The organism is Cupriavidus neocaledonicus (assembly GCF_000372525.1).
GTDB lineage: Bacteria > Pseudomonadota > Gammaproteobacteria > Burkholderiales > Burkholderiaceae > Cupriavidus > Cupriavidus neocaledonicus.
In genome coordinates this window covers 109,453-164,671 of record NZ_AQUR01000100.1, presented here as the reverse complement: position 1 = coordinate 164,671, position 55,219 = coordinate 109,453, and the positions used below count along the sequence as shown (strand labels likewise).

At 68.5% G+C, this 55,219-nt stretch carries 56 protein-coding genes (2 of these 56 running past the window's edge); 41 read left to right on the top strand and 15 right to left on the bottom strand.

Going from position 1 to position 55,219, the window contains the following annotated elements:
• Together A3AG_RS0118825 and A3AG_RS0118820 are read right to left on the bottom strand one after the other, a co-directional pair.
• Positions 1-801, bottom strand: the 5' portion of a protein-coding gene (locus A3AG_RS0118825; protein ID WP_018006922.1) for a polyhydroxyalkanoate depolymerase. The gene continues 468 nt to the left of window position 1, outside the view; 801 of the gene's 1,269 nt are visible here — the first part of the coding sequence; it begins with the start codon at positions 799-801; its stop codon lies off the left edge, out of view.
• A 308-nt stretch (positions 802-1,109) separates the two neighbouring features.
• Positions 1,110-2,306 (bottom strand): amino acid aminotransferase, encoded by a 1,197-nt coding sequence (locus A3AG_RS0118820; RefSeq protein ID WP_018006921.1) that lies wholly within the window; start codon positions 2,304-2,306, stop codon positions 1,110-1,112.
• 172 nt (positions 2,307-2,478) lie between these two features.
• Here A3AG_RS0118820 and uvrB point away from each other — a divergent pair, with 172 nt between their 5' ends.
• The 15 genes from uvrB to iscX all read left to right on the top strand — a co-directional run bounded on the left by uvrB (position 2,479) and on the right by iscX (position 14,431).
• On the top strand, positions 2,479-4,563 hold the full coding sequence (gene uvrB, locus A3AG_RS0118815; protein ID WP_018006920.1) for an excinuclease ABC subunit UvrB: 2,085 nt from the start codon (positions 2,479-2,481) through the stop codon (positions 4,561-4,563).
• Positions 4,564-4,629: 66 nt separating this feature from the next.
• Positions 4,630-4,929, top strand: a complete 300-nt coding sequence (locus A3AG_RS0118810; RefSeq protein ID WP_018006919.1) for a putative quinol monooxygenase — start codon at positions 4,630-4,632, stop codon at positions 4,927-4,929.
• Between the two features lie 22 nt (positions 4,930-4,951).
• Complete coding sequence (locus A3AG_RS0118805; protein ID WP_018006918.1) at positions 4,952-5,173, top strand: hypothetical protein; 222 nt, start codon at positions 4,952-4,954, stop codon at positions 5,171-5,173.
• 33 nt (positions 5,174-5,206) lie between these two features.
• Entirely contained in the window at positions 5,207-5,449 is a 243-nt protein-coding gene (locus A3AG_RS0118800) for a hypothetical protein (RefSeq protein ID WP_018006917.1), read from the top strand.
• A 96-nt stretch (positions 5,450-5,545) separates the two neighbouring features.
• Complete coding sequence (locus A3AG_RS0118795) at positions 5,546-6,034, top strand: low molecular weight protein-tyrosine-phosphatase (RefSeq protein ID WP_018006916.1); 489 nt, start codon at positions 5,546-5,548, stop codon at positions 6,032-6,034.
• An 88-nt stretch (positions 6,035-6,122) separates the two neighbouring features.
• A complete protein-coding gene (locus tag A3AG_RS0118790) occupies positions 6,123-8,219 on the top strand; it encodes a site-specific recombinase (protein ID WP_018006915.1) in 2,097 nt (698 codons plus the stop codon).
• Positions 8,220-8,348: 129 nt separating this feature from the next.
• On the top strand, positions 8,349-8,903 hold the full coding sequence (gene iscR, locus A3AG_RS0118785) for a Fe-S cluster assembly transcriptional regulator IscR (RefSeq protein ID WP_018006914.1): 555 nt from the start codon (positions 8,349-8,351) through the stop codon (positions 8,901-8,903).
• Between the two features lie 52 nt (positions 8,904-8,955).
• A complete protein-coding gene (locus A3AG_RS0118780; RefSeq protein WP_276307889.1) occupies positions 8,956-10,179 on the top strand; it encodes an IscS subfamily cysteine desulfurase in 1,224 nt (407 codons plus the stop codon).
• 74 nt (positions 10,180-10,253) lie between these two features.
• Positions 10,254-10,652 (top strand): Fe-S cluster assembly scaffold IscU, encoded by a 399-nt coding sequence (iscU, locus tag A3AG_RS0118775; RefSeq protein ID WP_010809025.1) that lies wholly within the window; start codon positions 10,254-10,256, stop codon positions 10,650-10,652.
• 40 nt (positions 10,653-10,692) lie between these two features.
• Positions 10,693-11,013, top strand: a complete 321-nt coding sequence (gene iscA / locus A3AG_RS0118770) for an iron-sulfur cluster assembly protein IscA (RefSeq protein WP_012352433.1) — start codon at positions 10,693-10,695, stop codon at positions 11,011-11,013.
• Positions 11,014-11,050: 37 nt separating this feature from the next.
• Positions 11,051-11,275 carry a DUF3565 domain-containing protein gene (locus tag A3AG_RS0118765; RefSeq protein ID WP_018006912.1) on the top strand — a complete coding sequence of 75 codons (225 nt, stop codon included), beginning with the start codon at positions 11,051-11,053 and terminating at the stop codon, positions 11,273-11,275.
• A gap of 55 nt (positions 11,276-11,330) precedes the next feature.
• Complete coding sequence (gene hscB / locus A3AG_RS0118760; RefSeq protein WP_018006911.1) at positions 11,331-11,849, top strand: Fe-S protein assembly co-chaperone HscB; 519 nt, start codon at positions 11,331-11,333, stop codon at positions 11,847-11,849.
• 108 nt (positions 11,850-11,957) lie between these two features.
• The gene (gene hscA / locus A3AG_RS0118755; protein ID WP_018006910.1) at positions 11,958-13,823 is read left to right on the top strand and encodes a Fe-S protein assembly chaperone HscA; all 1,866 of its coding nucleotides are present in this window, start codon (positions 11,958-11,960) and stop codon (positions 13,821-13,823) included.
• Positions 13,824-13,863: 40 nt separating this feature from the next.
• Positions 13,864-14,202 carry an ISC system 2Fe-2S type ferredoxin gene (fdx, locus tag A3AG_RS0118750; protein ID WP_018006909.1) on the top strand — a complete coding sequence of 113 codons (339 nt, stop codon included), beginning with the start codon at positions 13,864-13,866 and terminating at the stop codon, positions 14,200-14,202.
• A 34-nt stretch (positions 14,203-14,236) separates the two neighbouring features.
• The gene (iscX, locus tag A3AG_RS0118745; RefSeq protein ID WP_018006908.1) at positions 14,237-14,431 is read left to right on the top strand and encodes a Fe-S cluster assembly protein IscX; all 195 of its coding nucleotides are present in this window, start codon (positions 14,237-14,239) and stop codon (positions 14,429-14,431) included.
• Positions 14,432-14,560: 129 nt separating this feature from the next.
• Here the strand turns inward: iscX and lysS are convergent, their stop codons facing one another.
• From lysS to prfB, 3 genes are all read right to left on the bottom strand, one after another.
• Positions 14,561-16,117: a lysine--tRNA ligase gene (lysS, locus tag A3AG_RS0118740; protein WP_018006907.1), complete on the bottom strand. Its 1,557-nt coding sequence runs from the start codon at positions 16,115-16,117 to the stop codon at positions 14,561-14,563.
• Positions 16,118-16,165: 48 nt separating this feature from the next.
• Positions 16,166-16,924 (bottom strand): SDR family oxidoreductase, encoded by a 759-nt coding sequence (locus tag A3AG_RS0118735; protein WP_018006906.1) that lies wholly within the window; start codon positions 16,922-16,924, stop codon positions 16,166-16,168.
• A 100-nt stretch (positions 16,925-17,024) separates the two neighbouring features.
• A protein-coding gene (gene prfB, locus A3AG_RS34040) for a peptide chain release factor 2 (protein WP_115678322.1) occupies positions 17,025-18,129 on the bottom strand; the annotation gives its coding sequence in 2 pieces (ribosomal slippage) (positions 17,025-18,047 and positions 18,049-18,129; 1,104 coding nt in all).
• Positions 18,130-18,320: 191 nt separating this feature from the next.
• Here prfB and A3AG_RS0118725 point away from each other — a divergent pair.
• Positions 18,321-19,046, top strand: a complete 726-nt coding sequence (locus tag A3AG_RS0118725) for a peptidoglycan DD-metalloendopeptidase family protein (RefSeq protein ID WP_018006904.1) — start codon at positions 18,321-18,323, stop codon at positions 19,044-19,046.
• A gap of 27 nt (positions 19,047-19,073) precedes the next feature.
• Here the strand turns inward: A3AG_RS0118725 and recJ are convergent, their stop codons facing one another.
• On the bottom strand, positions 19,074-20,777 hold the full coding sequence (gene recJ, locus A3AG_RS0118720) for a single-stranded-DNA-specific exonuclease RecJ (protein ID WP_018006903.1): 1,704 nt from the start codon (positions 20,775-20,777) through the stop codon (positions 19,074-19,076).
• Between the two features lie 36 nt (positions 20,778-20,813).
• A complete protein-coding gene (locus A3AG_RS0118715; RefSeq protein WP_018006902.1) occupies positions 20,814-21,944 on the bottom strand; it encodes a hypothetical protein in 1,131 nt (376 codons plus the stop codon).
• 148 nt (positions 21,945-22,092) lie between these two features.
• Here A3AG_RS0118715 and A3AG_RS0118710 point away from each other — a divergent pair, with 148 nt between their 5' ends.
• From A3AG_RS0118710 to A3AG_RS0118695, 4 genes are all read left to right on the top strand, one after another.
• Entirely contained in the window at positions 22,093-23,343 is a 1,251-nt protein-coding gene (locus A3AG_RS0118710; protein WP_018006901.1) for a lipoprotein-releasing ABC transporter permease subunit, read from the top strand.
• Complete coding sequence (lolD, locus tag A3AG_RS0118705) at positions 23,336-24,076, top strand: lipoprotein-releasing ABC transporter ATP-binding protein LolD (RefSeq protein WP_018006900.1); 741 nt, start codon at positions 23,336-23,338, stop codon at positions 24,074-24,076. The genes A3AG_RS0118710 and lolD overlap by 8 nt, the downstream gene beginning before the upstream one ends.
• Positions 24,077-24,089: 13 nt before the next feature.
• On the top strand, positions 24,090-24,950 hold the full coding sequence (locus A3AG_RS0118700) for a TatD family hydrolase (protein WP_018006899.1): 861 nt from the start codon (positions 24,090-24,092) through the stop codon (positions 24,948-24,950).
• A gap of 71 nt (positions 24,951-25,021) precedes the next feature.
• Positions 25,022-27,454, top strand: a complete 2,433-nt coding sequence (locus tag A3AG_RS0118695; protein WP_018006898.1) for a DNA internalization-related competence protein ComEC/Rec2 — start codon at positions 25,022-25,024, stop codon at positions 27,452-27,454.
• A gap of 23 nt (positions 27,455-27,477) precedes the next feature.
• Here A3AG_RS0118695 and A3AG_RS31775 read toward each other — a convergent pair whose 3' ends face one another.
• On the bottom strand, positions 27,478-28,440 hold the full coding sequence (locus A3AG_RS31775) for a MurR/RpiR family transcriptional regulator (RefSeq protein ID WP_018006897.1): 963 nt from the start codon (positions 28,438-28,440) through the stop codon (positions 27,478-27,480).
• A gap of 44 nt (positions 28,441-28,484) precedes the next feature.
• Positions 28,485-28,673, bottom strand: a complete 189-nt coding sequence (locus A3AG_RS34035; RefSeq protein WP_145987495.1) for a hypothetical protein — start codon at positions 28,671-28,673, stop codon at positions 28,485-28,487.
• A gap of 31 nt (positions 28,674-28,704) precedes the next feature.
• Here A3AG_RS34035 and edd point away from each other — a divergent pair, with 31 nt between their 5' ends.
• The 12 genes from edd to ftsB all read left to right on the top strand — a co-directional run bounded on the left by edd (position 28,705) and on the right by ftsB (position 41,769).
• Positions 28,705-30,597, top strand: a complete 1,893-nt coding sequence (gene edd / locus A3AG_RS0118685; protein WP_018006896.1) for a phosphogluconate dehydratase — start codon at positions 28,705-28,707, stop codon at positions 30,595-30,597.
• 164 nt (positions 30,598-30,761) lie between these two features.
• Entirely contained in the window at positions 30,762-31,268 is a 507-nt protein-coding gene (locus A3AG_RS0118680) for a gluconokinase (protein WP_035849190.1), read from the top strand.
• Positions 31,269-31,635: 367 nt separating this feature from the next.
• Positions 31,636-33,111, top strand: coding sequence for a circularly permuted type 2 ATP-grasp protein (locus A3AG_RS0118675; RefSeq protein WP_018006894.1), 1,476 nt, complete (start codon positions 31,636-31,638; stop codon positions 33,109-33,111).
• A gap of 23 nt (positions 33,112-33,134) precedes the next feature.
• Complete coding sequence (locus A3AG_RS0118670) at positions 33,135-34,124, top strand: alpha-E domain-containing protein (protein WP_018006893.1); 990 nt, start codon at positions 33,135-33,137, stop codon at positions 34,122-34,124.
• Between the two features lie 46 nt (positions 34,125-34,170).
• Entirely contained in the window at positions 34,171-35,010 is an 840-nt protein-coding gene (locus tag A3AG_RS0118665; protein ID WP_018006892.1) for a transglutaminase family protein, read from the top strand.
• Positions 35,011-35,124: 114 nt separating this feature from the next.
• Entirely contained in the window at positions 35,125-35,946 is an 822-nt protein-coding gene (locus A3AG_RS0118660; protein ID WP_018006891.1) for a proteasome-type protease, read from the top strand.
• Positions 35,947-35,959: 13 nt separating this feature from the next.
• A complete protein-coding gene (locus A3AG_RS0118655) occupies positions 35,960-36,766 on the top strand; it encodes an alpha/beta fold hydrolase (RefSeq protein ID WP_018006890.1) in 807 nt (268 codons plus the stop codon).
• A 150-nt stretch (positions 36,767-36,916) separates the two neighbouring features.
• On the top strand, positions 36,917-38,569 hold the full coding sequence (locus A3AG_RS0118650) for a CTP synthase (RefSeq protein WP_018006889.1): 1,653 nt from the start codon (positions 36,917-36,919) through the stop codon (positions 38,567-38,569).
• A gap of 27 nt (positions 38,570-38,596) precedes the next feature.
• Positions 38,597-39,466 (top strand): 3-deoxy-8-phosphooctulonate synthase, encoded by an 870-nt coding sequence (gene kdsA / locus A3AG_RS0118645; RefSeq protein WP_018006888.1) that lies wholly within the window; start codon positions 38,597-38,599, stop codon positions 39,464-39,466.
• 91 nt (positions 39,467-39,557) lie between these two features.
• A complete protein-coding gene (locus A3AG_RS0118640) occupies positions 39,558-39,851 on the top strand; it encodes a DUF1330 domain-containing protein (RefSeq protein WP_018006887.1) in 294 nt (97 codons plus the stop codon).
• A gap of 118 nt (positions 39,852-39,969) precedes the next feature.
• Positions 39,970-41,259 carry a phosphopyruvate hydratase gene (gene eno, locus A3AG_RS0118635; RefSeq protein WP_018006886.1) on the top strand — a complete coding sequence of 430 codons (1,290 nt, stop codon included), beginning with the start codon at positions 39,970-39,972 and terminating at the stop codon, positions 41,257-41,259.
• Between the two features lie 168 nt (positions 41,260-41,427).
• Complete coding sequence (gene ftsB / locus A3AG_RS0118630; protein WP_018006885.1) at positions 41,428-41,769, top strand: cell division protein FtsB; 342 nt, start codon at positions 41,428-41,430, stop codon at positions 41,767-41,769.
• Positions 41,770-41,818: 49 nt separating this feature from the next.
• Here the strand turns inward: ftsB and A3AG_RS0118625 are convergent, their stop codons facing one another.
• From A3AG_RS0118625 to A3AG_RS0118615, 3 genes are all read right to left on the bottom strand, one after another.
• Complete coding sequence (locus tag A3AG_RS0118625; protein ID WP_018006884.1) at positions 41,819-42,241, bottom strand: hypothetical protein; 423 nt, start codon at positions 42,239-42,241, stop codon at positions 41,819-41,821.
• Between the two features lie 155 nt (positions 42,242-42,396).
• The gene (gene hslO / locus A3AG_RS0118620) at positions 42,397-43,398 is read right to left on the bottom strand and encodes an Hsp33 family molecular chaperone HslO (protein ID WP_018006883.1); all 1,002 of its coding nucleotides are present in this window, start codon (positions 43,396-43,398) and stop codon (positions 42,397-42,399) included.
• 37 nt (positions 43,399-43,435) lie between these two features.
• Entirely contained in the window at positions 43,436-43,960 is a 525-nt protein-coding gene (locus A3AG_RS0118615) for a gamma carbonic anhydrase family protein (RefSeq protein WP_018006882.1), read from the bottom strand.
• Between the two features lie 132 nt (positions 43,961-44,092).
• On the opposite strand from A3AG_RS0118615, the gene A3AG_RS0118610 reads away from it, so the two are divergent.
• A complete protein-coding gene (locus A3AG_RS0118610) occupies positions 44,093-44,974 on the top strand; it encodes a ferritin-like domain-containing protein (RefSeq protein ID WP_018006881.1) in 882 nt (293 codons plus the stop codon).
• On the opposite strand, the gene A3AG_RS0118605 is transcribed toward A3AG_RS0118610, so the two are convergent.
• The gene (locus tag A3AG_RS0118605) at positions 44,971-46,710 is read right to left on the bottom strand and encodes an acetate--CoA ligase (RefSeq protein WP_018006880.1); all 1,740 of its coding nucleotides are present in this window, start codon (positions 46,708-46,710) and stop codon (positions 44,971-44,973) included. The genes A3AG_RS0118610 and A3AG_RS0118605 overlap by 4 nt on opposite strands.
• Before the next feature lie 158 nt (positions 46,711-46,868).
• Between A3AG_RS0118605 and A3AG_RS0118600 the strand changes: the two genes are divergently transcribed.
• On the top strand, positions 46,869-47,768 hold the full coding sequence (locus tag A3AG_RS0118600) for an alpha/beta fold hydrolase (protein WP_018006879.1): 900 nt from the start codon (positions 46,869-46,871) through the stop codon (positions 47,766-47,768).
• A 21-nt stretch (positions 47,769-47,789) separates the two neighbouring features.
• On the opposite strand, the gene A3AG_RS0118595 is transcribed toward A3AG_RS0118600, so the two are convergent.
• Positions 47,790-48,878 (bottom strand): NAD(P)/FAD-dependent oxidoreductase, encoded by a 1,089-nt coding sequence (locus A3AG_RS0118595; protein WP_018006878.1) that lies wholly within the window; start codon positions 48,876-48,878, stop codon positions 47,790-47,792.
• A gap of 169 nt (positions 48,879-49,047) precedes the next feature.
• Here A3AG_RS0118595 and A3AG_RS0118590 point away from each other — a divergent pair, with 169 nt between their 5' ends.
• The 7 genes from A3AG_RS0118590 to A3AG_RS0118560 all read left to right on the top strand — a co-directional run bounded on the left by A3AG_RS0118590 (position 49,048) and on the right by A3AG_RS0118560 (position 55,094).
• Positions 49,048-49,893 carry a 3',5'-nucleoside bisphosphate phosphatase gene (locus A3AG_RS0118590; RefSeq protein WP_018006877.1) on the top strand — a complete coding sequence of 282 codons (846 nt, stop codon included), beginning with the start codon at positions 49,048-49,050 and terminating at the stop codon, positions 49,891-49,893.
• Positions 49,894-49,963: 70 nt separating this feature from the next.
• A complete protein-coding gene (locus tag A3AG_RS0118585) occupies positions 49,964-50,587 on the top strand; it encodes an L-threonylcarbamoyladenylate synthase (protein WP_018006876.1) in 624 nt (207 codons plus the stop codon).
• Between the two features lie 76 nt (positions 50,588-50,663).
• Entirely contained in the window at positions 50,664-51,329 is a 666-nt protein-coding gene (locus tag A3AG_RS0118580) for a site-2 protease family protein (RefSeq protein ID WP_018006875.1), read from the top strand.
• 11 nt (positions 51,330-51,340) lie between these two features.
• Complete coding sequence (locus A3AG_RS0118575) at positions 51,341-51,928, top strand: class I SAM-dependent methyltransferase (RefSeq protein ID WP_018006874.1); 588 nt, start codon at positions 51,341-51,343, stop codon at positions 51,926-51,928.
• A gap of 137 nt (positions 51,929-52,065) precedes the next feature.
• Entirely contained in the window at positions 52,066-52,950 is an 885-nt protein-coding gene (gene dapA, locus A3AG_RS0118570) for a 4-hydroxy-tetrahydrodipicolinate synthase (protein WP_018006873.1), read from the top strand.
• A gap of 49 nt (positions 52,951-52,999) precedes the next feature.
• Positions 53,000-54,238, top strand: a complete 1,239-nt coding sequence (gene bamC / locus A3AG_RS0118565) for an outer membrane protein assembly factor BamC (RefSeq protein ID WP_018006872.1) — start codon at positions 53,000-53,002, stop codon at positions 54,236-54,238.
• Between the two features lie 67 nt (positions 54,239-54,305).
• Positions 54,306-55,094 carry an MBL fold metallo-hydrolase gene (locus tag A3AG_RS0118560; RefSeq protein ID WP_018006871.1) on the top strand — a complete coding sequence of 263 codons (789 nt, stop codon included), beginning with the start codon at positions 54,306-54,308 and terminating at the stop codon, positions 55,092-55,094.
• Positions 55,095-55,181: 87 nt separating this feature from the next.
• Here A3AG_RS0118560 and A3AG_RS34570 read toward each other — a convergent pair whose 3' ends face one another.
• Positions 55,182-55,219, bottom strand: partial view of a hypothetical protein gene (locus A3AG_RS34570; protein ID WP_012352476.1) — the end only. Its footprint extends 205 nt past the window's final position; 38 of the gene's 243 nt are visible here — the last part of the coding sequence; its start codon lies off the right edge, out of view — the gene reads right to left on this strand; its stop codon occupies positions 55,182-55,184.

The following is a 55,219-nucleotide window of genomic DNA, read 5'->3' as shown; positions in this document are numbered from 1 at the left end:
CATCGCGACGAAGCCGGCATGCTGCAGGAAGCCCGGGTAGACGCGGCGGCCGTGGCCGGGGTAGTTGGCCGGCACGGTGTAGATGACGTTGTTCTCGAACCACTCGTAGGACTTGTTGGTCGCCAGCGAGTTGACCGCGGTCGGGCTTTTGCGCGCGTCGATCGGGCCGCCCATCATGGTCATGGTGCGCGGAGTCTTCTCGCCGGCGGACGCCATCAGCGAAATGGCGGCCAGCACCGGTACCGTGGGCTGGCACACCGAGATCACGTGCAGGTTCTCGGCGCCGATATGGCGGATGAATTCCTGGATGTAGTAGATGTAGTCCGACAGGTGGAAGGCGCCTTCCTCGACCGGCACCATGCGCGCGTCGATCCAGTCGGTGACATAGACCTTGTGGTCCTGCAGCAGCGTGCGCACGGTGTCGCGCAGCAGCGTGGCGTGGTGGCCCGACAGCGGCGCTGCCACCAGCACCACGGGCTCGTCCTTGAGCAGCTTGATGGTCTCGGGGTCGTCGGCATAGCGCTTGAAGCGCAGCAGCTTGCAGAAGGGCTTCTCCAGCACGGTCTGCTCGACGATGGGGATGTCGCGGCCGTTGGAGCGCACCGACTTGATATCGAACGCCGGTTTTTCGTATTCCTTGCCAAGCCGGTACAGCAGTTCGTAGCCGGCGGCCAGGCGGGGTGCGCCAGGTACCAGCGACATCGGGCTGAGGGGGTTGGTGAAGGTCTTGGCGGTCGCCTGGGCCCACGCGGTCAGCGGGTGCAGGATCGAGCGCTGGAACTCATGCAATTGATAGAGCATGCCGTTTCTGCCTGGTCTTACTGAGAATGCGTACCACCAAGTAACAATGTACTGACAATACACCTGGAATCGTGTGGCGCCGATTATGCCTGAATCGAACGACCGTGCTAACGATCTTGCTTTGCAGCATATACCTTAAAGTACTTCCGTATGCGCGGAACACAATAAGGCATTGGCCTGATTTTTCGGTGACAACGTCCTACAACATCGCAAACAAATGCAAAAAGCGGCCGAAGCCGCTTTTTTCTATTGTTTTGTGATGTGCGCGCCAGTTGCCGTCCGTTGCGGCGCGGCAACTGGCAACGGTGTTACATCACGGCGGCGATCGCGTCGACCACGGCGTCGATGTTGCGGCTGTTCAGCGCCGCCACGCAGATGCGGCCGGTGCTGACGGCGTAGATGCCGTGCTCGTTGCGCAGGCGGTCGACCTGGTCCGAGGTCAGGCCCGAGTACGAGAACATGCCGCGCTGGGCCTTGACGAAGGAGAAGTCGCCCGGCACGCCCTTGGCGGCCAGCTTGTCGACCAGCGCGTGGCGCATCAGCTTGATGCGGTCGCGCATCTCGGCCAGTTCTTCTTCCCACATGGCGCGCAGTTCCGGGCTGTTCAGCACGGTCGCGACCACGGTGCCGCCGTGGGTCGGCGGGTTGGAATAGTTGGTGCGGATCACGCGCTTGACCTGCGACATCACGCGCAGCGCTTCTTCCTTGCCGGTGGTGACGATCGACAGCGCGCCGACGCGCTCGCCGTACAGCGAGAAGCTCTTCGAGAACGAGCTCGACACGAAGAACGGCAGGCCGGAATCGGCGAACAGGCGCACCGCGGCGCCATCGGCATCGATGCCGTCGGCAAAGCCCTGGTAGGCCATGTCCAGGAACGGAATCAGGTTGCGTTCCTTGACCAGTTCCACCACCTGCTGCCACTGCTCGGGCGACAGGTCGACGCCGGTGGGATTGTGGCAGCAGGCGTGCAGCACGACGATGGTGTTGGCGGGGAACGACTTCAGCGATGCCACCATGCCGGCGAAGTTCAGGCCGTGGCTGGGAGCGTCGTAGTAGGCGTAGTTGACCACCGGGAAGCCGGCCGATTCGAACAGCGCGCGGTGGTTTTCCCAGCTCGGGTCGCTGATGGCGACCTTGGCGTCCGGGTACAGGCGCTTCAGGAAGTCGGCGCCGATCTTCAGCGCGCCGGTGCCGCCAAGTGCCTGGGCCGTCACCACGCGGCCTTCCGTGATCAGCGGGGATTCCTTGCCGAACAGCAGCGTCTGCACCGCCTGGTCATAGGCCGCGATGCCTTCGATCGGCAGGTAGCCGCGCGGGGTGGCGGTGGTCAGACGGGCCTTTTCTGCCTCCTGGACGGCGCGCAGCAGCGGGATTTTCCCTTCGTCGGTGAAGTACACGCCAACGCCCAGGTTGACCTTGGTCGGGCGGGTGTCGGCATTGAAGGCTTCGTTGAGGCCCAGGATCGGGTCGCGCGGGGCCATCTCGACGGCAGAAAACAAACTCATTTGGAATCTCGTGGTCGGCTATGTGAAAAACGGAAGGCGTAGAATGCTCCGTACTGCGCTGGAGGCTGGCAGGCCCGGCCGCGCTCTTCGTGGCTTGAAGCGGGGGCTGACAACCCCAAGATTCTAGCGTAATCCGCCCGTTTTCCTCAGGTATTTCCCTAGTCACGCCCCTATGACGAACCTTGCCGAAGCCGCGCCGGCCCTGGACGAAGACAAATTCGTCACATTTCCCGGCTCTCCCTTCCAGTTGTACCAGCCGTTCCCGCCGGCCGGCGACCAGCCCGAGGCAATCCGGCAGCTGGTGGAGGGGGTGGAAGACGGCCTCTCGTTCCAGACCCTGCTGGGCGTCACCGGTTCGGGCAAGACCTTCACCATGGCCAACGTGATCGCCCGCATGGGACGGCCGGCGATCGTGTTCGCGCCCAACAAGACGCTGGCGGCGCAGCTCTACGCGGAATTCCGCGAGTTCTTCCCGCGCAACGCCGTCGAGTACTTCGTCAGCTACTACGACTATTACCAGCCCGAGGCCTACGTGCCGCAGCGCGACCTGTTTATCGAGAAGGACTCGTCGATCAACGAGCATATCGAGCAGATGCGGCTGTCGGCGACCAAGAGCCTGCTGGAGCGCCGCGACACCGTCATCGTCGCGACCGTGTCGGCGATCTACGGGATCGGCAACCCGACCGAATACCACCAGATGATCCTGACGCTGCGGGCCGGCGACAAGATCAGCCAGCGCGACGTGATCGCGCGCCTGATCGCGATGCAGTACACCCGCAACGAGACCGACTTCCAGCGCGGCACCTTCCGCGTGCGCGGCGACACTATCGACATCTTCCCCGCGGAGCATGCCGAGATGGCGGTGCGGCTGGAGATGTTCGACGACGAAGTCGAGTCGCTGCATTTCTTCGACCCGCTCACGGGTCGGGTGCGGCAGAAGATCCCGCGCTTCACGGTCTACCCGTCGAGCCACTACGTGACCCCGCGCGAGACCGTGCTGCGCGCGATCGAGGCGATCAAGGACGAACTGCGCGAGCGGCTCGAGTTCTTCCACAAGGAAAACCGCCTGGTGGAGGCGCAGCGGCTCGAGCAGCGCACCCGCTTCGACCTCGAGATGCTGTCCGAGCTGGGCTTCTGCAAGGGCATCGAGAACTATTCGCGGCACCTGTCCGGGGCGCGCCCCGGCGACCCGCCGCCGACGCTGGTCGACTACCTGCCGCCCGACGCGCTGATGTTCCTGGACGAGTCGCACGTGCTGATCGGCCAGCTCAACGGCATGTACAACGGCGATCGCGCGCGCAAGACCACGCTGGTGGAGTACGGCTTCCGGCTGCCGTCGGCGCTGGACAACCGGCCGCTCAAGTTCGACGAGTTCGAGCGCAAGATGCGGCAGGTGATGTTCGTCTCCGCGACGCCGGCGCAGTTCGAGCAGGAGCACGCCGGCCAGGTGGTGGAGCAGGTGGTGCGCCCGACCGGCCTGGTCGACCCGGTCATCATGGTGCGCCCGGCGACCACGCAGGTGGATGACCTGCTGTCCGAGATCCATGTCCGGGTCGAGGCCGGCGAGCGCGTGCTGGTGACCACGCTGACCAAGCGCATGGCCGAGCAGCTGACCGAGTTCCTGACCGAGAACGGCGTCAAGGTGCGCTACCTGCACTCGGATATCGATACCGTCGAGCGCGTCGAGATCATCCGCGACCTGCGCCTGGGCACCTTCGACGTGCTGGTGGGCATCAACCTGCTGCGCGAGGGGCTGGACATCCCCGAGGTCTCGCTGGTGGCGATCCTCGATGCCGACAAGGAAGGCTTCCTGCGTGCCGAGCGCTCGCTGATCCAGACCATCGGCCGCGCCGCGCGCAACGTCAACGGCACCGCGATCCTGTACGCGGACCGCATGACCGACTCGATGAAGAAGGCCATCGACGAGACCGAGCGCCGCCGCGCCAAGCAGATCGCCTTCAACGAAGCCAACGGCATAACGCCGCGCGGCGTGGTCAAGCGCATCAAGGACATCATCGACGGCGTCTACAACGTCAGCGATGCACGCGCCGAGCTGCAGGCGGCGCAGGAGCAGGCGCGCTATGAGGAGATGAGCGAAAAGCAGGTCTCGAAGGAGATCAAGCGGCTGGAGAAGCTCATGCTCGAGCATGCGCGCAACCTGGAGTTCGAACAGGCCGCGCAGGTGCGCGACCAGCTGGCCAAGCTCAAGGCGCAGGTGTTCGGCGCCAGCGGCGAGGGCGCGCTGCCGCCTGCCTGACACGGGTAGTGCCGGCTCCGGCTGGCCTATAGTGAAATGCATCACACCTGATCTAGGAGCCGCATCATGGTAAAACTAGCACTATGGGTACCGCTGGAGGCCAAGCCGGGCAAGGAGCAGGAAGTTGAGCAGTTCCTGCGCGACGGGCTCGCGCTGGTGGAGCAGGAGGCCGGCACCACGGCCTGGTTCGCGCTGCGGCTGGGCCCGTCGATGTTCGGCATCTTCGATGCTTTCCCCGATGACTCCGCGCGCGAGGCGCACCTGAGCGGAAAGGTTGCGGCGGCGCTGATGGCCAAAGCGCCGGAGCTGTTCACGGGGACGCCGCCGATCCAGAAGCTGGAGGTGGTGGCGGCCAAGCTGCCTTGATGGCGAACGACAAGGAGCTACGATGGAACGCCAGTTTGAATATGGCGGCTACGCGGTCGTGGTCAGCGCGGTCCCGAATGCCGCCGGCGGTTTTGCGGCGCAGATGCGCATCGCTGATGCCTTCGGCGAGCCTTCCGGCCCCACCTTCGAGGCGATTGCGGGCGACGCGCCCACTCCCGAAGGGGCTATCGCCCTGGCGGAGGCCGGTGCCATGCGCGCGATCGACGCCGGCGAGGTCAGCTAGCCGGACATCCCCCATTTTCCGTGGAGAACCACAATGACCGAAATCGGTGAATGGAAGAAGAAGGTCTATGAAACCCACGAAGTGCAAGTGCAGGTCAGGCAGCGTTCACAGAGCGAATGGTCGTACACCGTGCGCGTCTGCCGCCCCGGCACCAACATCCGGGCCGCCGGCACGCTGACCGACAGCTCGCGCATCACCGACCACTACAAGTCGGCCGAGGCCGCGCAGGTGGCCGGGTTTGCGCACGGCGAGCGCCTGGCCAAGCAGCTCGCCTAGCGTCGCGGGCGGCCTAGCCTCACGACAACGCCGGGCCGGCGCAAAGGGCGACAGGTAGAATCGCGCCTCCATGCCATCTTGCCAAGCCTTGATCCGATGAAGTCATACGCCATCCTGATGTGTTGCATGGGGAATATCTGCCGTTCCCCCACGGCGGAGGGCGTGCTGCGCGCCAAGCTCGATGCCGCCGGGCTGGCGCCGCTGGTGGAGCTGGATTCGGCGGGCACGCATGAATACCACCTCGGCCGCGCTCCCGATCCCCGCACCCAGCGCCATGCGTTGCAACGCGGCTATGACCTGTCGGCGCTGCGCGCGCGCAAGGTCGGCGTGCCGGACTTCGACCGCTTCGACCTGATCCTGGCGATGGACCGCGAGAACCTGGCCGGCCTGCTGCGGCTGCGCCCGGACGCGGGCGACAAGGTTCGGCTGCTGATGAGCTTCGCCACCCGCCACGATGCCGACGAGGTCCCGGACCCGTATTACGGCGAAGGCGACGGCTTCGAGCGCGTGCTCGACTACATCGAGGATGCCTGCGACGGCCTAGTGGCCGAGCTGCGCCAGCGCCTGCAGCATCCGGCCGGCTGAGCCGGCCCGCTGCTCGGTCTTTCCCGGCCTCCCCCCACCGCGCGGCGCGCTGCGCCCGCGGCCGGCGGCCCGATCCCGACGAGAATCCATGCTCCGCAAACTGTTTCGCAAATGGCGCGAGTCGCGCAATGCCAGCCTGCAGCTCGACGCCATCCTGGCCGCGGCCGATCCGCAGGCGCCGCTGGCCGAGCGCAACGGCTGGCTGATCGAACTGGCCTTCTGGATCCGCCGCGACGGCGGCCTCGGCGCCGAGGCCGACAGCCAGGAAGAGGGCGCGCCGCGCCGCCATCCGGAGCACGTGCGGCTGCGCTACCTGCTGCAGGTACTGGAGCGGCACCCGGACTGGGCCGCGCGCTTTGCGCAGACAGTGCGCAGCCTGCTGCGCGAGAACGACCCCACCGGCCTGTTCTGCGATACCGGCGTGGCGCAGCACCCCGGCTTCTTCAGCGAGATGGTGAGCCGGCTGCAGAGCCGCTTCCTGCCGCCGCCGCCGAACCGCAGCGACATGGCCGCGCTGTTTGCGCTGGTGTTCGTCGGCGACGACGATGCCGACTGGGTCGAGGCCATCGACGCTGCGCTGATGGCGCGGCTGGCACGCGTGCTGGAAACCGGCCGCGCGGACGGCGCGGCGGAGGGCCTGGCGCGCTATCGCGAGGCGCTGGGCCACACCCTGGCCACCAGCATCGCGGTGCTGGTCAGCCAGGTGCGTGCCACCGGGCTGAGCCAGGCGATCCGCTCGCGGCTGGCGGGGCGTGTCGAGGACACGCCGTTCTTTCGCCTGGACGAGGCCATCCAGGCCCTGCGCGAGGACGGGCTGCGCCGCGACGACAGCAGCTTCGGGCACCGCCTGAATTATTTCCGCGCGCTGCTCGATGGCTGCCACGCCGCCGCGCGCCACGTGTATGAGGACCTGGAGGAGAACGGCGTATCGGTCGAGGTGGTGTTCCAGATCGAGCGCATGAAGGTACAGCTCAGCCGCATCGAGCTGCTGCTGGCGGCGTGGGTCGAGCCCGGCCGTCCCGGCATGCCGGCGCACCTGGTGGCCGAGCTGATCCGCTCGACCCAGGCGCGGCGCAGCATTGCGCATCTGGCCGGCACCTCGTTCGCGCAGCTGGCGCGCAAGGTGGTGGAACGCTCGGCCGAGACCGGCGAGCACTACATCACGCGCGACCGCCGCGAATATGCCGAGCTGGTGCGCGCGGCAGCGGGCGGTGGCCTGGTGTCGGTGGCCACGGTGTACCTCAAGTTCCTGATCTACGGGCTGCACCTGGACAAGTTCAGCGAAGGCTTGCTGGCCTCGCTCAACTATGCCGGCAGCTTCCTTGCCATCCATTTCGCCCACTTCACGCTGGCGACCAAGCAGCCGGCCATGACCGGGCCCGCGCTGGCACACCGGCTCGATAACGCGGGGCGGCCGGAAGGGCGCGAGATCTTCGTCGACGACACCGTCGCCATGATCCGCTCCAACGCGGCGGCCATTGCCGGCAACCTGGCGGTGGTGTTCCCGGTGGCGCTGGGCGTGCAGTGGCTGGCGCACCGGCTGCTGGGCACCAACCTGATCACGCCGGCCAAGGCGATCGCCACTATCGAGTCCTTCTCGATCCTGGGGCCGACGCCGCTGTACGCGGCCTTTACCGGCGTGCTGCTGTGGCTGTCGAGCCTGTTCGCGGGCTGGGCGGACAACTGGTTCGCGCTGCACCGCGTGCACGACGTGATGGCCTACCACCGCCGCCTGCAGTACGTTGTCGGTGCGCACGGCGCCACCCGGGTGGCGGACTTCTGCAAACGCAACCTGTCGGGCATCGTCGCCAACGTATCGCTGGGTTTGCTGCTGGGGCTGGGGCCCGAGATCCTGAGCTTTTTCGGCCCGCATATGGAAGTGCGCCATGTGACGCTGTCGACCGGCTCGGTGGGCGCGGCGCTCGGGGTGCTGGGCTGGGATGCGCTGCGCATGCCGGCGCTGTGGCTGGCGGTGGCGGGCATCGCGCTGATGGGCATGCTGAACGTGGCGGTCAGCTTTGCGCTGGCGTTCAATATGGCGCTGCGGTCACGCAATTTGCGCCGCATCGATCGCGCCGAACTGAGCGCGGCTGTGCGGCGGCGCATCCTGAAACAGCCGCTGTCGCTGCTGGTACCGCCGCGCGCGGCACCCGCGCACGCGGCTGCAGGCGGGCGCCGGGCCTGAGGGGACGGGTGGGGCGGGGTGGTGCGGTGCGGCAGGGGTAGTTGACTGAATTAGTCGGGTACCTTTATACTTGACGGAAACGATCAAGTATTAGCTTCACCCCCACGCATCACCCCAGAGCCCTGCACCATGAGACTGACCACCAAAGGCCGCTTCGCGGTCACTGCGATGATCGACCTGGCCATGCGCCAGGACCAGGGACCGGTCACGCTTGCCGGCATCAGCCAGCGGCAGAAAATCTCGCTGTCGTACCTGGAGCAGCTGTTCGGCAAGCTGCGCCGGCACGAGATCGTCGAAAGCGTGCGCGGCCCGGGCGGCGGCTACAGCCTGGCGCGCAAGGCCGAGGACGTCACCGTGGCGGACATCATAATCGCCGTGGACGAGCCGCTGGATGCCACCCAGTGCGGAGGCAAGGGCAATTGTAACGGAGATGACGGCTCGGGGCGTTGCATGACCCACGAACTGTGGGCCACGCTGAACCAGAAGATGGTCGAGTACCTCGACTCGGTTTCCCTCAAGAACCTGGTGGACCAGCAGCGCGAGCGCCAGCCCGCCGTGCTGCACGACATGCGCGAAGACGCTGCGCAGCCGGTCGTCGCCGCCGCGCGCGGCAAGGCCGACAAGCAGGAAAAACCGGTCCGGGCCAGAATGGTGAATTCAGTTTTCAGCCTGGCGCAGTCCTGAGCGCGCCGGCAAGACAGCAACACAGCGATCAGCGGTCCCTTACAAGGCAGTCATAACGATGAGCACCCCACATTTCCCCATCTACATGGATTACTCGGCCACCACGCCGGTGGACCCGCGCGTGGCGGACAAGATGATTCCGTACCTGCGCGAGCAGTTCGGCAATCCCGCGTCGCGCAGCCATGCGTACGGCTGGGAAGCGGAGCGCGCGGTGGAAGAGGCGCGCGAGCAGGTGGCCGCACTGGTCGGCGCCGACCCGCGCGAAATCGTGTGGACCTCGGGGGCGACCGAGTCGGACAACCTGGCGATCAAGGGCGCCGCGAACTTCTATTCGGGCAAGGGCAAGCACATCATCACCGTGAAGACCGAGCACAAGGCCGTGCTCGACACCACGCGCGAGCTGGAGCGCCAGGGCTTCGAAGTGACCTACCTGGACGTGAAGGAAAACGGCCTGCTCGACATGGACGTGTTTAAGCAGGCGCTGCGCCCGGACACCATCGTGGTATCGGTGATGCTGGTCAATAACGAGATCGGCGTGATCCAGGACGTCGAGCAGATCGGCGAGATCTGCCGCGAGAAGGGCATCATCTTCCATTGCGACGCCGCGCAGGCGACCGGCAAGGTGACAATCGACCTGAACAAGCTGAAGTGCGACCTGATGTCGTTCTCGGCCCACAAGACCTACGGCCCCAAGGGCATCGGCGCGCTGTACGTGCGCCGCAAGCCGCGCGTGCGCATCGAGGCGCAGATGCACGGCGGCGGCCACGAGCGCGGCATGCGTTCGGGCACGCTGGCCACGCACCAGATCGTCGGCATGGGCGAAGCCTTCCGCATCGCGCGCGAAGAGATGGCCACCGAAAACGAGCGCATCCGCATGCTGCGCGACCGCCTGTGGAACGGCCTGTCGGACATGGAAGAGGTCTACCTGAACGGTGACCTGGAGCATCGCGTGCCGCACAACCTGAACGTCAGCTTCAACTTCGTCGAAGGCGAGTCGCTGATCATGGCGATCAAGGACGTGGCGGTGTCGTCGGGCTCGGCCTGCACCTCGGCCTCGCTGGAGCCATCGTATGTGCTGCGCGCGCTGGGCCGCAACGATGAGCTGGCGCACAGCTCGATCCGCTTCACGGTCGGCCGCTTCACCACCGAGCAGGAGATCGACTACACCGTCGAGCTGCTCAAGAGCAAGATCGGCAAGCTGCGCGACCTGTCGCCGCTGTGGGAAATGTTCAAGGACGGCGTCGACCTGAATTCGATCCAGTGGGCCGCGCACTGAGCGCATGAGCACCCGCGGGATCCCGCCAAAATAACAGCAAGACCCCCGTAAAAGATACGCAAGAGGTAAGCCAAATGTCATACAGCACGAAGGTTCTCGACCACTATGAAAACCCCCGCAACGTCGGTTCGTTCGACAAGAACGACGACGCGGTCGGCACCGGCATGGTCGGCGCCCCGGCTTGCGGCGACGTGATGAAGCTGCAGATCAAGGTCAACGAGGCGGGCGTGATCGAAGACGCCAAGTTCAAGACCTACGGCTGTGGCTCGGCCATCGCTTCGTCGTCGCTGGTGACCGAGTGGGTCAAGGGCAAGACCGTGGACCAGGCGCTGGAGATCAAGAACACCCAGATCGCCGAGGAACTGGCGCTGCCGCCGGTGAAGATTCACTGCTCGATCCTTGCCGAAGACGCGATCAAGGCCGCCGTCGAAGACTACAAGAAGAAGCACGGCGCCGAGCAAAAGGCCGCCTGACCTGTCGCACTGAGCACGGCACCGACGAAGGAACGCAACGATGATCACCATGACCGAGAAGGCCGCCAAGCATGTGGCGCGCTATCTGGAACGCCGCGGCAAGGGCGTGGGCCTGCGCCTGGGCGTGAAGACCACCGGCTGCTCGGGCCTGGCCTACAAGCTGGAATACGTCGACGAACTGCTGCCGGAAGACAACGTGTTCGAATCGCACGGGATCAAGGTCATCGTCGACGCCAAGAGCCTGCCGTATATCGACGGCACCGAACTCGACTACGCGCGCGAAGGGTTGAACGAAGGCTTCCGCTTCAACAACCCCAACGTCAAGGACGAGTGCGGCTGCGGCGAGTCGTTCACGGTCTGATGTACGCCGCAGCAGGCTGACGCGGGCAGGGCCGCCGGTGGAGCGCAGCATCGTCGGCTTCCGCCGGGACGACGAAGGCCACTGGGTGGCCGAACTCGACTGCGGCCATGGCCAGCATGTGCGGCATGACCCGCCGTGGCAGTCGCGGCCCTGGACGCAGAGCGAGGCGGGCCGCGCCGCCATGATCGGCACGCGGGTCAATTGCCTGAAGTGCGACCGCAACGAGCCGCCGGCCGAGTGGGCCAGCCAGCCCGCGCGGTAGCGGCGGCAGCACGGACGAAGGGCGGCGCGGCCGCTCTTTTTTCTTGGGGAAGCAGTTGAAAGACGATTTTTTTGCGCTGTTCGGCCTGCCGGTGCAGTACGGCGTCGACGAGGCCGCGCTGGACGCGGCCTACCGCACCGTACAGTCGCAGGCGCATCCGGATCGCTTCGCCAAGGCCGGCGATGCCGAGCGCCGCGTGGCGATGCAGTGGGCCGCGCATGCCAACGAAGCCTATCGCACGCTGCGCCAGCCGCTGCGGCGCGCGACCTACCTGCTCAAGCTGCGCGGCATCGACGTGCAGGCGGAGAACAACACCGCGATGTCGCCCGCGTTCCTGATGCAGCAGATGGAATGGCGCGAGGCGCTGCAGGACGCGGTGGAAGCGCGCGACGTGGACCGCCTTGATGCGCTGCTGCGCGAGCTGCGCCAGGAGAAGCGCGAGCGCCACGCGGCATTGGGCGCGCTGCTCGATGCCGGCGACAACGACGCGGCCGGCGGCGCGGTGCGGCAACTGATGTTTATCGAGAAGATCGAGCACGATACCAGCGAGGCCGTCGACCGGCTGGAAGACTGACCGGCAAGATCGCCGGGGCCATGACACAATGGCGCCCGGCCTGAAAACCGCACGCATGCCGCCCCGCATGGCGGTTTCCCCTGCCGTACAAGACAGCGAAGAATTACCATGGCACTGCTCCAGATTTCCGAACCCGGCATGTCGCCGGCGCCCCACCAACGCCGCCTCGCCGTCGGCATCGACCTCGGCACCACCAACTCGCTGGTGGCCGCGGTGCGCAGCAGCATTCCCGAAGTGCTGGCCGACGAGCGCGGCCGCGCGCTGCTGCCCTCGGTCGTGCGCTACCTGCCTGACCGTACCGCGCATATCGGCTACCGGGCCCAGGAAGAAGCGGTGCGCGATCCCAAGAACACCATCGTCTCGGTCAAGCGCTTCATGGGCCGCGGCCTGCGCGACGTCGCCAATATCGAGCACAGCCCGTACGATTTCGTCGATGCGCCCGGCATGGTGCAGATCAAGACCGCGGCCGGCGTGAAGAGCCCGGTCGAGATCTCGGCCGAGATCCTGGCCACGCTGCGCCAGCGCGCCGAAGACAGCCTCGGCGACGACCTGGTCGGCGCCGTCATCACGGTGCCGGCGTATTTCGACGAGGCCCAGCGCCAGGCGACCAAGGACGCCGCGCGCCTGGCCGGCCTGGAAGTGCTGCGCCTGCTCAACGAGCCCACTGCCGCGGCCATTGCCTACGGCCTCGACAATGCCGCCGAAGGCATCTATGCCGTGTATGACCTCGGCGGCGGCACCTTCGATATCTCGGTGCTCAAGCTGACCCAGGGCGTGTTCGAGGTGCTGGCCACCGGCGGCGATTCGGCGCTCGGCGGCGACGACTTCGACCAGCGCCTGCTGTGCTGGATCGTCGAGCAGGCCAACCTGCAGCCGCTGTCGGCGCAGGACATGCGCCTGCTGATGGTGCGCGCGCGCGCCGCCAAGGAAGCGCTGTCCGAAGCGGACAGCACCGTGATCGACGCAGTGCTGGAATCCGGCGAGATCGTGCACCTGACGCTGACCGACCAGACCTTCGAGCAGATCACTGCCCACCTGGTGCAGAAGACGCTGGCGCCGGTGCGCAAGGCGCTGCGCGACGCCGGCGTGACGCCCGAAGACGTCAAGGGCGTGGTGCTGGTCGGCGGCGCCACGCGCATGCCGTCGATCCGCAAGGCGGTGGGCGATTTCTTCGGCCAGAGCCCGCTCACCAACCTCGATCCGGATCGCGTGGTGGCGCTGGGCGCGGCGATGCAGGCCAACCTGCTGGCCGGCAACCATGCCCCCGGCGAGGACTGGCTGCTGCTCGACGTGATCCCGCTGTCGCTGGGCGTCGAGACCATGGGCGGCCTGGTCGAGAAGATCATCCCGCGCAACAGCACCATCCCGGTGGCGCGCGCGCAGGAATTCACCACCTTCAAGGACGGCCAGACCGCGATGGCGATCCACGTGCTGCAGGGCGAGCGCGAGCTGGCCAGCGACTGCCGTTCGCTGGCGCGCTTCGAGCTGCGCGGCATCCCGCCGATGGTGGCCGGCGCGGCGCGCATCCGCGTGACCTACCAGGTCGACGCCGACGGGCTGCTGTCGGTGAGCGCGCGCGAGACGCACTCGGGCGTGGAAGCGTCGGTCACGGTCAAGCCGTCTTACGGGCTGGCCGACGACGATATCGCGCGCATGCTGCAGGACAGCTTCCGCGAGGCCGAGCACGATATGAAGAGCCGTGCGCTGGCGGAGGAACGTGTCGAGGCGGAACGCCTGGTCGAGGCCACCGAGCGTGCGCTGCAGACCGATGGCGACCTGCTGTCGGCCGAGGAGCGCGCACAGGTCGAAGCGCTGATCGCCGACGTGCGCGAGATCGCCCGGGGTGAAGACCACCTTGCGATCCGCGCCACGGTGGAAAAACTGTCGCACGGCACCGATGAATTCGCCGCCCGCCGCATGGACCGCTCGATCAAGAGCGCACTGGCGGGGCGCAAGGTACAGGAGCTGGGCTGATCACCGCGCCTGCACCGCACTACAGAACCCAGGAAACGACATGCCACAGATCATTGTTTTGCCCCACGTCGAATACTGCCCGGAAGGGAAGGTGATCGAGGCCGAGAAGGGCGTCAGCGTGCTGGATTCGCTGCTCGCCAACGGCATCGATCTCGAGCACGCGTGCGAGAAGTCCTGTGCCTGCACCACGTGCCACGTGATCGTGCGCGAGGGCTTCGACTCGCTCAACGAGGCCGAGGAGAAGGAAGAGGATTTGCTCGACAAGGCCTGGGGCCTGGAGCCGAATTCGCGCCTGTCGTGCCAGGCCATCGTCGACGAGGAAGACCTGACCGTCGAGATTCCCAAGTACACCATCAACCACGCCAAGGAAGGCCACTGAGCCGACGGCACCGATCCCAGCGGAGAACAAGCCCATGAAGTGGACCGATACCTACGCCATCGCCGAAGCCCTGTACGACAAGTTCCCGGATGTCGATCCGGCCGGCGTGCGCTTTACCGACCTGCGCCGCTGGGTGCTGGAGCTCGACGGCTTTGCCGACGATCCGGCGCGCTCGGGCGAGAAGATCCTGGAGGCGATCCAGCAGGCGTGGATCGAGGAAGCGGAATGAATTCCTGATGTCAGGAATAAACAAAAAGGCCGGCTTGATGCCGGCCTTTTTGCTTTGGAGCCCGACGATCGAACTGATCGACCGCTCGGATTGCTCCCTCTCCCGCATGCGGGAGAGGGGCGCGAACCATCAGTCTTCGCGCCGCAGGTGCGGGAACAGGATCACGTCACGGATATTCGGGCTATCCGTCAGCAGCATCACCAGCCGGTCGATGCCGATGCCGCAGCCGCCCGTCGGCGGCATGCCGTATTCCAGCGCGCGGATATAGTCGGCGTCGAAGTACATCGCTTCCTCGTCGCCGGCATCCTTCTGCTCGACCTGCTTGCGGAAGCGGTCGGCCTGGTCCTCGGCGTCGTTCAGCTCGGAGAAGCCGTTGGCGATCTCGCGGCCGGTGATGAACAGTTCGAAACGCTCGGTGATGCCCGGCACCGTGTCCGAGGCGCGCGCCAGCGGCGAGACCTCGACCGGGTAGTCGACGATAAAGGTCGGCTCCCACAGCTGGCTTTCGGCGGTTTCCTCGAACAGCACCAGCTGCAGCGTGCCCAGGCCGGCGTTGAGGAACTGCGGCGCGTTGGTGTTGACGCCGAACTTCTTCAGTTCGGTGCGCAGGAATTCGGCATCGGCCAGCTGCGCGTCGGTGTACTGCGGCGCGAACTTCTGGATCGCCTGGCAGATGGTCAGGCGGTGGAACGGCTTGGACAGGTCCAGCTCGCGCTCCTGGTACGTCAGCACCGCGCTGCCGCGCGCGTCGATCGCCGCCTTGCGGATCAGGTCCTCGGTGAAGTCCATCAGCCAGCGGTAGTCGGTGTAGGCCGCGTAGAACTCCATCATGGTGAACTCGGGGTTGTGGCGCGGGCTCACCCCCTCGTTGCGGAAGTTGCGGTTGATCTCGAACACGCGCTCGAAGCCGCCGACGATCAGGCGCTTCAGGTACAGCTCGGGCGCGATGCGCAGGAACATCTGCATGTCGAGCGCGTTGTGGTGCGTGATGAAGGGCTTGGCCGCGGCGCCGCCCGGGATCGGGTGCAGCATCGGCGTTTCCACTTCCATGAAGCCGGCGTCGGCCATATGGCGGCGCAGCGACGAGATCGCGTCGGTGCGCGCGCGGAAGGTATTGCGCGTTTCCGGCGACACGATCAGGTCGACATAGCGCTGGCGGTACTTCATTTCCTGGTCGGCCAGGCCGTGGAACTTGTCCGGCAGCGGGCGCAGCGACTTGGACAGCAGGCGCAGCTCGCGCACCTGCACCGACAGCTCGCCCTTGTTGGTGCGGAACAGCTCGCCGCGCGCGCTGATGATGTCGCCCAGGTCCCAGTGCTTGAAGGCGGCGTAGACCTCTTCGCCGACCTTGTCGCGGGTGATGTAGAACTGGATCTGGCCGCTGCCGTCCTGCACCGTGGCGAAGCTGGCCTTGCCCATCACGCGCTTGAGCATCATGCGCCCGGCGATGGCGACCTCGACCGGCGCGGCCTCGAGCGTGGCCTGCTCGGTGTCGGCGTACTGCGCCTGCAGCGCGGCGGCCTGGTGGGTGGGGCGGAAATCGTTGGGGAAGGCCACGCCTTGCTGGCGCAGCGCGGCCAGTTTTTCGCGCCGCTCCGCGATGATCTTGTTTTCGTCGACGGCGGGCGTGTCGGCGGCGGCGGCCTTGTTCTGCGCCGGGGCCTGGGCGCGGTTCGGTTCGGTCATGATGTCGTGTCGGTCGCGCGCCGGGCAGCGCGCGGGTTCAGTATGGCTTCAGTAATTGCGGAGATCGTCCAGCTCGGTGGTGCCGAAATCCGGGCGGTGCAGGTAAGCGACGATGCGGCCGGCGGTTTCCTCGGCCGAGGCGAGTTGCTGGTTGGCCTTGAGTTCGCGGAAGCGCTGCACCTGGGCAAAATCGGCATTGCGGATGGTGGCCTGCATGCCGGTATCGATCACGCCGGGCGCCAGCGCCACCGCGCGCACGGTGTGCGGCGCCTCGGCATGGGCGTACTCGGCGTTGACCGAACGCATGAACATGTCGAGCCCGGCCTTGCCGGCGCAGTAGGCGCTCCAGCCTTCGATCGGGCGCCGTGCCGCGCCGGAGGAGATCGCCAGCACCTTGCGCGGGCAGCCGAACTTCTCGGTGCGTTCCAGGAACGCCGCGGTCATGGTCATCGGCGCCGCCAGGTTGGTCAGCAGGTGCGGCACCAGCGATTTTTCCTGCAACGCCGCCACCGGTCCGATCGGCTCGACCACGCCGGCGTTCAGGATCAGCGTGGCGCTGGTCGGCGGCAGGTCGAGCGTGTCGAGCACGCTGGCGAGCCAGGTGGCGGCAGGGCCGGCCTGCGCCAGGTCCTGCAGGTGCCAGGCCACCGGCACGCCGCTGAGCGTGGCGATGCGCTCGAGCTCGGTGTTGCGGCTGCGCGCAACGCAGATCAGGCGGTTGCCCGGCACCAGCAGGGCGTTGGTCAGTGCCGCGCCCAGCCCGCGCGAGGCGCCGGTGATGATGTACAGGTGATTGGCTTCGCTCATGGTGCCCCGGTCGGAAAGGCCGTCGTGCCGGCATGGCGCGGGCGGCGGTACAGCGATGGATGGGTTGCTGTGCCGCCGCCGGCCGGCGGCGGGTACGGTCTTAAAGTCCCTGCTTGAGGCTGGCCTCGATGAACGGGTCCAGGTCGCCGTCCAGCACCTTCTGGGTGTTGGACATTTCCACGTTGGTGCGCAGGTCCTTGATGCGGCTCTGGTCCAGCACGTAGGAGCGGATCTGGTGGCCCCAGCCGACGTCGGTCTTGCCGGCCTCGAGCTTGTCGGCCTCGGCCTGGCGCTTGCGCATCTCGTGCTCGTACAGGCGCGACTTCAGCATCGACATGGCTTCGGCGCGGTTGCGGTGCTGCGAGCGGTCGTTCTGGCACTGCACCACGATCCCGGTCGGGATGTGCGTGATGCGCACGGCCGAATCGGTCTTGTTGATGTGCTGGCCGCCCGCGCCCGAGGCGCGGTAGGTGTCCACGCGCAGGTCCGCCGGGTTGATCTCGACCTCGAACGAATCGTCCACCTCGGGATAGACGAACACCGACGAGAACGAGGTATGGCGCCCGCCCGACGAATCGAACGGCGACTTGCGCACCAGGCGGTGCACGCCGGTTTCGGTGCGCAGGTAGCCGAAGGCGTATTCGCCCTCGATCTTGATGGTCGCGCTCTTGATGCCGGCGACGTCGCCCTCGGACTCTTCCAGCACTTCGGCCTTGAAGCCCTTGCGCTCGCAGTACTTCAGGTACTGGCGCAGCAGCATCGAGGCCCAGTCGCACGCTTCGGTGCCGCCGGCGCCGGCCTGGATGTCGATAAAGGCGTTGGCCTGGTCCATCTCGCCGGAGAACATGCGGCGGAATTCCATGTCCGCCACCACCGCCTCGAAGCCCTTGACGTCGGTCTCGATCGACTCGAGGGTGTCGTCGTCGCCTTCTTCCCTGGCGAGCTCGAACAGCTCTTCGGCACCGACGAGGTCATCGGTGAGCTTGCCCAGGACGCCGACCACGCCCTCGAGCATCTTCTTTTCCTTGCCGAGGTCCTGGGCCCGCTTGGGGTTGTTCCAGACGTCGGGGTCTTCCAGCAGGCCGTTGACTTCGTCCAGCCTTCCTACTTTGACATCGTAGTCAAAGATACCCCCGTAGATCTTCCGTCCGGGAACGGAGATCGGAGATGGCACCGGAGATGGCGTTGAGGCGTTCTGCTTCCATGATGTTCCTGCGCTTCGAAAACCTCGAATTATAGCGGATCGGCGCGGCAGATCGGGGCTTGCCAGGCGTCTCGACGGCGCCCCGAACCGAACGCAACGGCGCCGGCGCGGTCTATCCGGCGGTGCCGGGCGGCGCGCGCGGCGATAATACGGGTCGCAAGCCGCCCCCGGCAGAGACCAAGAACAGGACGCATGACGAAAACCAGACATGACCTCGAGCCAGGCCGGCGCCGTACGCTGGCCCTGCTGCTGGCGGCCGCGACGGCGGCGATCACGGCCGGCTGCGGCACCACGGGCGGGCCCGTGCCGGACGGCTACTACCGCGTCGAGCGCGGCGACACGCTGTATTCGATCGCGCGCAAGCACCGCCGCAGCGTGCGCGACCTGACCCGCTGGAACAGCGATCTCACCAGCCCGGGCCAGATCGAGGTGGGGCAACTGATCCGGGTGCGCCCGCCCGGCGCCGCTGCCGGCACCGCCACGGCGTCGAGCGGCACCGGGCAGGCCGTGACCGATACGCCGCGGGTCGACGGCGCCGCGGCATCCCGGCCGCCGGCCAGCAGCATCCGCCTGCAATGGCCGGCCGACGGCCGCGTCACGACCGGCTTCGCGCCGCCCGCCAGCAAGGGCCTGAGCATCGCCGTGCCGGCCAACGGCACGGTGCGCGCCGCCGCCGCCGGCCGCGCCATCCACGTCGGCAACCTGCGCGGCTACGGCATGCTGGTGATCGTCAAGCACAACGACGACTGGCTCACCGTCTACGGCAACCTCGACCAGCCGCTGGTCAGCGAGGGCGCGCAGGTGTCGGCGGGCCAGGACGTGGGGCGCATGGGCGCGAGCCCGAGCGAACTGCACTTCGAGGTGCGCGGCAACGGCAAGCCGGTGAATCCGGCCAGCTACCTGCCGTCGCGCGGCTGAGCGGGGCGCACCGCGCCCCCGGGCACGCTACTGCGCGTGCTCGATCACCAGCTGCACGCGGGTGACGCCGTTGAAGGTGTTGTTGTCGAGCCGGTAGGCCACTTGCGCGCTGGCGCCGAGCGAGTCGGCATGGTTAAACCAGATCGCGTCGAAGCGCTGGCTGCCGCGCCCCAGCTGCAGCTTCAGGTGCTTGCCCTTGAGCACGCTCTGGCGCAGCACGTCGAACTCGCCGCAGAAGGTCGGCGCCGGGAAGCCCTGGCCCCACACCTGCTGTTCCAGCAGGGTGACGAACTCCGGGCTGAAGCACTGGTCCTCGATATCGCCGTCGGTCTCGATCACGCGCGCCAGCTGGTCGTCGGTCAGCCATTCGCGCCCGACCGCCTCGAACGCTTCCTGGAACTCGGCAAAGCGTTCGGCGCGCACGGTCAGTCCCGCAGCCATGGCGTGGCCGCCGAACTTGAGCAGCATGCCGGGGTGGCGCTTGGACACCAGGTCGAGCGCATCGCGCAGGTGGAAGCCCGGGATCGAGCGGCCCGAGCCCTTGACGGTGGTGTCGTCGCCCGGCGCAAAAGTGATGGTGGGGCGGTGGAACTTGTCCTTGAGCCGCGACGCCACGATCCCGATCACGCCCTGGTGCCAGGTATCGTTGAACACGCTGACGGTAAAGCGCGAGGCATCCGCGCCGGCCAGCCCGGCCATGGGCTGCTCCAGGATGCGCAGCGCTTCCTGCTGCATGCCGGCCTCGATGTCGCGCCGCTCGCGGTTCATGCTGTCCAGCTCCTGGGCGATTTCCCAGGCGCGGTTGGCATCGTCGGTCAGCAGGCACTCGATGCCCAGCGACATGTCGGCCAGCCGGCCGGCCGCATTCAGGCGCGGCCCCAGGCCGAAGCCAAGGTCGAAGGTGTTGGCGCGCGCGGACTCGCGCCCGGCGGCGCGGAACAGCGCGGCCACGCCGGGCTGCATGCGGCCGGCGCGCATGCGGCGCAGGCCCTGCGCCACCAGGATGCGGTTGTTGGTGTCGAGCTTGACCACGTCGGCCACGGTGCCCAGCGCCACCAGGTCCAGCAGCGTTTGCAGCGGCGGCTGGTTCTGCTGGGTGTACACGCCGCGCCGGCGCAGTTCGGCGCGCAGCGCCAGCAGCACGTAGAACATCACGCCCACGCCCGCCAGGTTCTTGCTGGGGAATTCGCAGCCCGGCTGGTTCGGGTTGACGATCACCGCGGCCTGCGGCAACTCCGAGCCCGGCAGGTGGTGGTCGGTCACCACCACGTCGATGCCCAGCGCATTGGCCGCGGCGACGCCGTCGACGCTGGCAATGCCGTTGTCGACCGTGACGATCACGTCCGGATTCTGCTTCGCCGCCAGCGCCACGATTTCGGGCGTCAGGCCATAGCCGTACTCGAAGCGGTTGGGCACGATGTATTCGACCCGCGCGCCTAGCATGCGCAGCCCGCGCACGCCCACCGCGCACGCGGTGGCGCCGTCGCAGTCATAGTCGGCGACGATCAGCAGGCGCTTGCCGGCGGCGATGGCGTCGGCCAGGTAGGTCGCGGCGTGGCCGATGCCCTTCATGGCCGCGGGCGGCACCAGTTCGGGCAGGTCGGTGGCCAGTTCCGTGGCGCGGGCCACGCCGCGCGCGGCCAGGATGCGCGCCAGCGTCGGGTGCAGGCCGGTGGCGGCCAGCGCGCTGGCGTGTTCGGGAGAATATTGGCGGATGGCGATCCGGGTCATGGGCGGGGCGGCAGTGGAATGTCGGGAGCGATGGCTTCAGGCGGCAAAGGCGAGGTCGGACAGCAGCGCGCGCCAGTCGCCGCGCTGGCCCATGCCGCGCCAGAATTTGCGCAGGTCGGCGCGCCGCACGGTGAACTCGGCGAAGTGGTTCTCGCCGCCAAGCACCAGCGTGACGGCGCCGATCCGGCCGGCCGCGAGCGCTTCCAGCGCCGGACCGAACCAGTCGGCATCGAGCGCGTGCATGCGGTCCAGCCACAGGCCCCAGTCCTCGGCGATATGCGCCTCGGTGGCGCTGTCGAGCATCGCGAGTACCGAGCCTTCGAGCGCGGCCGCGCCGACCAGGCCTGCCGGCACCGGCAGCACGCGGCTGCCGCCGGCCAGCGCCAGGCCGCTCAGGAACGGGTCGCCGCTCAGCACCGTATCGGCCAGCCGCGGCACCGGCTGCAGCGCGCCGCCGCCGTACAGCCAGACCGAATTGACCGGGACCTCGCCGGCGGCCTCGCGGGCCTGGTTGACGCGGTGGTCGAACCACGTCATCTGGATTTCGTTCTGTAGCCGGCGCCAGTCGCGCGCGCGCGCGCCGGCCTGCATCCAGATGTCGATATTGCGGCCCGCCGCGCGCAGCGGGGTGGTGGCCTCGAGCGGGCCGAACACGGCCTCGGGCAGGTACCAGCGCTGCGGGCAGGGCGTCTCCAGCGCGATGCCGGACTCCTGCAGCAGTGCGTCGATGGCCTCGCGCAGCGCGGTGGCTTCCTGCGGCCGCAGGCCGAGCTGGCCCGGCGGCATCAGCACCAGGTGATCGCGCGCGGCATGGATGTGCACCGGCTCCAGGCACGCCCAGGACTGGCCGTCGGCGGGGGCCTGGACCCCCGTCGGTGCGTCCGGGGCGGCCCCGACGCTGTCGGCCAGCCGCATATAGGGCGCCAGCGGCACCCGCACCGTGTCCAGTCCGGCCTTGCCGGCCAGCCAGCGTTCCTGCGGCAGGCTGCGCAGGAAAGGGTCGTCGTGCCGCTCGCGCGGGCCGGGCGCGGCCCGGGTCAGCAACTTTCCGAGCGCCGGCAGCTCCAATTGCCGCAGCAGCGCGCCGGGAACGACGTCGTCGCGGCCGTCGTCGCCGGCGCCGGGCGGGACGGAAAAGGGCACAATCAGGGTCAGGTGCGTCATCATGGTGGCGAGATTGTAAACTCCCGGCTGGCTCGCGCCAGTCCCGGACCCGGCCGCGACGTGAGCGCGGCGCCGCCCGCCAGTGTGCCCTGCGTGCCGCCGGCGGCGCCCCGACGGGCACTGGCGCTTTCCCGAACCAACAGGAATCCTCTTGAAATTTCCCTACGAGTGGCAGATCGGCTGGCGATACACCCGCGCAAGCAAGCGCGCCAGCCGCAACACCTTCATTTCGTTTATCTCGATGATCTCGATGCTGGGCATCGCGCTCGGCGTGGCCGCGCTGATCGTGGTGCTGTCGGTGATGAACGGGTTCCAGAAGGAAGTGCGCGACCGCATGCTGTCGGTGCTGGCGCATATCGAGGTGATCGGCCCGTCGGCGCTGCCCGACTGGCAGAAGACCGCGGCCGAGGCGCTGCAGAACAAGGAAGTGGTCGGTGCCGCGCCCTACGTGGCGGCGCAGGCCATGCTGACCCGCGACGATGCCGTGCGCGGCGTGCTGCTGCGCGGCGTGGAGCCGTCGCAGGAGCCCAAGGTGTCGGAGATCGGCAGCCAGTTCCGCGCCGGCAACATGGCGGCGCTGGTGCCGGGCAGCTTCGGCATCGCGCTGGGCAACGAGCTGGCCAATGCCATGGGCGTGCAAGTCGGCGACAAGGTCACGCTGCTGGCGCCGCAGGGCACCATCACGCCGGCGGGCGTGCTGCCCCGGCTCAAGCAGTTCACCGTGGTGGGCGTGTTTTCGTCCGGCCACTTCGAGTTCGACAGCGCGCTGGCGCTGGTCAACCTGCAAGACGCCGAGACTCTGTTCCGCCTGAGCGGCCCCACCGGCGTACGGCTGAAGCTGCAGGACATGCAGCGCGCGCCGCTGGTGGCGCAGGAACTGGCCGGAACCATGTCGGGCGAGCTGTACCTGCGCGACTGGTCGAAGCAAAACCGCAACTGGTTTGCCGCGGTGCAGACCGAGAAGCGGATGATGTTCATCATCCTGACGCTGATCATCGCGGTGGCCGCGTTCAACCTGGTGTCGACGCTGGTGATGACCGTCACCGACAAGCAGGCCGATATCGCCATCCTGCGCACCATGGGCGCGCAGCCGGGCTCGATCATGAAGATCTTCATCGTGCAGGGCGTGGCCATCGGCTTTATCGGCACGCTGCTGGGCGTGGCCGGCGGCACGCTGATCGCCACCAATATCGACGTGATCGTGCCCTTCATCGAGCGGCTGCTGCACGTGCAGTTCCTGCCGCGCGACATCTATTTCATCAGCCAACTCCCTTCCGATCCCCGCGTGAACGACATCGCCACCATCGGCATCATCTCTTTCGTGCTGGCCACGCTGGCCACGCTCTATCCCAGCTGGCGCGCCGCCCGCGTCAACCCGGCGGAGGCGCTGCGCTATGAGTGAAGCCGTGCTGCAAGCCGCTACTTCCACGCCTGCCCCGGGCCAGCCGCGCACCGGCGCGCCGGTGCTGGTGGCCGAGGGCCTGACCAAGCGCTTCCGCCAGGGCGAGCTCGACGTCGAGGTGCTGCGCGGCGTCGACGTGCGCGTCAACGCCGGCGAGAAGGTGGCCATCGTCGGTGCCTCCGGTTCGGGCAAGAGCACGCTGCTGCATGTGCTGGGCGGGCTCGACGAGCCCGATTCCGGCCGCGTCGCGCTGCTCGGCAAGCCTTTCACGGCGCTGCGCGAGCGCGAGCGCAATGTGGTGCGCAACCGCTCGCTGGGCTTTGTCTACCAGTTCCATCACCTGCTGCCGGAATTCACCGCGCTCGACAACGTGGCGATGCCGCTGCGCATCCGCGGCCTGACCCAGCCCGCCGCGCGCGAGACCGCGCAGGCGATGCTGGAGCGTGTCGGGCTGGGCGGGCGCTCGCGGCATCGGCCGGGCGAGCTGTCCGGCGGCGAGCGCCAGCGCGTCGCCATTGCGCGCGCGCTGGTGGGCCAGCCGGCCTGCGTGCTGGCCGACGAGCCCACCGGCAATCTCGACGACCACACCGCCGGCGGCGTCTATGACCTGATGCTGGAACTGTCGCGCACGCTCGGCACCAGCTTTGTCATCGTCACCCACGACCTCGACCTGGCCGGCCGCTGCGACCGCGTGCTGCGGCTGCGCGACGGTCACCTGCACCAGGAACGCTGAGGCGGCCGCGGCCATGTGGATCGACACTCATTGCCATCTCGACGCCGGCGAGTTCGACGCGGACCGCGAGCAGGTCACCGACGCGGCCGAGGCCGCTGGCGTGCGCGGCATCGTGGTGCCGGCGGTGGCCGCGTGGAACTTCGATACCGTGCGCGCGCTGGCGCATCGCGATGCGCGCTGCGTCTACGCGCTGGGCATCCACCCGCTGTGCTCGCCCGGCGCGGGCCAGCCCGAGCTCGACACGCTGCGGCGCCAGGTCGCCGCCAGCATGGGCGACCCGCGCTTCGTCGGCATCGGCGAGATCGGGCTCGACTTCTTCGTCGCGGGACTGGACCCGGACCACCAGACCTGGCTCTACGTCGAACAGCTGAAGCTCGCGCGCGAGTTCGACCTGCCGGTGCTGCTGCACGTGCGCAAGTCGCAGGACCAGGTCGGCGCGCAGCTGCGCAAGCTCGGCGTGAAGCGCGGCATCGCCCACGCCTTCAACGGCAGCCACGAACAGGCGCGGCGCTTCGTCGAGCAGGGCCTGAAGCTGGGCTTCGGCGGCAACGTCACCTTCAGCCGCGCGCGCCAGATCCGCCGGCTGGCGACCGAGCTGCCGCTGGACGCGCTGGTGCTGGAAACCGATGCGCCAGACATCGCGCCGGCATGGCTGTCGGACGACCAGTTCGGCGAACAGCACAAGGCGCGCAACACACCCGCCGAGGTCGCCGGCGTGGCACGCGTGATGGCGGAACTGCGCGGCATCGACGCCACGACGCTGGCGCAGGCAACCTGGCGCAACGCCGTGGCGGCGCTGCCGCGACTGGCGGCGTTCGCCGACACCATGGCGCCTCCGCTTTCTGGCGGTCACACAACTTCCACATCTTCCTGACAGGCTGACAAGCTTGCCGCGCCTGCGCGCGGGTACAACTCCGTTCATGCAAGATCATCGGAGGAGGTGCCGTGCGTTGCTTCGTGGTGGCATTCGTGGCCGGGTGCTGGAGCCTGCAGCAGCAGTCGACGCTGCCGCAGCCGCACGGCCTGCGCCTGGGCGCAGCGCTGCTGGCCTTGTGCGCCATCGGCATGGCCTTGTGGGGCAGGCGCCTGCCTGCCATGCTGCACGGCCTGGCGCTGGCGGCGCTGGCCTTTGCCATGGCGTACTGCTGGGCTGCCTGGCGCGCCGAGCTGCGCCTGCGTGAATGGCTGCCCGTGGCGCTGGAAGCGCGCGACCTCGACGTGCGCGGGGTGGTCGCGGGGCTGCCCACGCAATCCCCCGCCGGCACACGCTTCGCGTTCACCGTCGAGCAGGCCGCGGGGCCGCACCAGCCGCTGCCTGGCCGGGTCATCCTCAGCTGGCGTGACGCGCCGCTCGAGTTGAGCCCGGGACAACGCTTCACGCTGACGCTGCGCCTGCGGCGCCCGCGCGGGCTTGCCAATCCGTTCGGCTTCGACTACGCCTACTGGCTGCTGGCGCAAGGCTATGGCGCCACCGGCTACGTGCGCCGCGCCCTGGGTCCGCCGCAGGATGCCACCTCGGAGCGGGTGGCCTGGCGCATCGAAGCCTGGCGTGCCGCCGTGCGCGACCACCTGCGCGCCGCGCTGCCGGCGGGGGCGCGCTATGGGGCGGTGCTGGTCGCGCTGGTGATCGGCGACCAGCGCGGCATCGAGGCGGAAGACTGGCAACTGTTCCGGCGTACCGGCGTGAGCCACCTGGTGGCCATTTCGGGACTGCATATCACCATGGTGGCCGGCATGGCGGCGTCGCTTGCCGGACTGCTGTGGCGCCATTCGTTCGGCGTTGGCCGCTACCTGCGCCGCCCCTTGCCATTGTGGCTTCCCGCCCGGCAAGCCGCGCTGGGGGTGGCGGTGGCCACCGCGCTGGGCTACGGCATGCTGGCCGGCATGCAGATCCCGGCGCTGCGCACCGTGGCCATGCTCTGCGTCGCGGCGGTTGCGGTGTGGGGCGCACGCGCGCCGCCGGCGTCGGTGGTGCTGGCGTGGGCGGCGCTGATGGCGTTGCTGCTGGATCCGTGGGCGGTCATGCTGCCCGGTTTCTGGCTGTCCTTCGGTGCCGTCGCGGTGATCTTCTTCGCGTCGCGGCCGGGACGCGACGCCGCGATCGCGGGGCACTGGCAACGGCTGCGGGCCACGCTTGCCGCGGGCGCGCGCACCCAGTGGGCCGTGACCGTCGGGCTGGTGCCGCTGACGCTGCTGCTGTTCGGCCAGGTCTCGGTGGTGTCGCCGTTTGCCAACGCGGTGGCCATCCCGGTGGTCAGCCTGCTGATCACGCCGCTGGCGCTGCTGGGCGCCGCGCTGCCGCTGTGGCTGGCCGCGCCGGTGATGGCAGTCGCCCACCTTGCGATGGTGGGGCTGGCCGCCGTGCTGGCATGGTTCTCCATGCTGCCCTGGGCGATGTGGGAGGCCGCCAGCGCCGGGCCGGTAGCGCTGCTGCTGGCTGCGCTTGGCGTGGCCGTACTGGTGGCGCCCGTGGCCTCGGCGCGCCTGCGCCGGCATGGCGGCCTGGTGATGCTGCCGATGCTGGTGGCGCGCGGCCCGCCGGTTGCCGACGGCCAGTTCCGCGCGGTGATGTTCGATGTCGGGCAGGGCACGGCGGTGCTGGTGCGCACGCGCTCGCATGCGCTGCTGTACGACACCGGGCCGGGCTATGCCTCGGGGTCCAGCGCGGGCGCGCAGGTGGTGGTGCCGCTAATGCGCGCCGAGGGGGTGACGCGGCTCGACCACCTGATGGTCAGCCATGAAGACATCGATCATGCCGGTGGCGTGGCGGACATTGCGGGGACGGTCGACGTGGTGGCGCGCAGCACCGGTGCGCCAGCCAGCCACCCGCTGCTGGAGGCGTTTCGTCATGGATCCGGCCCGGCCCAGTGGAGCCCATGCGCAGCGGGACAGCAATGGCAGTGGGATGGCGTGCGTTTTGCCGTGCTGCATCCGCTGCCTGAACACTCGCAGCACGCCGACATCGCCAGCAATGCGCGCAGCTGCGTGCTGCGCGTGGAGACGGCCGCGCACAGCCTGCTGCTGACCGGCGATATCGGCCTGGCGCAGGAACGGGCGTTGATCGCGCGCCTGCCGGCTGAAGCCTTGCGCGCCGACGTGCTGGTGGTGGCGCATCACGGCAGCGCCACGTCGTCCGGCGCGGACTGGATCGAGGCGGTCGGGCCCGCGGCCGCGGTGTTCCAGCTGGGCTATGGCAACCGCTATCGCCATCCGAACGCCGAAGTGTGGGAGCGCTTTGGTCGCTCGGGCATCCTGCGCTATCGCACCGATGAAACCGGCGCAGTAACCCTTGACACGGCGCGCGCGGGTTACACGCTGTCGATGTTCCGGCAGGCGGAGCCGCGCTACTGGCGGGAACGGCCGCCGGCGCCGCGCTAGGGCGCGCGGGCGTCGCGGAGCGGTCAGCCGGCCTTGCGGCGGCTGGGGCGTGCGGCGGGCGGTGCAGGCCTGGCGGAGGTAGACGGCGTGGCCGGCGTGGCCGGCTCGGCCGCCGCAGTGCGGCCGCGGCTACGTGACGGCGCGGGCTCGGCACCGGCAATGCGGCGCTCGCGCAGATGCGCCTTGGCGCGCTGCAGGCGCGGCGCGACGGTGTCCGCGCGCGCCAGCGCGACCCCGGCGGCGAGTACGTCGCCCAGCACCAGGTGGCTGATGCGCGAGGTCATCGGCGTGTAGACCTCGCTGTCTTCCTCGACGTCGGAAAACACGCAGACATCGGCCAGCCGGGCCAGCGGCGAGCCGCTATGCGTCAGCGCCAGCACGCTGGCGCCGCTGCTGCGCGCCAGCGTGGCGGCGGTCAGCATGTCCCAGGTGCGCCCGCTGTTGGAGACCAGCACGGCCACGTCGCCGGGGGCCAGCAGCGCCGCCGACATGCTGAACACGTGCGGATCGGCATAGGCGACGGTGGGCATGCCCAGGCGGAAGAACTTGTGCTGCAGGTCGAGCGCGACGATGCCGGAGTTGCCGCAGCCGTAGAACTCGATGCGGCGCGCGCCGGCGAGCAGCTGGATGCCATGCTCGATCTGGTCGGCCGACAGCGCGTTGCGCACGCTCATCAGCGTGGCGATGGTGCGGTCGAACACCTTGCCGGCGATGTCCGCCGGGCGGTCGTCGGCGGCGACATCCTGGTGCACGAAGGGTGTGCCGCCGCCGACGTTCTGCGCGAACTGCAGCTTGAATTCGCGGAAGCCGTCGTAGCCCAGCGCCGCGCAGAAGCGCGCGATGGTGGGTTGCGACACGCCGGCGCGCTCGGCCAGTTCCGGCATCGACAGCCGGATTACGGCGGCGCCATGGCGCGCGACATAGTCGGCCAGGCGGCGTTCAGAAGGACGAAGGGTGTCGTAGACGGCAAGGATGCGGTCGCGCATGGCGGCTGGCGGCGGTGTCGGCGTGGAAAGGATATGTAGAGATTCTACAACGATTGGCGCCGCATCTTGTCGGAATTGCGGCAGAGCTTGCGCTTGGGGTTTGCCCTGATCCCGGCATTTTCTGCGCGATTTTTCCGCAAGATCATGACGACCGGCGGCGGGGGCTGGGTATAATGGCGCCCGATCTGTAGAAAATCTACAGGCGGCGGCGCCGCAGCGCGCCGCTTGGCCATGCCTCTTTCCGCCCATAAGGACCGTCACCCCATGCCTTCCGCCGTCCATGCCGAGCTTCAGGCCGTTACCGACCGCATCGTTGCGCGCAGCCGCGCCAGCCGTGCCGCCTACCTTGCCCGCTGCGAGCGCGCGCAGGCGGAACTGGGGCCGCTGCGCGGCATGTCCTGCGCCAACCTGGCGCACGGCTTTGCCGCGCTGCCGGCCAGCGACAAGCTGAAGCTGCGCGTCGAGCATGCGCCCAACCTGGGCATCGTCACCGCGTACAACGACATGCTGTCGGCGCACCAGCCCTATGAACGCTATCCCGCCGTGATCCGCGAGGCCGCGCGCGCGGTCGGCGCGGTGGCGCAGGTGGCGGGCGGCGTGCCGGCGATGTGCGACGGCATCACGCAGGGCAACGCCGGCATGGAGCTGTCGCTGTTCTCGCGCGATGCGATTGCCATGGGCACCGCGGTGGCACTGTCGCACAACACCTTCGATGCGGCGCTGATGCTGGGTGTGTGCGACAAGATCGTGCCGGGGCTGCTGATGGGCGCGCTGCAGTTTGGCCACCTGCCGATGGTGTTCGTCCCCGCGGGCCCGATGGCCAGCGGGCTGCCCAACAAGGAAAAGGCGCGCGTGCGCCAGCTCTACGCGACCGGCCAGGTCGGCCGCGATGCGCTGCTGGAGGCCGAATGCCAGGCCTATCACGGCGCCGGCACCTGCACCTTCTACGGCACCGCCAACAGCAACCAGTTCCTGATGGAGATCATGGGCCTGCACCTGCCGGGCGCGGCCTTCGTCCATCCCGACAGCGGCCTGCGCGATGCGCTGACGGCCGCGGCGGCGCAGCGCGCGCTCGCGCTGCGCGCGCGCGGCGACAGCTATCTGCCGCTGGCGCGCATCGTCGACGAGCACGCCATCGCCAATGCCATGGTCGGCCTGCTGGCCACCGGCGGCTCGACCAACCATACCATCCACCTGGTGGCGATGGCGCGCGCCGCCGGCATCGTCATCGACTGGAATGACTTCGACCTGCTGTCGCGCATCACGCCGCTGCTGGCGCGCGTCTATCCCAATGGCTCGGCCGATGTGAACCACTTCCATGCCGCCGGTGGCGCCGGCTTCGTGATCCGCGAGTTGCTGCAGGCCGGCCTGCTGCACGAGGACGTGCAGACCGTGGCCGGCCCGGGCCTGGCCCGTTACGCGCAGGAACCGGTGATGACGGACGGCGTGCTGCGCTGGCGCGACGGCGCCGCGCACAGCGGCGACCCGCAGGTGCTGGCGACGGCCGCCGCGCCGTTCTCCGCCGAGGGCGGCCTGCGGCTGATGCAGGGCAACCTGGGCCGCGGCGTGATCAAGGTCTCGGCGGTCGCGCCCGAGCACCGCGTGGTCGAAGCCCCGGTGCGGGTGTTCGATTCGCAGGAGGCGCTGCAGGCAGCATTCGATGCCGGCGAGCTGGGCGGCGACCTGGTCGCGGTGGTGCGCTTCCAGGGACCCAATGCCAACGGCATGCCGGAACTGCACCGGCTGACCCCGGTGCTGGGCGCGCTGCAGGACGCCGGCCACAAGGTGGCGCTGGTGACCGACGGGCGCATGTCCGGCGCCTCGGGCAAGGTGCCGGCGGTGATCCACGTCGGCCCCGAGGCGCTCGCCGGCGGCGCGCTGGCGCGCGTGCGCGACGGCGACCGCATCCGTGTCGACGCCGTCGCCGGCACGCTGCAATGGCTCGGCGACGAAGTCGAATTCGCGGCACGCGTGCCGGCGCGCGCGCCGGCCGACCCGTTCGCGCAGTTCAGCCTGGGGCGCGGCCTGTTCGGCCTGTTCCGGCGCCACGCACGGATCGCGGAAGAGGGCGGCAGCGCACTCGACCTGTCCGAGCTGGATGCCGCAGCCACCGGCGCCGATGGCCATACCGCCCCGGTGCGATCCGTCGCACAATAACCGGGCCGGAGGCCGATTTTCATCGCGAAGTTTCGCGCGGGGACCACAGCGCCCCGCGACGTCCTTGGAGGCGGCCGCAACCGCGTTCGGCCGGACCGACCAGGACAGGCAGGCAACCGACAAGGATGGCCACACCATCCGATACCAAGACCGACGGAGCAGACATGATCTATATCCTGATGGGCGTTTCCGGCAGCGGCAAGACCACGGTCGGCCAGTTGCTGGCGCAGCGGCTGGGCTGCGGCTTCCATGACGCCGACGACTTCCATAGCGACGCCAGCAAGGCCAAGATGCACGCCGGCATCCCGCTGACCGACGCAGACCGCTGGCCGTGGCTGGCCGCGATGCGCGCGGCCATCGACAGCGCCCGGGCCGAGGGCCGCACCCATGTGTTCACCTGCTCGGCACTGCGCCAGGCCTACCGCGACCGGCTGACGCCGCCGGATGGCGGCGTGACTTTCGTGTTCATGAAGGGGGATGCCGCGCTGATCGGCCAGCGGCTGTCCGCGCGCACCGAGCATTTCTTCAACCCCGAGCTGCTGCAAAGCCAGTTCGATACGCTGGAAGAACCGGGCGACGCGCTGGCGCTCGACATCCGCCAGCCACCCGAGGCGCTGGTCGAGACCATCCTGCAGGCCACCGCGCGGCAGGGCGCCGGCGCGGCGCGCTAGCCTGCCGCCACCGTGGCCACGGAGGGGCATGGTCTGCGGGCGGGCTTCCGGTTTTTTTTCCATGGATCGCAACACGGCCGCCGGCCTCGCCGGCGGCCGTTTTTGCGTGCGCTGGCAGGCATCTTGCTAGCTTGGCTTTGGTGCCGGGGCGGCGCGGGTGCGGTGGCACTGGGCGCGCGCCGGCCCACCTTGCGGCTTTCGCCGGCACGGGTATGCTGGAAGGGCCAGTGACTCGACGGCATCACGCGGCTTGTGCCAACCGGCGCGCCGCGTGGCAGGGCAAGACAGCCAGGGCAACCAGGGCGGCCGGCAGCGGCGCGAACGCGCGCTGCAGCGCCGGAGCCCGCGACATGGAGGAGCGGCCATCATGGCGGCGCGGTACTTCGACGAGATGCTGGACTGGCGCGAGGACAAAGCGCCGGCGCTGATCCACGCGGGACAGGCCTTGCCTGAGGGCGCGGTGCGCCCGCATTACCGGCATTTCGCCGAATGGCTGGCGCGCCAGACCGAAAGCACCATGGCCAACAAGCGCGCCGAGGCCGACCTGGTGTTCCGGCGCGTGGGCATCACCTTTGCCGTCTATGGCGACAAGGACGAAGCCAACAGCGGCACCGAGCGCACCATTCCGTTCGACGTGGTGCCGCGCATTTTCCCGGCGAGCGAATGGGCGCTGCTGGAACGAGGCCTGCGCCAGCGCGTGGCCGCGCTGAACCGCTTCGTCCATGACATCTACCACGGCCAGGACATCATCCGCGCCGGCGTGATCCCGCCCGACCAGATCTACAACAACGCCCAGTACCGGCCCGAGATGCTCGGTGTCAGCGTGCCGCACGACATCTATGCCCATGTCGCCGGCATCGACGTGGTGCGTGCCGGCGAGGGCGAGTTCTACGTGCTGGAAGACAACCTGCGCGTGCCGTCGGGCGTGTCGTACATGCTCGAGAACCGCAAGATGATGATGCGCCTGTTCCCGGACCTGTTCGCGCGCAACCGCGTGGCGCCGGTGGCGCACTATCCCGACCTGCTGCTCGACATGCTGCGCGGGGTCTCGCCGCAGGCCATCGCCGATCCCACCGTGGTGGTGCTGACGCCGGGCATGTACAACTCGGCGTACTTCGAGCATGCCTTCCTGGCGCAGCAGATGGGGGTGGAGCTGGTCGAGGGCAGCGACCTCTTCGTCGAGGACAACCACCTGTTCATGCGCACCACGCAAGGCCCGCAGCGCATCGACGTGATCTACCGGCGCGTCGACGACGACTTCCTCGACCCGCTCGCGTTCCGCCCCGATTCCGCGCTCGGCGCCGCCGGGCTGCTGTCGGTCTACCGCGCCGGCAACGTGACCATCTGCAATGCGATCGGCACCGGCGTCGCCGACGACAAGTCGATCTACCCCTACGTGCCTGACATGATCCGCTTTTACCTGGGCGAAGAGGCGATCCTCAGCAATGTGCCGACCTATATGTGCCGGCGCGCCGATGACCTGCAGTACGTGCTGGACCATATGGCCGAACTGGTGGTCAAGGAAACCCACGGTGCCGGCGGCTACGGCATGCTGGTCGGGCCGGCGGCAACGCGCGCCGAGATCGATGCCTTTCGCGAGGTGGTCCGCTCCAGGCCCGAGCAGTACATCGCGCAGCCCACGCTGGCGCTGTCGACCTGCCCGACCTATGTCGAGGCCGGCATCGCGCCGCGCCATATCGACCTGCGCCCGTTCGTGCTGTCGGGCAAGGAGGTGCGGATGGTGCCAGGCGGGCTGACCCGGGTGGCGCTGCGCGAGGGTTCGCTGGTGGTGAATTCCTCGCAGGGCGGGGGCACCAAGGACACCTGGGTGCTGGAACGATAAAACGCCGATTCGGGAGAGCCCACATGCTGAGCCGCACCGCCGACCACCTGTTCTGGATGGCCCGCTACACCGAGCGCGCGGAGAACACCGCGCGCATGCTCGACGTCAACTACCAGACCTCGCTGCTGCCGCAATCGGCCGAAGTGGCCGAGCAGGGCTGGTGGGCCATGCTGGACATCTCGGAACTGACCAAGGTCTTTGACCACAAGTACGGCCTGCTGTCGCGCGACGACGTGATCGACTTCATGGTGCGCGACATGACCAATGTCTCGTCGATCATGAGCTGCCTGCGCGCGGCGCGCGAAAACGCGCGCGCGGTGCGCGGCTCGCTGACCACCGAGGTCTGGGAGACCGTCAATACCACCTGGCTGGAGGTGCAGCGCCTGATTGCCGACGGCGTGCTGAAGGAAGACCCGGCGCGCTTCTTCGAATGGGTCAAGTTCCGCTCGCACCTGGCGCGCGGGGTGCAGTTCGGCACCATGCTCAAGGACGATGCCTTCCATTTCATGCGGCTGGGCACCTTCCTGGAGCGCGCCGACAATACCGCGCGCATCCTCGACGTCAAGTTCCAGGCGTCGTCCGGTGCGGAGATGGGGGCGGGCGGGAATGGCGAGCAGGCCGAGCTCAACCTTGACCAGGGGGGGCACAACGATTTCTACCACTGGGCGGCGATCCTGCGCTCGGTATCGGGCTTCGAGGTCTATCGCAAGGTCTACCGCGCGGTCATCACGCCGCAGCGCGTGGCCGAGCTGCTGATCCTGCGGCCGGACATGCCGCGTTCGCTGGTGTCGAGCATGGACGAGGTGGTGGCGATCCTGCATACGGTGCGCAACCAGCATTCGGCGGAAACCGAGCGGCAGGCTGGTAAACTCCACGCCGACCTGAAGTACGCGCGCATCGACGATATCTTTGCCGTCGGCCTGCATGCGTACCTGACCAGCTTTCTCGAGCGCATCGGCGACCTCGGCAACGGCATCAGCCGGGACTTCCTGGTGCCGCTGCAGGCGGCCTGAGCCGGGCCGCCGGCTAGCCCCCGGGCCGCCGCCGCGCCCTGATACCGTGAAATACAAGATCCACCACCATACCGTCTACCACTACACCGAACCGGTGCGGCGCAGCGTGCACGAAGTGCGGCTGCAGCCGCGCTCGGGTCCGCTGCAGACCGTTGACCACTGGCAGCTGTCGACGCCGGGCCACCCGTCGGCGGCGCGCGACGGCTTCGGCAACATCGTCCACAACTTCACGGTGGCCGGGCCCGCCAGCACCATCGCCATCGAGGCCAGCGGGGAGGTCGAAGTGCTGCCGCCGCATGGCGAGCTCGACCGCGACGGGCACCATGCATTCTGCGATGCGCCGCCGGACGGCGAGGCGCGGGTGTCGCCGCTGTATTTCCTCGGCAGCACGCCGCTGACCACGGCGCCGCAGCCGATGCGGGCGTTTGCCGCGCCGTTCCTGGCGGCCGGGCACGACATCGATGCGCTGCTGGCGCTGGCGCGCGGCATCGGCGAGCGCGTGCGCTACAAGCCCAATACCACCGATGTCGGCACCTCGGCCGCCGAGGCCTTCGCCCTGGGTAGCGGGGTGTGCCAGGACCAGGCGCAGGTGATGGTGGCGGCGTGCCGGGCGCTGGGCATCCCAGCGCGCTATGTCAGCGGGTATTTCTACGACCCGGCTGCCACCGAACTGGCCAGCCACGCCTGGGCCGACGTGTGCCTGGACACGGCCGGCGAAATCTGGTGCAGCATCGACATCACGCATGGCTGCCTGACCGACGAGCGCCATATCCGGCTGGCGGTGGGGCGCGATTACGCGTCGGCGGCACCAGTGCGGGGCATCCTGGAAGGCGGCGCCGGCGAAACGCTGGAAGTCAATGTAACCATCACGCCACTTTCGAACTGATTAGGTGCTTGCTTCCAGACGCGGCGCCGTGCCGGTGCACGGGCGCTAGAATCCGGAGAGATGCAGGCCACTGCCGGCACGGGCCGGCCGCCACCAAGAACACCAAGACAAACCATGACGTATTGTGTAGCCATGCGGCTCGATGCCGGCCTGGTATTCCTGTCCGACTCCCGCACCAATGCCGGGGTAGACGCCATCTCGACCGCGCGCAAGATGACCGTGTTCGAGGAGCCCGGCGACCGGGTGATGGTGCTGATGACCGCCGGCAACCTGGCGATCAGCCAGTCGGTGCGCCAGATCCTGATCGAGGATCATGACGAGAAGCGCTCGCTGTGGACCGCGCGCGACATGTTCGAGGCCGCCTCGATCGTCGGCGAGGCGGTGCGCCAGGTGCACCGGCGCGACGCGCACGCGCTGCGCGATGCCGGCATCGAGTTCAATGTCAGCCTGATCTTCGGCGGCCAGGTGCGCGGCGAACGGGCGCGGCTGTTCAATGTCTACGCGGCCGGCAACTTCGTCGAGGCCACGCCCGAGAACTGCTACTTCCAGATCGGCGAGGCCAAGTACGGCAAGCCCATCGTCGACCGCGTCGTGCACCCGTCGCTGCCGCTGGCCGAAGGCGCCAAGTGCGCGCTGATCTCGATGGATTCGACGCTGAAGTCGAATATCTCGGTGGGCCTGCCGCTGGACCTGCTGGTCTATGAAGCCGATTCGCTGCAGGTGAACCACTTCGTCAATATCGACGAGCGCAACGCCTATTTCCGCATGATCCGCGACACCTGGGGCCATCGCCTGCGCCAGGTATTCGGCGAGATCCATAACCCCGAATGGGACCCGGCCGCGCCCGCGGAATTCTCGCTGGCGCGCTCGGGCGAGGCCGACCGCTGGGCCCAGCCCGTGCGGGCCAGGCGCGTGCATCCGCGCAAGCCCGACTGAGGGACGGCAGGTCATGCGCGAGATCATCCATTTTTCACACGCCAATGGCTTCCCGGTGACGACCTACCGCAAGCTGTTCGGCGAACTCGACGGCGAGTTCGAGTTCCGCGCCGTGGACCGTTACGGCCACAAGCCGGAATTCCCGGTGACACGCGGCTGGCCGCACCTGGTGGAAGAGCTGCTCGGCGACATCGACCGCCAGTACCGCGAGCCGGTGTGGCTGGTGGGCCATTCGCTGGGCGGATTCCTGTCGCTGATGGCGGCGCTGCGCCGCCCGGACCGGGTGCGCGGCGTGGTTATGCTGGACTCGCCGATCATCGCCGGCTGGCGCGCGTCCTTGCTGAAGACCGCCCAGATGCTGGGCATCGATGAAAAGCCGGGCCCGGCGGCGGTGACCAAGAACCGGCGCACGCACTGGCCCGACGCCGAGGCGGTCTGGCAACACTTCCGCGCCAAGCCCAACTTCGCGGTATGGGATCACGACGTGCTGCGTGACTACGCCATCCACGGCACCGAACCCACCGGCAAGGACAACGAGCGCCGGCTGCGCTTCGACCGGGAGGTCGAATACTGGATCTACCGCACATTGCCGACCAGCCTCGGGCGCAAGGTTGCGCGCGGCGCGCCGGTGCCGGTCGGTTTTGTCGCCGGCACGCGCTCGCGCGAGGTGCGCCAGTGCGGGCTGGGGGCGACGCGGCGCCTGGTCGGGCCCAACCTGCGCTTTATCGAGGGCGGCCACCTGTACCCGATGGAGCGGCCCCAGCAGACCGCCCAACTGGTGCGCGAACTGATCGGCGCGATGCGCCAGCAGGGGCGCTGAGCCGGCGTGCGGCGCATGCGCCGCAGCGTAGCGGGATTGCGGCCGCACCATGGCGATCGGCACCTCGGAGGCGGGCTGCTGTCACAATTTCCGGGTCGGCGGGGAACGGGCTCTCATGTATAATCCCGATTTCCCCGGCAAGCTCGGTTTATGACCAAATTCGTCTTCGTCACCGGTGGCGTCGTCTCTTCTCTCGGCAAGGGCATCGCTGCTGCCTCGCTCGCGGCCATTCTTGAGTCGCGCGGCCTCAAAGTCACCCTCCTCAAGCTCGATCCCTACATCAACGTCGATCCCGGCACGATGAGCCCTTTCCAGCATGGTGAGGTGTTTGTCACGGAAGACGGTGCGGAAACCGACCTCGATCTCGGCCACTACGAGCGCTTCGTCTCGGCCAAGATGCGCAAGTCGAACAACTTCACCACCGGCCAGATCTACGAATCGGTGATCCGCAAGGAGCGCCGCGGCGAATACCTGGGCAAGACCGTGCAGGTGATCCCGCATATCACCAACGAGATCCAGGCCTTCGTCGAGAAGGGCGCGGCCGCGTCGCACGACGGCAAGGCCGACGTGGCGCTGGTGGAAATCGGCGGCACCGTGGGTGACATCGAGTCGCTGCCGTTCCTGGAAGCCGCGCGCCAGATGAGCCTGCGCATGGGCCGCAACCACTGCGCCTTCGTGCACCTGACGCTGGTGCCGTTCATTGCCAGCGCCGGCGAGCTGAAGACCAAGCCGACCCAGCACTCGGTGCAGAAGCTGCGCGAAATCGGCATCTCGCCGACCGCGCTGCTGTGCCGCGCCGACCGCCCGATCCCGGACGACGAGCGCGCCAAGATCTCGCTGTTCGCCAATATCCCGCAGGACGCCGTGATCTCGGTGTGGGACGCCGACAGCATCTACAAGATCCCGCAGATGCTCAACGAGCAGGGCCTGGACCGCCTGATCTGCGAGGAACTGCGCCTGGACCCGAAGCCGGCCGACCTGTCGATGTGGCAGAAGCTGGTCAATGCCCAGGAAAATCCCGAGCACGAAATCACCATCGGCATGGTCGGCAAGTACGTCGACCTGACCGAGTCGTACAAGTCGCTGATCGAGGCGCTGCGCCACGCCGGCATGCACACCGCCACGCGCGTCAACATCGAGTACATCGATTCCGAAGAACTGGAATCGGGCCACCTCGAAGTGCTGGCGCCGCTGGACGCGATCCTGGTGCCGGGCGGCTTCGGCAAGCGCGGCACCGAAGGCAAGATCCGCGCAATCCAGTATGCGCGCGAGAACAAGATTCCCTACCTGGGCATCTGCCTGGGCATGCAGCTGGCCGTGATCGAGTTCGCGCGCCACCTGGCCGGCATGGCCGACGCCAACTCGACCGAGTTCAACCTGGAAACCGAGCACCCGGTGGTCGCGCTGATCACCGAGTGGGTCGACCGCGAAGGCAAGGTCGAGCAGCGCTCGGCCGATTCCGACCTGGGCGGCACCATGCGCCTGGGCGCGCAGCGCGTGCCGGTCAAGGCAGGCACCAAGGCCCACGCCATCTACGGCGCCGAGGTCAACGAGCGCCACCGCCATCGCTACGAGGTCAACAACCACTACGTGCCGACGCTGGAAAAGGCCGGCATGGTGATCTCGGCGCGCACGCCGACCGAGAACCTGCCGGAGATGATGGAGCTGCCCGAGTCGATGCACCCGTGGTTCGTCGGCGTGCAGTTCCACCCGGAATTCACCTCGACCCCGCGCGACGGCCATCCGCTGTTCAAGGCCTACGTCGAAGCCGCGCTGGCCAGCCAGCAGCGCAAGGGCGCGTAAGGCCCGGCGCAAGCAGGAGAGACAGTCATGAAACTCTGTGGATTCGAGGCCGGCCTCGACCAGCCGTTCTTCCTGATCGCCGGTCCGTGCGTGATCGAGTCGGAGCAGATGGCGCTGGACACCGCGGGCGAGCTCAAGGCCATCACCACCGAGCTCGGCATCCCGTTCATCTACAAGTCGTCGTTCGACAAGGCCAACCGCTCGTCGGGCAAGTCGTTCCGCGGCCTCGGCATGGAGAAGGGCCTGGAGATCCTGGCCCACGTCAAGCGCGAGATCGGCGTGCCGGTGCTGACCGACATCCACGAGATCGACGAGATCCAGCCCGTCGCCGCCGTGGTCGACGTGCTGCAGACGCCGGCGTTCCTGTGCCGCCAGACCGATTTCATCCGTGCCTGCGCGCAGAGCGGCAAGCCGGTGAATATCAAGAAGGGCCAGTTCCTGGCGCCGCACGACATGAAGAACGTGATCGACAAGGCGCGCGATGCCGCGCGCGAAGCCGGTCTGCCCGACGACGTCTTCATGGCCTGCGAGCGCGGTGTCTCGTTCGGCTACAACAACCTCGTGTCGGACATGCGCTCGCTGGCGATCATGCGCGAGACCGGCGCCCCGGTGGTGTTCGACGCCACCCACTCGGTGCAGCTGCCCGGCGGGCAGGGCACCAGCTCGGGCGGCCAGCGCGAGTTCGTGCCGGTGCTGTCGCGCGCGGCGGTCGCCACCGGCGTCGCCGGCCTGTTCATGGAGACGCATCCGGACCCGAGCAAGGCCATGTCCGACGGCCCCAACGCGGTGCCGCTGTCGCGCATGAAGGAACTGCTGTCCGTGCTCAAGGAACTCGACACGCTGGTCAAGCGCGCCGGCTTCCTGGAAGACAACTTCGGCTGGCCGGCCTGCGCCTGAGCCCGCTCCGTTTGTCGCCGCCGCGCCGCTCGCGGACGCCGGCGGTGACAAACCATATCGAAAGACAATACAAAAAATCGGGAGATTCTCCATGGCCGCGGGCTTTATCATCGCCTACGTCGACGTGACCGACCCCCAGCAGTACGAGGAATACAAGGTGCTTTCGAGCAAGGCCATGCAGGTGCATGGCGCCGAGGTGCTGGTGCGCGGCGGCAAGATCGAGCCGCTCGAGGGCGAGTGGGCGCCGACGCGCGTGGTGGTGCTGAAATTCCCCAGCTACGACGCCGCCAGGGCCTTCCACGACGGCGAGGCCTACCGCGCCGCGCGCAAGTCGCGCGAGCATGCGGCGAAGATGAACATGATCGTGGTCGAAGGCGTTGCCTGAGCCGGCAGGCGCCAGGCAGCCGCGATGCGCGCCGCGCCGGCGCACATGACATGCGCCTGACACACGCGCAGGTTGAAGTGATCAGCAGCAGCAAGAATCAACAGTCAGAGAGGAATTCATGAGTGCAATCGTAGATATCATCGGTCGCGAGGTTCTCGACTCGCGCGGCAATCCCACGGTCGAGTGCGACGTGCTGCTGGAATCCGGCGTGATGGGCCGCGCCGCGGTGCCGTCGGGCGCGTCGACCGGTTCGCGCGAGGCCATCGAGCTGCGCGACGGCGACAAGGGCCGCTACCTGGGCAAGGGCGTGCTGAAGGCGGTCGAGCATATCAACACCGAGATCTCCGAAGCCATCATGGGCCTGGACGCCTCCGAGCAGGCCTTCCTGGACCGCACCCTGATCGACCTCGACGGCACCGAGAACAAGAGCCGCCTGGGCGCCAATGCCATGCTGGCGGTGTCGATGGCGGTGGCCAAGGCTGCAGCCGAAGAGGCCGGCCTGCCGCTGTACCGCTACTTCGGCGGTTCGGGCGCGATGCAGCTGCCGGTGCCGATGATGAATATCGTCAATGGCGGCGCGCACGCCAACAACAGCCTGGACATCCAGGAATTCATGATCATGCCGGTGTCGGCGACCAGCTTCCGCGAAGCGCTGCGCTGCGGCGCCGAGATCTTCCACGCGCTGAAGAAGATCCTGGCCGACAAGGGCATGTCCACCGCGGTGGGCGACGAAGGTGGCTTCGCCCCCAACTTCTCCTCCAACGAGGAATGCCTGAACACCGTGGTGCAGGCCATCGAGAAGGCCGGCTACCGCGCCGGTGAGGACGTGCTGCTGGCGCTGGACTGCGCCGCCAGCGAGTTCTACCACGAGGCCGAAGGCGTGTACCAGCTCGAAGGCGAAGGCCTGAAGCTGAGCTCGACCCAGTTCGCCGACTATCTGGCCAACCTGTGCGACAAGTTCCCGATCGTGTCGATCGAGGACGGCATGGCCGAGGGCGACTGGGACGGCTGGAAGACCCTGACCGAAAAGCTGGGCACGCGCGTGCAGCTGGTCGGCGACGACCTGTTCGTCACCAACACCAAGATCCTGAAGGAAGGCATCGAGAAGGGCATCGGCAACTCGATCCTGATCAAGATCAACCAGATCGGCACCCTGACCGAGACCTTCGCCGCCATCGAGATGGCCAAGCGCGCCGGCTACACCGCCGTGATCTCGCACCGCTCGGGCGAAACCGAGGACAGCACCATTGCCGACATCGCCGTGGGCACCAACGCCGGCCAGATCAAGACCGGCTCGCTGTCGCGCTCGGACCGCATCGCCAAGTACAACCAGCTGCTGCGCATCGAGGAAGACCTGGGCGATATCGCCAGCTACCCGGGCAAGAGCGCGTTCTACAACCTGCGCTGATAGCTTGCCGGGTCGTTCCCGCGCCAGCGGGAGCGGCCGCGGGCGAATGGCATGGCGGCGGCCGGGACTACCCGGCCGCCGCCGTTTTTGTATCGAAATCTGCCTGGCAATTGCCTTCCAGGCGGAGTTCGCAGATCATTGTGCGGAAATTCCTGTCCGCCACCTTTCATGCGCCTGATTTCGCTGCTGTTGTTCGTACTGCTGCTTGCCATCCAGTACCCACTCTGGCTCGGCAAGGGCGGCTGGCTGCGCGTGTGGGACCTGAACCGCCAGCTGACCGAGCAGGGCACCCGCAACCAGACGCTCAAGCTGCGCAACGCCAAGCTGGAAGGGGAAGTGGCCGACCTGCAGGACGGCACCGGCGCGATCGAGGAACGCGCCCGCTATGAGCTGGGCATGGTGCGCGAGGGCGAGGTCTTCGTGCAGTTCGTCGCGCCCGCGCCCAAGGTCAGCGCCACGCCGCCGTTGCCGCCGCCGCCGAATTCGGTCGCCGGCCGGGGCGGCCACTAGGCCATTCACCGTGACTGCCGGCGGCTTGCTTCAAGCCGCCGCAGCGATCTCACCACCAGCCGTACGGATAGCCGCCCCAGCCCCAGCCCGGCATGCCGACGCTGACGCCGCCGCCCCAGTGGCCGCCGCCCCATCCGCCGTAAAACAGGTTCCAGCTGGTGTTGGGATAGGCATACGCCGCGCGCGCGGCCGCGGCCTGCTGGTCCAGCGCAATCGCGGCGGCCTGGTCGCGCAGCACCTGCTGGTTCAGCTCATCGAGTTTCTGCCTGTCTTCGGCGTTCAGTGGTGCCGGCGGTATGGCGTTGGGGGCCAGCCGCGCGGTAGGCGGCGAGCCATTGGCATCGCGCGGGATCTGCACGCAACCGGCAGCCAGCACCAGCGCGCCGAGCGCGGCGCAGGCGATTGCGCCCCGCCGCGGATGCCGGCTGCGGGATGCGGGGTCAGGCAGGGGAGGGTTGGCTCGGGCGGACATGGCGGTTCTCGGGCTCGCTGTTGGGCAGCTGCATGCTGCCATCGTACAGCCGTTGGACCCGGCCGCAAGGCCGATGTTTCCGCGCCGCCGCCCGTCGGGCGGCCGCATCGCCCGCTCTGGTGCGGCAGCGCACGCAGGCGCTGCCCGGGGGCGGATCAGTGGTGCTGGGTTGCCCCGGCGCCGGCGCCGGTGGCGACCGGCGTGGCCGAGAACAGCTGCGCGCAGTCGACCGGGTCGAACTCATAGCGCTGGCCGCAGAAGTCGCAGTGGATTTCGACATGGCCGCGCTCGGCGATGATGCTCTCGATCTCCGCCTGGCCCAGCGACTGCAGCATGCCGGCCACCTTCGGGCGCGAGCAGCTGCAGTAAAAATGCGGCGTCAGCGGCTCAAACACGCGCAGGCCGGCGTCCTGCAGGTCTTCCCAGAACAGGCGGCGCAGCAGCGTGTCCGGCGTCTCGGCCAGCAGTTCCTCGGCCTTCAGCGTGGTGCCCAGCTGCACCGCGCGGTCCCAGGTATCGAGGTCCTGCGCCCTGGCGTGGCTGGCCAGCGGCGCGCCGGTCTCGCCGACTTCGGCGGTGCCGCCGTAGGCCGGCAGCTTCTGCAGCAGCATGCCGGCGGCGACATGGTCGTCGGCGGCCAGCCACAGGCGCGTGTCGAGCTGCTCGGAGGCCTGCATGTAGTGCTCCAGCACGGCGCTGATCGAGCCCAGCGGCCCGTGCGCGTCGGCCAGCGGCACGATGCCCTGGTACGGCTGCTGGCCCGGCAGCTTGTCCTTCGGATCCAGCGTGATGGCAAAGCGGCCGTGGCCGTGGGCGTTGACCATCTGCGCCAGCGTGGCGTCGTCGGCCAGTTGCGCGCCCTCGGCCAGCTTGGCGGTGGCGCGCATCGACAGGTCGGACAGGCATTCCACCACCAGCATGCGCACCGGGCCGTCGCCGTGCAGCTGCATCACCAGCGCCCCGTTGAACTTCAGGTTGGCCGACAGCAGCGCCGCGGCGGCCATCATCTCGCCCAGCAGCCGGCGCACCGGGGCAGGGTAGCTGTGGCGGCCGAGCACTTCTTGCCAGGTAGCTTCCATGCGCACCAGCTCGCCGCGCACGGGGGCCGCGTCGAACAGGAACTTCTGCAGGGTGTCGGGGGTGGTGGTATCGGTCACAATAATCGGTCGGGTTTCAGTAGTCGCTCGGCGGTCGTCAGCCGATCCGCTTGAGCTGTTGCTTGTACAGGGCCTGCCGCGTGGCGTAGGTCTCGGCGTTGCGGTACAGGTTGGCGACGTCGGCATCGGTCAGCTGGCGCACCACCTTGGCGGGCGCGCCCAGGATCAGCGAGCGGTCCGGGAAGACCTTGCCCTCGGTCACCACGGCGCCGGCGCCCACCAGGCATTCCTTGCCGATCACGGCACGGTTGAGCACCACGGCCTGGATCCCGATCAGCGAGCCTTCGCCCACGGTGCACCCGTGCAGCATGGCCTGGTGGCCGATCGAGACCTTGTCGCCCAGCGTCAGCGGGCAACCCGGGTCGGTATGCAGCACCGAACCTTCCTGGATGTTGGTGTCCGCGCCGACCACGATCGGCTCGTTGTCCCCGCGGATCACGACACCGGGCCAGGCGCTGGCGCGGGACTTGAGGGTCACGTTGCCGATGATGGTGGCTTCGGGGGCCACGTAGGCTTCGCTGTCGATACTGGGCTTGACGTCGCCGAGCTGGTAAAGCGCCATGAGGTCTCCTGCACGAATGGCTTTTGTTGAAGTGGGGGTTGCCGCCGGACTTTAAAGGGCCAGCGCGGGGGAACAGCCCGGCGCCCAGGCGGCGCGGCTGGCGCTGCAGGCGGGCGCCGGCCAGGCCCTACAATGGCGGCAGACCCGGATTTTACGCCCATGCCAGAAAAAACACCCGCCGCCGCGCCGCCTGATCCTTCACCTTCGCCACGCCGCCGGGCGCTGGCGGTGCTGTGCCAGGCGGATCCGCGCGACAAGGCCGTGGCGGCACGCGCACTTTATCGGCACGTGATGACGCTGCCCGATGCCGCCCTAGGCGCCGGCGAGGCGATCCATGCCGAGGCCGCCCACGACATCCCCGGTCGGCCGGCACGGCCGCTGCTGGTGACGCCCCAGCACGTCGAGCGGCGCCGCTCGCTGCAGACCCCGGCCGGGCGCGCGGCGATGATCCATGCGCTGTGCCATATCGAATTCAATGCCATCAACCTGGCGCTGGACGCGGCCTGGCGCTTTGCCGGCATGCCGCCCGCGTATTACCGCGACTGGCTGCGCGTGGCCGATGAAGAGGCTTACCACTTCACGCTGCTGGCCGACCACCTCGGCACGCTCGGCGCAGCCTACGGCGATTTCCCGGCCCACAACAGCCTGTGGGAGATGACCGACAAGACCGCCGGCGACGTGCTCGCGCGCATGGCGCTGGTGCCGCGCACGCTCGAGGCGCGCGGGCTCGATGCCTCGCCGCCGGTGCGCGCCCGGCTGGCCGGCGCCGGCGACCATGCCGCCGCGGCCATCATCGACATCATCCTGCGCGACGAGGTCGGCCACGTCGCCATCGGCAACCATTGGTACCGCTGGCTGTGCGCGCAGCGCGGGCTGGATCCCGTCGCCACCTACGCGCAGCTGGCCGAACGGTACCGCGCGCCGAAGCTGCGCGGCCCGTTCAACCTCGAGGCGCGCCGCGCCGCGGGCTTCGACGAGGACGAGCTGGCCTGGCTGGAGGCCTCGGCCGGCTAGGCCGAGCGGAGGCGCCCGGCGGCGCGCTCCTCTTCCAGCAGCCGCAACACCCGCCGCTGGATCTTGCCGGTGGTGGTCATCGGCAACTGGTCGATGAATTCGATCGCCTTCGGATATTCGTACGGCGCCAGCTGGCCGCGCACGTGGGCCTGCAGTTCCGCGACCAGCGCCGCGTCGCCGTCGAACGAACGCGCCACCGACGGCGTCAGCACCACGAAGGCCTTGACCACCGCGCCGCGCTCGGGATCGGGCGACGGCACCACGGCGCAGTTGGACACCGCCGGATGCTTGAGCAGGCAGTTCTCGATCTCGCTCGGCCCGATGCGGTAGCCCGACGACTTGAACACATCGTCGGCGCGCCCCTGGTACCACAGGTAGCCGTCGGCATCGATGCGCGCCAGGTCGCCGGTGCGGCACCAGCGCAGGCCGTCGCGCTCGGTGTACTTGCCCGCGGTGGCGGCGTCGTTCTTCCAGTAGCCGAGGAAGAACACCGGGTCCGGATGCCCGGCGCTGTCGGTGGCGCACACCGCCACCTCGCCGTCCTCGCCTGGCGCGCAGGGGCGGCCTTCGTCGTCGATCACCTGCACGCGGTGGCCGGGGTAGGGGCGTCCCATCGAACCCGGGCGGGCCGGCCAGCCCAGCCGTGCGTCGTCGTTCTGCGCGGTGCAGTTGCCGACGATGTAGTTGATCTCGGTCTGGCCGAACATCTCGTTGACGAGCACGCCCAGCGCATCGCGGCACCAGCCGAACACGGTCTCGCCCACCGCCTCGCCGGCGCTCATCAGCGCGCGCAGGCGGATGTCGTAGTGCCGGCGCGGCTCGGGGCAGGCCTTCATCATCTGCTTGAGCGCGGTCGGGAACAGGAAGGTGTTGGTGACGGCGTAGCGCTCCATCAGCTCGAAGGCACGCTCGGCGGAGAAGCGCCCCTGGTAGCCGACGATCGGCTTGCCGAAGTACAGCGCCGGCATCAGTGCGTCCCACAGGCCGCCGGTCCAGGCCCAGTCGGCCGGGCTCCAGAATACGTCGTCGTGCTGCGGATACCAGTTCTGCGAGCAGACGAAGCCGGTCAGGTTGCCGATCAGCGCGCGGTGCGGGATCAGCGCGCCCTTGGGCGGGCCGGTGGTGCCGCTGGTGTAGATCAGCACCGCGGCTTCGTCGGACTTGGTCTGCTCGGCGACGAAGGTCGGCAGCTGCGCCGCGAGCAGCAGGTCCCAGTCGTGGTCACCGCGGCTGCGCGCGTCGCCGGCGGCGATCACGGTGGCCAGCGTCGGGCATTCCGGGCGCGCCGCCAGCAGGTTGTCGATCGAGGTCTCGTCGGCGATTGCCACGCCGGCTTCGCTGTGCGCGATGCGGTAGGCCAGCGCCTCCGGCCCGAACAGCATCGACAGCGGCATGGCGATGGCGCCCAGCTGGTAGATCGCCATATGCGCGATCACGGTCTCGATGCGCTGCGGCATCACGATCGCCACGCGGTCGCCGCGCGCCACGCCCAGCGCGCGCAGCGCCGCCGACAAGCGGTTGGCCTCGGCCTGGATGTAGGCAAAGCTGTGCGCGTTGCGGCGGCCGTCCTCGTGCTCGGTATAGACCGCGATGCGGTCCATGCTGGCGGGGTCGCGGGCCCAGCGGCCGCAGCAGGCTTCGGCGATGTTGAACTGGGCCGGAATCTCCCAGCGGAACGATTCGTACAGGGCGCGGTAGTCGTCGCGCCGGCTTGCCGGCAACGCAGCTGCGGCCATTCGGGTCTCCATTGGTTCCGCCCGTGCACCCGCAAGCGGCCCGCGGCGCTGGCGGCCGCTGCCGCTATAATGCGCACAAGCGAACGATCGTTCTATTTTGTCGTGGCTTCCTCGCCAACCCCCGCGGCGGGAAAGATCCCGACGCAAGGGTGGAGACAATGACAATCAAGGAAACCTCGCGGTCTGAATTTATCACGGTGCGCGGGCTGCGCTACCACGTGCGCCACTGGGGCACGCCCGGCGCGCGCAAGCTGTTCATGCTGCATGGCTGGATGGACGTGGCCGCGTCGTTCCAGTTCCTGGTAGACCACCTGCGCGGCGACTGGCATGTGATCGCACCCGACTGGCGCGGCTTCGGCGCGACCGACTGGCCCACGCGCTACCCCGGCACGCAGTCGTACTGGTTTGCCGACTACATTGCCGACCTCGAGGCCCTGCTCGACCACTATGCGCCTGAAGGGCAGGTCGACCTGGTCGGCCACAGCATGGGCGCCAACGTGATCTGCCTGTATGCCGGCATCCGCCCGCAGCGCGTGCGCCGCGTGGTGGACCTGGAGGGCTTCGGCATGACCGCGACGCGGCCGGAGCAGGCGCCCCGGCGCTACGCGCGCTGGCTCGACGAGGTGCGCGCCGGCACCGAGCTGAAGACCTATGACAGCCTCGACGGCGTCGCCGCACGCCTGCAGAAGACCAATCCGCGCCTGCCGGACGAACGCGCCGCGTTCCTGGCCGCGCACTGGTCGCGCCGCAACGCCGAGGGCCGCTGGGAGATCCTGGGCGATCCCGCGCACAAGCTGGTCAACCCGATGCTGTACCGGCTCGATGAAGTGATGGCGGTGTGGGAGCAGGTCACCGCGCCGGTATTGCACGTGGAAGCGCGCGATTCGGAGACGCTGCGCCATATCGCCCACAAGCAGGCCATCGATGAATTCCGGCAGCGCTTCCGCGCCTTCCGCGACTTCCGCGAGGCGGTGGTGGAGGACGCCGGCCACATGCTGCACCACGACCAGCCCGCCGCCGTGGCGGAGCTGGTGGAATCGTTCTGCGCCGGCAGGTGATACCGGCGCATGCGGCGGGCTTCAGGCGTGCGTGAGCTTTTCCTTCAGCGCGGCGTTGTTGCTGGTGTGCACATGCACCAGCGCCTTTTCCGGGAAGGCGTAGTGGTAGGCCTTGCGCAGCGCGAGCGCGGCCTCGTGGAACCCTGACAGGATCAGCTTCTGCTTGTTGGGGTAGAACGCGATATCGCCGGCGGCGAAGATGCCGCGGCGCGAGCTTTCATAGGTGGTGGTGTCGACCAGGATGCGGCCGGCGCGCATGTCCAGGTCCCACTGCGCGATCGGGCCGGGCTCGGACACCAGGCCGTAGAGCGCCACCAGTTCCTCGGCTGGCAGCATGGTGCTGCCGTCCCGGGTCCGCACTTCGACTTCGCTGAGGCCGCCGTCCGCACCGCCGGTGCGCAGGGCGCCCAGCATGCCGACCACGAAATCCATCTCGCCGTCGGCCACCGCGCGGCGCATCTCGGCGACGGTGCCGTCCGCGGCGCGGAAGCCCTCGCGCCGGTGCAACAGCGTCACGCGCGCGGCAACCTTGCGCAGCGCCAGCGCCCAGTCCAGCGCCGAGTCGCCGCCGCCGGCGACGACCACGCGCTTGCCGGCGAAGTGCGACACGTCGCGCACGGCGTAGTGCACGTGGCGGCCTTCCAGCGCCGGTGCCTCGGGCAGCGACACGCGCTGCGGCGCGAACGCGCCCGCGCCGGCGCAGATCAGCACCGCTGCGACATCGAAGCGCTTGCCGCCGTCGGTCGTCACCAGCAGGCGTTCGTGCCCGGCGTGGCCTGCCGGTGCCGTCGGCGCCGGGGTTTCGGCGACGCTTTCGGCGCGCTGGCCGAAGTGCATCGGGAAGTCAAAAGGAGCGCATTGCTCCAGCAGCCGGTCTACCAGGTCCTGCGCCAGGCATCCCGGCACCGCGGGAATGTCGTAGATCGGCTTTTCGGGATAGAGCTCGGTGCACTGGCCGCCGGCGCGGTCGAGCACATCGATCAGTTCACATTTCAGGCCGAGCACGCCGGCCTGGAACGCGGCGAACAGGCCGACCGGGCCGGCACCGACGATCAGGACATCGGTGGTGGTGACCGGGGCGGGAGCGGTGGCTGGGGTAGCGGTGGACATGGGGCATGGCAGGCACGCCCGGTGCCCGCGAATCGACGATGCAAAGCCCGACTATACCCCGCAGCCGGCGGCATTCCGCCGACGCCAGCGTTGCCGGCATGGCTTTGCCCGGCCGGCCGGGGGCGGCGGCGCCGCGCAGGCCAGGGGCGACGGGAGTAGAATTGCCACCATGCAAAACGCCCACGCCATCAATGCCGACCTGCATTGCCATTCCACCGTTTCCGACGGCACGCTCGCGCCGCGCGCCGTGGCGCAGATCGCCCGCGACGCGGGGGTTGCATTCTGGGCGCTGACCGACCACGACGAGCTGGGCGGGCAGGCCGAGGCACGCGCCGCCGCCGAGGAATTCGGCATGCGCTATGTGCCGGGCGTCGAGATCTCGGTGACCTGGGCCGGGCAGACCGTGCATATCGTCGGGCTGCAGATCGACCCGTTCTGCCCGGAACTGATCGATGGCCTGACCGAGACCCGCTCGGGCCGCGCGCGGCGTGCGCGCGATATCGCCGATGCGCTGGCCAGGGTGGGCATCGACGGTGCCTATGAAGGGGCCCTGCAGTACGTGGGCAACCCGGACCTGATCTCGCGCACGCATTTCGCACGCTGGCTGGTCGACCAGGGACGTTGCGCCAGCATTGGCGATGTCTTCAGCGAATACCTGTCGGAAGGCCGCCCCGGCTATGTCGGCCACCGCTGGGCCAGCCTGGCCGAAGCGGTGGGCTGGATCCGCACCGCCGGCGGCATCGCGGTGATGGCGCACCCGGGCCGCTATCACTACACCGACACCCAGCACGACGCGCTGTTCGATGAATTCACGGCGCTGGGCGGCGGCGCTGTCGAGGTGGTGACCGGCAGCCATACCCCCGACCAGTACCGGCGCTACGCCGAGGTGGCGCGGCACTACGGCCTGCTGGCTTCGCGCGGCACGGACTTCCACGGCCCCGGCGAGGGCCGGGTGGAGCTCGGCACGCTGCCGCCGCTGCCGTCCACGGTCACGCCGGTCTGGCACGACTGGTAGGCGCTCCCTTTCTTTTGCCGGGGCCAGCCCCGGATGCCGCTCCGTTCCATCCGACTCCGCTCCCTGGCCCATGTCCCAGTACTTCGAGATCCATCCGCTCAACCCGCAGTCGCGCCTGCTCAAGCAGGCGGCCCAGATCCTGCAGAAGGGCGGGCTGGTCGCGCTGCCGACCGACTCGAGCTATGCGCTGGCGTGCCGGCTCGACGACAAGGCCGCGGTCGAGCGCCTGCGCCGGCTGCGCGGCATCGACGACCGCCACCACCTGACCCTGATGTGCCGCGACCTGTCCGAGCTCGGCAACTTTGCCCGCGTCGACAACCGCCAGTACCGCTGGCTCAAGGGCGCCACGCCGGGCCCGTACGTATTCATCCTGGAGGCGACCAAGGAAGTGCCGCGGCGGCTGTCGCACCCGGCACGCAAGACCATCGGCGTGCGCGTGCCCGACCATGCCATCCCGCTGGCGCTGCTGGGCGAGACCGGCGAGCCGCTGCTCTCGGCGACGCTGCAGCTGCCGGGGGACGAGGCACCGCTCAACGATCCGGCGCAGATCCGGGCGCGGCTGGAAAAACAGCTCGACCTCGTGGTGGACGGCGGGCCGGCCCCCGCGCAGCCGACCACGGTGATCGACCTGACCGGCGGCGAGCCCGAACTGGTCCGCGCCGGCCGCGGCGACATCGCCCGCTTCGGCCTCTGACACGCGGCGCCGCCGCGCTTTCGCTCGGGTGCATCAGCGTGCGCCCGGGTGCCGGCGGGCCGCTACAATAGCGCTCATGGATTCCTCCCTTATCCAGACCTTCGCGGTCTATGCCCTGCCGGTGTTGTTCGCCATCACGCTGCACGAGGCCTCGCACGGCTACGTGGCCAAGCTGTTCGGCGACAGCACGGCCTATGCCCTCGGGCGCGTCAGCCTGAACCCGATCCGCCATATCGACCCGATCGGCACCATCGCCGTGCCGCTGCTGCTGTACATCATGACCAGCGGCCAGTTCGTGTTCGGCTACGCCAAGCCCGTGCCGGTGGTGTTCGAGCGCCTGCGCAACCCGCGCTGGCATGGCATGTGGGTGGCGCTGGCGGGCCCGGCCAGCAACGTGGTGCAGGCCTTCGTCTGGGTGCTGCTGGCGATCGGCCTGACCTGGGGCGGCGTGCGCGAGCCGTTTTTCGGCGAGATGGCGCTGGCCGGCGTGCGCGTCAACCTGGTGGTGGCGGCCTTCAACCTGTTTCCGGTGCCGCCGCTGGATGGCGGGCGCGTGCTGACCGCGCTGCTGCCGCAGGGCATTGCGCGCGCGGTGGCGCGCATCGAGCCGTACGGCATCTTCGTGGTGCTGGCGCTGGTGGCCGCGGGGGTGATCACCACCATCTGGATGACGCCGGTGGTCAATGTGCTGATGTCCCTGATCGAGTTGCTGCTGCGCCCGATCGTGCTGTTGCTCAATTGACCGGGGCCGCCATGACGCTGTCGCACGCCGGCATTGCCGCCCCCTCTGCCTGGGTCACGCGCTGGGCCCACCTGCTGCGCCCGGGCGCGCGGGTGCTGGACCTGGCCTGCGGCGGCGGCCGCCATGCCGCCTGGCTGGCCGCGCGCGGCCACCAGGTGCTGGCGGTCGACCGCGATGCCGACGCCATCGCCGGGCTGCCCGCCGGCCTGCCCGGCGTGATCGGGCGCGTGGCCGACCTGGAGCAGGGTGGCTGGCCGCTGGCCGGCGAGGCGCCGTTCGACGCCATCGTCGTCACCAATTACCTGCACCGGCCGCTGTGGCCGCACCTGGCGGCCGCGCTGGCGCCGGGCGGATACTGGCTCTACGAAACCTTCGCCGCCGGCAACGAGACCGTCGGCAAGCCGTCGCGGCCGGATTTCCTGCTGCGCCCGGGCGAACTGCTCGAGGTCGCGCGCGACCATGGACTGCGCGTGGTGGCCTACGAGGACGGCGTGCTGGAAGTGCCGAAAACAGCCTTCGTACAGCGCCTGTGTGCGGTGCGCGAGGCGGCGCCGGCGGCCGGTGCGGACGCGCCGCCACGCTACCGGCTCGATCCCTGAGCGGCGCGCCGCGGTGTCGGCGCAAACGGCGCCGCACGCGTTGAAACAGTTGGTATCAACCCCTGTCCGGGCGGCGGTCGAAGCGGCCTGCGGTTCCGGTACAATCCCGTTATTCGCATCCCGAATTCCCTAACGTTATGACACAGATTACCGGCAGCATCGTTGCCATCGTCACCCCGATGCATGAGGACGGCAGCCTCGACTTCCCGGCCCTGCGCGCACTGGTCGACTGGCACGTTGCCGAAGGCACCGACGCCATCGTGATCGTGGGCACCACCGGCGAGTCCCCGACGGTGACCGTCGAGGAGCACTGCGAACTGATCCGCGTTGCCGTCGAACAGGCCGGCAAGCGCATCCCGATCATCGCGGGGACCGGCGGCAATTCCACCAAGGAAGCGATCGAGCTGACCGCCTTCGCCAAGAAGGTGGGCGCCGATGCCTCGCTGCAGGTGGTGCCGTACTACAACAAGCCGACCCAGGAAGGCATGTACCGGCATTTCCGCACCATCGCCGAGGCGGTGGACCTGCCGGTGCTGCTGTACAACGTCCCCGGCCGCACGGTCGCGGACATGAACAACGAGACCATCCTGCGCCTGGCGCAGGTGCCGGGCATCGTCGGGGTCAAGGAAGCGACCGGCAATATCGACCGTGCCGCGCAGCTGATCAAGGGCGCGCCGGAAGGCTTCGCCATCTACAGCGGCGACGATCCCACCGCGGTGGCGCTGATCCTGCTGGGCGGCCACGGCAATATCTCGGTGACCGCGAACGTGGCGCCGCGCAAGATGCATGAGATGTGCGCGGCGGCACTGAAGGGCGACGTCGTGACCGCGCGCCGCCTGCATATGGAACTGATCGGGCTGAACCAGGCCATGTTCATCGAAGCCAATCCGATCCCGGTCAAGTGGGCGCTCCAGCAGATGGGCAAGATGGCAGGCGGTATCCGCCTGCCGCTGACCCCGCTGTCCGAGGGCAACCACGACTACGTACGCAAGGCACTGGCCGCCGCCGGCCTGCTGGCCTGATTTTCCGCGGCGTCCTGCTGTCCGCCTTATCTACTAGGATTGCGTGTCAATGAAACTGAAGCTTAACCGCCGTGGCGCGACGCAAGTCCGCCGCGCCGCCCTGGTTGTGCCCGTGCTTGCTGCCGGTGTGTTGACCGGCTGCAGCAGCCTCAACGAGGCCATGCAGCCCGACAAGATCGACTACAAGTCGTCGGCCTCGAAGCGCACGCCCACGCTCGACGTGCCGCCCGACCTGACCAAGCTGGAAGGCGACCGCCGCTATTCGGTGCCCGATGCCAACGGCACCTCGACCCTGTCGACTTACAGCCAGGCCACCAAGGTGCGCGAGCAATCGCCGACCGAGAACGTGCTGCCGTCGGCGCAGGGTATCCGCATGGAGCGCGACGGCAACCAGCGCTGGCTGGTGATCAGCAACGGCATGCGCGGCGACCAGCTGTGGCAGCAACTGCGCGGCTTCTGGCAGGAAAGCGGTTTCCTGCTGGTGCAGGACTCGCCCGAGACCGGCATCATGGAAACCGACTGGGCCGAGAATCGCGCCAAGATCCCGCAGGACATCATCCGCAATACCATCGGCAAGGTGTTCGACGGCCTCTACTCCACCTCCGAGCGCGACAAGTTCCGCACTCGCGTTGAGCGCGCGCAGAACGGCACGCTGGAAGTCTTCATCAGCCACCGTGGCGCGCAGGAACAGCTGACCGGCATCGACAAGTCGAGCACGGTGTGGACCCCGCGCCCGGCCGATCCCGAGCTGGAGGCCGAGTTCCTGTCGCGCCTGGCCCAGCGCCTGGGCGTGCAGAAGGAGCAGGCCGACCGCATGGCCAAGAACCCGACGCCGGCCGGCAATACCACCGCGGCAGCGGGCGCTGCCGCCGGCACCGCTGCCGCCGCGGGTGCCACGACCGGCGCCGACGGTGCCACGCCGAACAAGTCCTACCTCGCCCAGGTCAACGGCGCCCCGGCGCTGCAGCTCCCCGAGCCGTTCGACCGCGCCTGGCGCTCGGTGGGCCTGTCGCTGGACCGCGTCAATTTCACCGTCGAAGACCGCGATCGCGCGCAAGGGCTGTACTTCGTGCGCTATGTCGACCCGCGCAACACGGTCGACAACCGCGGCTTCTTCTCCAAGCTGTTCACCAAGCCGGACGATCCCAAGACCGCCAAGAAGTACCGCGTCTCGCTCAAGGGCACGGGCAGCGGCACGCTGGTGACGGTGCTCAACGATGCCGGCCAGCCCGAGAACGGCGAAGTCGGCAAGCGCATCCTGTCGCTGCTCGACGAGCAACTGCACTGAGCCGGCGCATGAGTGCTGGCTTGCCAGCCGGCCGTCCTGCCCGGTGCCTGGCGGGGAGGGCGCGGCCATGATGCGCTTCGCCTTCCTCGGCAGCGGCAGCGAGGGCAACTCGCTGCTGATCGAATCCCGCGAAGACACCACCACCACCCGCGTGCTGCTGGACTGCGGCTTCGGCATCCGCGAGACCGCCCGGCGCCTGGAGCGCCTGGGCGTCACGCCGGACCAGCTCGATGCCGTGCTGGTCACGCACGAGCATGGCGACCATGTCGGTTCGGCCTATGCCTTTGCCGCGCGTCATCGCCTGACGGTCTATACCAGCCACGGCACCTGGCTGGCCACCTCGCACCTGCGCGGCGCGGACGTCGCCGACGTGCGGGTTTGCTGCGCCGACCATGGCTTCGCCATCGGCGGCCTGCAGGTGTTGCCCTATACGGTACCGCACGACGCGCGCGAGCCGGTGCAGTTCGTGCTGTCGGACGGGCAGGCCCGGCTGGGCGTGCTGACCGATGCGGGCATGGAGACGCCCTATGTGACTGCGCGCCTGGCGGGCGTGGATGCGCTGGTGCTCGAATGCAACCATGATCGCGAGATGCTGCGCAATTCGGTCTATCCGGCCTCGCTCAAGCGGCGCATCGGCGGCGACTTCGGCCACCTGGCCAATGAAGTGGCGGCCAGCATCCTGGCGCAGGTTGCCCATGACGGGCTGAACCGCGTGGTGGCTGCCCATCTGAGCAAGCAGAACAACACGCGTGAGCTCGCCACCGGCGCACTGGCGGCGGCGCTGGGCGCCAGGCCGAGCGAAGTGCTGGTGGCGGATCAGGAAGAAGGCCTTGCGTGGCAGGCGGTGCGGGCCTGAGGCCCGTGGCAACCGGCACCGCGCGAAGGTGCGGCCCAAAAACAAAAACCGGCCCGAAGGCCGGTTTTTTTATCGGTGAAAAACCGATTACTGCTTGGCGGCCGGAGCCGAAGCGTCAGCAGCCG

Excerpts from the sequence above, each read along its gene's own strand:
- A3AG_RS0118820 (WP_018006921.1), bottom strand. The coding sequence starts at position 2,306 with ATGAGTTTGTTTTCTGCCGTCGAGATGGCCCCGCGCGACCCGATCCTG.
- uvrB (WP_018006920.1), top strand. The coding sequence starts at position 2,479 with ATGACGAACCTTGCCGAAGCCGCGCCGGCCCTGGACGAAGACAAATTC.
- A3AG_RS0118810 (WP_018006919.1), top strand. The coding sequence starts at position 4,630 with ATGGTAAAACTAGCACTATGGGTACCGCTGGAGGCCAAGCCGGGCAAG.
- A3AG_RS0118805 (WP_018006918.1), top strand. The coding sequence starts at position 4,952 with ATGGAACGCCAGTTTGAATATGGCGGCTACGCGGTCGTGGTCAGCGCG.
- A3AG_RS0118800 (WP_018006917.1), top strand. The coding sequence starts at position 5,207 with ATGACCGAAATCGGTGAATGGAAGAAGAAGGTCTATGAAACCCACGAA.
- A3AG_RS0118795 (WP_018006916.1), top strand. The coding sequence starts at position 5,546 with ATGAAGTCATACGCCATCCTGATGTGTTGCATGGGGAATATCTGCCGT.
- A3AG_RS0118790 (WP_018006915.1), top strand. The coding sequence starts at position 6,123 with ATGCTCCGCAAACTGTTTCGCAAATGGCGCGAGTCGCGCAATGCCAGC.
- iscR (WP_018006914.1), top strand. The coding sequence starts at position 8,349 with ATGAGACTGACCACCAAAGGCCGCTTCGCGGTCACTGCGATGATCGAC.
- iscU (WP_010809025.1), top strand. The coding sequence starts at position 10,254 with ATGTCATACAGCACGAAGGTTCTCGACCACTATGAAAACCCCCGCAAC.
- iscA (WP_012352433.1), top strand. The coding sequence starts at position 10,693 with ATGATCACCATGACCGAGAAGGCCGCCAAGCATGTGGCGCGCTATCTG.
- hscA (WP_018006910.1), top strand. The coding sequence starts at position 11,958 with ATGGCACTGCTCCAGATTTCCGAACCCGGCATGTCGCCGGCGCCCCAC.
- fdx (WP_018006909.1), top strand. The coding sequence starts at position 13,864 with ATGCCACAGATCATTGTTTTGCCCCACGTCGAATACTGCCCGGAAGGG.
- iscX (WP_018006908.1), top strand. The coding sequence starts at position 14,237 with ATGAAGTGGACCGATACCTACGCCATCGCCGAAGCCCTGTACGACAAG.
- lysS (WP_018006907.1), bottom strand. The coding sequence starts at position 16,117 with ATGACCGAACCGAACCGCGCCCAGGCCCCGGCGCAGAACAAGGCCGCC.
- A3AG_RS0118735 (WP_018006906.1), bottom strand. The coding sequence starts at position 16,924 with ATGAGCGAAGCCAATCACCTGTACATCATCACCGGCGCCTCGCGCGGG.
- A3AG_RS0118725 (WP_018006904.1), top strand. The coding sequence starts at position 18,321 with ATGACGAAAACCAGACATGACCTCGAGCCAGGCCGGCGCCGTACGCTG.
- recJ (WP_018006903.1), bottom strand. The coding sequence starts at position 20,777 with ATGACCCGGATCGCCATCCGCCAATATTCTCCCGAACACGCCAGCGCG.
- A3AG_RS0118715 (WP_018006902.1), bottom strand. The coding sequence starts at position 21,944 with ATGATGACGCACCTGACCCTGATTGTGCCCTTTTCCGTCCCGCCCGGC.
- lolD (WP_018006900.1), top strand. The coding sequence starts at position 23,336 with ATGAGTGAAGCCGTGCTGCAAGCCGCTACTTCCACGCCTGCCCCGGGC.
- A3AG_RS0118700 (WP_018006899.1), top strand. The coding sequence starts at position 24,090 with ATGTGGATCGACACTCATTGCCATCTCGACGCCGGCGAGTTCGACGCG.
- A3AG_RS31775 (WP_018006897.1), bottom strand. The coding sequence starts at position 28,440 with ATGCGCGACCGCATCCTTGCCGTCTACGACACCCTTCGTCCTTCTGAA.
- A3AG_RS34035 (WP_145987495.1), bottom strand. The coding sequence starts at position 28,673 with ATGGCCAAGCGGCGCGCTGCGGCGCCGCCGCCTGTAGATTTTCTACAG.
- edd (WP_018006896.1), top strand. The coding sequence starts at position 28,705 with ATGCCTTCCGCCGTCCATGCCGAGCTTCAGGCCGTTACCGACCGCATC.
- A3AG_RS0118680 (WP_035849190.1), top strand. The coding sequence starts at position 30,762 with ATGATCTATATCCTGATGGGCGTTTCCGGCAGCGGCAAGACCACGGTC.
- A3AG_RS0118675 (WP_018006894.1), top strand. The coding sequence starts at position 31,636 with ATGGCGGCGCGGTACTTCGACGAGATGCTGGACTGGCGCGAGGACAAA.
- A3AG_RS0118670 (WP_018006893.1), top strand. The coding sequence starts at position 33,135 with ATGCTGAGCCGCACCGCCGACCACCTGTTCTGGATGGCCCGCTACACC.
- A3AG_RS0118660 (WP_018006891.1), top strand. The coding sequence starts at position 35,125 with ATGACGTATTGTGTAGCCATGCGGCTCGATGCCGGCCTGGTATTCCTG.
- A3AG_RS0118655 (WP_018006890.1), top strand. The coding sequence starts at position 35,960 with ATGCGCGAGATCATCCATTTTTCACACGCCAATGGCTTCCCGGTGACG.
- A3AG_RS0118650 (WP_018006889.1), top strand. The coding sequence starts at position 36,917 with ATGACCAAATTCGTCTTCGTCACCGGTGGCGTCGTCTCTTCTCTCGGC.
- kdsA (WP_018006888.1), top strand. The coding sequence starts at position 38,597 with ATGAAACTCTGTGGATTCGAGGCCGGCCTCGACCAGCCGTTCTTCCTG.
- A3AG_RS0118640 (WP_018006887.1), top strand. The coding sequence starts at position 39,558 with ATGGCCGCGGGCTTTATCATCGCCTACGTCGACGTGACCGACCCCCAG.
- eno (WP_018006886.1), top strand. The coding sequence starts at position 39,970 with ATGAGTGCAATCGTAGATATCATCGGTCGCGAGGTTCTCGACTCGCGC.
- ftsB (WP_018006885.1), top strand. The coding sequence starts at position 41,428 with ATGCGCCTGATTTCGCTGCTGTTGTTCGTACTGCTGCTTGCCATCCAG.
- A3AG_RS0118625 (WP_018006884.1), bottom strand. The coding sequence starts at position 42,241 with ATGTCCGCCCGAGCCAACCCTCCCCTGCCTGACCCCGCATCCCGCAGC.
- A3AG_RS0118615 (WP_018006882.1), bottom strand. The coding sequence starts at position 43,960 with ATGGCGCTTTACCAGCTCGGCGACGTCAAGCCCAGTATCGACAGCGAA.
- A3AG_RS0118610 (WP_018006881.1), top strand. The coding sequence starts at position 44,093 with ATGGCGGCAGACCCGGATTTTACGCCCATGCCAGAAAAAACACCCGCC.
- A3AG_RS0118605 (WP_018006880.1), bottom strand. The coding sequence starts at position 46,710 with ATGGCCGCAGCTGCGTTGCCGGCAAGCCGGCGCGACGACTACCGCGCC.
- A3AG_RS0118600 (WP_018006879.1), top strand. The coding sequence starts at position 46,869 with ATGACAATCAAGGAAACCTCGCGGTCTGAATTTATCACGGTGCGCGGG.
- A3AG_RS0118595 (WP_018006878.1), bottom strand. The coding sequence starts at position 48,878 with ATGTCCACCGCTACCCCAGCCACCGCTCCCGCCCCGGTCACCACCACC.
- A3AG_RS0118590 (WP_018006877.1), top strand. The coding sequence starts at position 49,048 with ATGCAAAACGCCCACGCCATCAATGCCGACCTGCATTGCCATTCCACC.
- A3AG_RS0118585 (WP_018006876.1), top strand. The coding sequence starts at position 49,964 with ATGTCCCAGTACTTCGAGATCCATCCGCTCAACCCGCAGTCGCGCCTG.
- A3AG_RS0118580 (WP_018006875.1), top strand. The coding sequence starts at position 50,664 with ATGGATTCCTCCCTTATCCAGACCTTCGCGGTCTATGCCCTGCCGGTG.
- A3AG_RS0118575 (WP_018006874.1), top strand. The coding sequence starts at position 51,341 with ATGACGCTGTCGCACGCCGGCATTGCCGCCCCCTCTGCCTGGGTCACG.
- dapA (WP_018006873.1), top strand. The coding sequence starts at position 52,066 with ATGACACAGATTACCGGCAGCATCGTTGCCATCGTCACCCCGATGCAT.
- bamC (WP_018006872.1), top strand. The coding sequence starts at position 53,000 with ATGAAACTGAAGCTTAACCGCCGTGGCGCGACGCAAGTCCGCCGCGCC.
- A3AG_RS0118560 (WP_018006871.1), top strand. The coding sequence starts at position 54,306 with ATGATGCGCTTCGCCTTCCTCGGCAGCGGCAGCGAGGGCAACTCGCTG.